Genomic DNA, 57,671 nt, shown 5'->3' on the forward strand with positions numbered 1-57,671 from the left:
CACATCCAACATCAATGTTGCCTGTGACACCGCCTGCGCCGACACGCGATCCCCCTGTAGGAGCTGGCTTTTGCCAGCGAAGAGGCCACCACATCCAACATCAATGTTGCCTGTGACACCGCCTTCGCTGGCAAGCCAGCTCCTACAGGGGCCAGCGTCGATCAGGGGTCGTGTTGATCAGTCCTGCCGCCAGTCGGCGCCCTTGTAAATTAACCCTCCCACCAGACGTTCTACTGGGTATCTGCCTTCACGACCCAAGGAACCGTCTTCCATGACCCAGCCAACCCGTGGCGCCATCGGCGAATTGTTCGCCCTGTTGAAACCCTTTCGGCTCATTGTCGCGGCCTCCATTTTCCTGGGCATGGTCGGCGGCCTGAGCGTCACGGTATTGCTGGCGACCATCAACAACGCCCTGCATTCGGAAACCGGCCTGAGCCAAGGCGTCGTTGCGCTGTTCGCCGGCCTGTGCCTGCTGGCGCTGGCCAGCTCGATCTGCTCGGACATCGGCACCAACTATGTCGGCCAGCACATCATCGCCACGCTGCGTAAACAGTTGGGGGAAAAGGTCCTGTCGGCGCCGATCGAACAGATCGAACGCTATCGCAGCCACCGTCTGATCCCGGTGCTGACCCACGACGTCGACACCATCAGCGACTTCGCCTTCGCCTTCGCGCCGCTGGCGATTTCGCTCACGGTGACCCTGGGCTGCATGGGCTACCTGGCGATCCTGTCGTGGCCGATGTTCCTGATCATGGTCGCCGCGATCCTGATCGGCACGGCGATCCAGGCCTATGCCCAAAGCAAGGGCGTGCAAGGTTTCATGGCCGCCCGCGACGCCGAAGACGAATTGCAAAAACACTACAACGCCATTGCCGAAGGCGCCAAGGAACTGCGCATCCACCGCCCTCGCCGCCAGCGCATGTTCGTCTCGGGCATCAAGTCCACCGCCGAGTTCATCTGCAACACCCAGGTGCGCTCGATCAACACCTTCGTCATCGCCAAGACCTTCGGCTCGATGCTGTTCTTTGTCGTCATCGGCCTGGCCCTGGCGCTGCAAACCTTCTGGCCGAGCGCCGACAAAACCGTGATGAGCGGCTTCGTGCTGGTGCTGCTGTACATGAAAGGCCCGCTGGAACATTTGATCAGCATCCTGCCGATCGTCAGCCGTGCGCAGATCGCCTTTCGCCGGATCGCCGAGTTGTCCGAGCAATTCTCCACCCCTGAACCGCACTTGCTGCTCAGCGACCAAGGCCACGTCCAGCCCGTGGTGCACGAACTGAAACTGGCCGATGTGCGTTTCGCTTTCCCGGCAGCCGAAGGGGCCGCGCCATTCCAGCTCGGGCCGGTCAACCTGACCATCAAGCAAGGCGACATCACCTTCATCGTCGGCGAGAACGGCTGCGGCAAGACCACGCTGATCAAGTTGCTGCTGGGGCTGTACACGCCGCAGCAGGGTGAAATCCGCGTCAACGGCGTGGGCATCGACGCGCAGAACCGCGACGACTATCGCCAGTTGTTCACCACCATCTTTGCCGACTACTACCTGTTCGATGACGTGGTCCAGGGCGATACGCACATCCCCGAAGACGCCAACAAATACCTGCAACGCCTGGAGATCGCGCACAAGGTCAGCGTCAAGGACGGCAATTTCACCACCACCGACCTCTCCACCGGCCAGCGCAAACGCCTGGCCCTGGTCAATGCCTGGCTCGAGGAACGTCCGGTGCTGGTGTTCGACGAATGGGCGGCCGATCAGGACCCGACCTTCCGCCGGATCTTCTACACCGAGCTGCTGCCGGACCTCAAGCGCCTGGGCAAGACCATCATCGTGATCTCCCACGATGACCGCTATTTCGACGTGGCGGATCAATTGGTGCGCATGGAAAGCGGCAAGGTCATCACCGAAATGGCCCCTGCCTGATCGGGTGCTCGTGGCCATGCGCGGACCTGTGGGAGCGGGCTTGCTCGCGAAGGCGGCGGCCCGGTCAATTTTGATGTCGTCTGACACACCGCTTTCGCGAGCAAGTCGAATCGTCGCACCGCCGCTCCCACAGGTTCTGCGCGGTTTTCACCCTCCAGAAATTTATTTTCCCGGTTTCTTTCCGGTTTTCCGTTCGTGCTGCGTCTAATAATCATTCCTATTAACAAAAAACTCTGCACAACACTTTTTCAGGAGCTCAGGTAAGTAATGCGACCTCAAACCCGCCGCACACCTCTCGCGCTGGCCGTACAGCGTCCGACTCTGCATCGCACCCTGTTCACCAGCGTACTGCTGACCGCCACCTTGCTGGGGAGCTCGATGGCCAATGCAGCACCTGTAAAAGTAAGTATCCCGGTCCAGCCGCTGTCCAGCGCGCTGACTGAACTGGGCATGCAGACCAACCTGCAGATCCTCTACAGCCCGGACCAGGTTGCCGGAATCAGGTCCCGCGCGGTGTCCGGTTCGCTGGAGCCTTCCCAGGCGCTGGCGGAACTGCTCAAGGGCACCGGCATTTCGTTCCAGATCAACGGCAACAGCGTCACCCTGGTGTCCGGCGGCGGCTCGAGCCTGCAACTGGGTGCGACCACCATTTCCGGCCAGGCCCTGGGCCTGAACACCGAAGACACCGGCTCTTACACCACCGGTGCAACCACCACCGCCACCAAGCTGCCGCTGACCCTGCGTGAAACGCCGCAATCAGTGACCGTGGTGACTCGTCAGCAGATGGATGACCGCGGCGTAACCAGTGTCAGCGACGCATTGCGCAACACCCCCGGCATCACGATGCAGAAGTACGACAGTGACCGTACCGAGTTTTCCTCCCGCGGCTTTGCCATCACCAACTATCAATACGATGGCGTCAACATCCCCTACGACGGTGTTTACGGTGAGAACCCCAACAACAGCGACGACTCCGCCAGCCTCGATCGCATCGAAGTCATCAAGGGTGCTACCGGCCTGATGACCGGCTCGGGTGACCCGTCCGCCACCGTCAACCTAGTGCGCAAGAAACCGACCAAGGAGTTCAAGGCCTCGGTCAGCGCCACCGCCGGCTACTGGGACAACTACCGCACCGAAGGCGATATCTCCGGTTCGCTGACCGACTCAGGCAACGTGCGTGGCCGCTTCGTCGGCGCCTACCAGGACAAAGATTCGTACATCGACCACTACAGCCAGAAGAAAGACCTGTTCTACGGCATCCTCGAAGCCGACCTGACCAGCGACACCCTGCTGACCTTCGGCATCGACAAGTCCAGCGCCACCCCGCGCGGCAGTTCCTGGACCGGTAACTCGCCGTTCTTCAGCGATGGCGGCCGCACCGACTTCTCGCGCAGCTTCAACCCGGGCGCCGACTGGAGCCGTCGTGATTTCGACAGCACCACCTACTTCGCTTCCCTGGAACAGGCCCTGGCCAACGACTGGAAACTCAAGGTCAGCCTCGACCAGAAAACCACCGATCACGATACCCGCCTGGCCTCGGCCAGCGGCGGCAACCCGGACCGCACCACCGGTGAAGGCATGTTCTTTTACTGGGGTCGCTGGGAAGGCCATCGCGTGCAGAACACCGCTGACGTGAACGTCTCCGGCCCATTCACCCTCGGTGGTCGCGAACACGAACTGGTCGCCGGCTTCATGGCTTCGCACTCGCGCCAGACCGGTGCCACCTACGACACCAGCGCCTTCGAACTGGTCCCGGGCAGTATCTTTGACTGGAAAGGCAACCTGCCGGTCCAGGAGTTTCCGAAAAACGGCAAGTACGAGCGCACCACCAGCCAGAACGGCGTTTACCTGGCCACGCGCCTGCGTCCGACAGACGACCTGTCGTTCATCCTCGGCAGCCGTCTGAGCACCTTCAAGTACGACGAAGATTACAGCTACTACCCGGGCGCCGGCCTGGCCGACACCCACGCCAGCTACAAGGAACACGGCGTGGTCACACCTTACGCCGGTGTGGTCTATGACCTGAACGACACGTACTCGGTCTATGCCAGCTACACCAACATCTACCAGCCGCAGATCTACAAGGACGCCAGCGGCAAGACCCTGGATCCGGTGGAAGGCGACGCCTACGAGACCGGTCTGAAGGCGGCCTATTTCGATGGCCGACTGAACGCCAGCCTGGCCTTCTTCCGCATCGAACAGGACAACGTCGCCCAATACGTCACCACCGACGGCACCGGCCAGGACGTGTACGAAGCCATCTCCGGCGCCACCACCAAAGGCGTGGAACTGGAACTGGCCGGCGAACTGGCGCAAGACTGGAACGTCTCTGCCGGCTACACCTACGCCCGCACCCGCGACAAGGACGAACAGCGCATCTTCGGCTTCCCGCTGGCCACCAGCAAACCGGAACACAGCGTACGCACGTTCACCACCTACCGCCTGCCGGGCGCGCTGAACCAGGTCACCGTCGGTGGCGGTGTCAGCTGGCAGAGCGCGTTCTACGGCCAGACCTTCAGCCCTACCGATGGCAGCGTCAATCTCAAGCAAGGCGGCTACACCCTGGTGGACCTGATGACTCGCTACGAGTACGACGACCACCTGAGCTTCACCGTCAATGCCAACAACGTCTTCGACAAGCGATACCTGACGGGCCTGGGCAACTTCGGCACCACCTTCTCCGGCGAGCCGCGTAACATGCAGGTCACGGCGAAGTATGATTTCTGAGCGCTGAGCTGAACTGAAAAATGCCCGTGTCGTGAGACGCGGGCATTTTTTTTGGCTTGAGAATTTCGCTGATTGTGATGCCGTCTTCGCGAGCAAGCCCGCTCCCACAGGGAATCTTCAGTGAACACAGAATTCAATGTTCACATCGATCAACTGTGGGAGCGGGCTTGCTCGCGAAGGCGATAGCCGCCCTGCTACAAATCCCGGCACCAGACATCCGGCGAAGGGGCAGTGTCTACTAAGGCGGGTCGAGTCGATCCAGCGCCCGATTCACCGCCAACTCCCCCAGCATGATGACCTGCGCAATCCCCAGCAGTGAATTGCGGCTCGGCCCCTCCATATGGTCCGCCAGGTCCATGGCCATGACATTGGCCGATGCCAGCGACTCGCAGGCATGGGCCAGCAGCGTTTCGGTATCGAGCTCGGGGTTGACGGTGAACATGGTGCAGAGTTTGCGTGGCGTGGCCATGATGTTGGCGGCCGGATTGAGGTGATGGTCGAGCGCGCGTTCGGCGGCTTCGTGGAGTTGTCTTGAATCGAGGTTTTCGCAGGGGGATGCCGGATCGGTATCTGGCGGGTTGGGTGTGACCTTGAACATAGATGAAACTCCTAACGCGAATAACAAAGGAGCCATCACCCTCGCTACCAAACGAAAGGTGGCGGCCATACGCGGGTTGGTAGACCGGTCGCATTAGGAACCCGGCGCCCCTGAAGGAGCCCTGCGCATGGCCACCATAAAACAGAGTCCGGAGAAAGCGACTGCGTAAGGTGGCGCTATGCGCCTAATACGAAACGGGCTACCAAACCCGATCGCTGTTTTTCAGCGACCGACAAACGATAGAGCCCGCACCCAAGGCGCACAAGCCGGCGGATTCTGGCGTAACTGTAGGCAATGGCGCAAGGTGTTGTAGCTTGTAGGAAGTCATCTTGCGGGGGATTAAACAAGCGCAATTAAACACTGTTTAATGACGGGTAACGGTACTTACACGCGAAGTACATAAACGGAAAAAACAGTGCCTGCATTGTTAGTACGCGCATTTGTTGGAGCTATAGATTTGTATTGACTGTCAGGCAGTCTTCGCGAGCAAGCCCGCTCCCACATTTGATCTTCAGAGGCGCAAAATTTGTGTACGACATAGATCAAAATGTGGGAGCGGGCTTGCTCGCGAAGGCGATGGTAGATCTACCAAAAATCTTCCTGCTTAATGTAAAAAACCGCTACCCCCTATCCAGGAATGGCGGCGTTTTGCATTTCAATTCAAAGCTGCGAACGCACCCACCCCGCCACTTCCGCATGAATCCCCTCCACTTCACTCAGCAACCCACCCATGCGCATGAAGTCATGGGTCATGCCCGGCTGTTCCAGCAGCGTCACCTCATTACCGGCAGCACGCAGAAGCTCGGCGTAGGCCAACCCTTCGTCATGTAACGGGTCATGCCCGGCCAGGTAGACCAGTGCCGGCGCAACGCCTGACAGATCGTCAGCCAGCAACGGCGAGCAGCGCCAGTCCGCCAGGTCCTGGGTTGTGCGGGCGTAATGGGTGTAGAACCAGTCCAGCGTCGGCGTCTCCAGCAGGTAGCCTTCGGCGAAGTCGCGATGCGAGGCGCGTTTGATGGTGGCATCTATCACGGGGTACACCAGCACTTGTGCCTTGGGTTTCAACAGTAATTCTGCAGGTTCGCGCACGGCCATGATCGACAACACCGTGGCCAGGGTCGCGCCGACGCTGTCACCGGCCACGGCGGCCCGCGTTGCGTCCAGGCCATGGGCTGCTCCCTCGCGGACCAGCCAGTTGCCGGCATCGCAGGCGTCCTGTACCGGGGTGGGGAAACGCCATTCCGGTGCCAGGCGGTAATCCACCGTCAGCAGGGCGAAACCACCCTGGGCGGCCAGGCGACGGCACAGTGCGTCGTGGGAATCGAGGCTGCCGACCACGTAGCCGCCGCCGTGGAAATACAGGACCACGGGCTGCAGTCCGTCGACCGGTTTGCCATCGCGATACAGGCGCGCCGACAAACTATGGCCATCCCGCGCGGCAATGGTGAAGTCCTCGCAGGCAACGCTGTCCAGCGGCACGTCGAGAAAGCCTGAGGACGCTTCGAAGTCGATCCGTGCCTGTTGCGGGGTCTGTTCGTGCATCGGGCGGCTTTTGCCGGTCAGGCGGCCGAATTCGGCGAGTTCGAGAAATGCTTCAAGTTCTGGCAAGACGGCCATGGGATGAATCCTTTTACACAATGGGGTCAGTAATCGGGCGGAACACAATATTGAATCGAGCGAAGATCCCTTGTAGGAGCCGGCTTGCTGGCGAAGGACTCAAGTGCGCCGCGTTTAGTCAGGAAACACGCGTTATCGTTGACGTCCTTCGCTGGCAAGCCAGCTCCTACAGGGGGGCTTTGTTTTATGCGGTGGCCATGCGGTGCTCCAGCAGGTTTTCCAGTTCGTCGAGCAATTCGTCGCCGCGCAGCAGTTCGTAGTGTCCACCGGCCAATAGGCGATCAACGCCGTGGGCGCCAACCTGGGCTTCGAACACCCGGCGTTCGTCGTCGCGCCCGGCCACCCACCAGCGATGGGCCGTGGCCTGGATCATCGGCAGTTGTCGTTGCGCCAGTGACAGGTGTTTGAGCGATGAACCGGTGGCGAAGATCTGCGTCAGTTCACTGGCGCCCAACGCTGCGTGGTCATTGGAGCCGTGCATGGCCGCTTCGATCACTGCTGTGGCACCGTCGCGCTCGTTCAGGCCTGCGGCTTTCGCGGCAATCAACGCCTGTGCTTCTTCAGACGGCTGACCGAGGACAAACTTCAGGAAATCCGCCAAATCTTCTCGCAAGTCCGACGCTTGCGCCGTGCCCGCCACATAGCTGTCGACCAGCCCGGCAAAAGCCACCGTCTGCCCCTGGGATTCCAGTTCATGGGCAACCAGTTGCGTCAACGCGCCACCCAGCGACCAACCGAGCAAGTAGTACGGGCCGTCGGGCTGTTGCGTGCGAATTCGCTGCGTGTAGGCCTGGGCCATGGCCAGCAGTGACGCGTCCTGCCATTGCGGATCGAGCAGCATCCGGCATTGCAGGCCGTACACCGTGCGCCGTCCATCAAGGCGCCGCGCCAGCGGTTCGTAGTCGAACACCGTGCCGAAGCCGGCGTGCAGGCAGAACAGCGCCGGCACGTTGGGGATTCGTGCATTCAGCGCCAGCAGCGGATCCGGCGCAGACGTCGGCTCGGCAGCCTGATAACCACTGAGTTCGGCGATGCACGGCTTCTGCATCAAGTCGCGCAGCTTCAATTCAAAGCCCAATTGCGGCTGGCTGCGCACCCGCGAGATGACCTTGAGCACCTGCAACGAGTCGCCACCCAGTTCGAAGAAGTTGTCGTCGATGCCCACTTGCGGCATGCCCAGCACTTCCTGCCAGATCGCCGTAAGCGCTGTTTCCAGCGTATTGCGCGGTGCGCGGTAACCGCCGAGGGCCCATTCCGGCACAGGCAGTGCGCGGCGATCGAGCTTGCCGTTGGCCGACAGCGGGAAGCGTTCCAGCACCAGGATCCGTGCCGGCACCATGTAGTCCGGCAATTGCGCTTGCAGTTCAGACTTCAAGCGGCGGTCCAGTCCAACAGCACCGCCAGCCACCACGTAGCCCACCAACTGCTTGCCAGTCGGCGTGTCGTGCACCACCACGGCGGCATCCTGCACCCCGGCGCAATCGCGCAGGCGGGCTTCGATTTCGCCCAGTTCGATGCGGAAACCACGGATCTTCACTTGCTGGTCAAGCCGCCCCAGGTAATCGATCAACCCGCACTCGCGCTGGCGCACCAGGTCGCCGGTGCGGTACATGCGGCCGCCGGCCTCGAACGGATCGGGGATAAAGCGTTCGGCACTCATGCCCGGACGCTGGTGATACCCACGCGCCAGGCATTCGCCGCCCAGGTACAGCTCACCGCTGACACCGACCGGCAATGGATTAAGATCCGCATCGAGTACATACAGTCCACGCCCTGCTACGCCACGCCCGATTGGGGCATAGGCTGCATCGCAGGTTTCGCTGATCTCGGCGCGCCACAACAGCGGCGTGACCACGGTCTCGGTCGGGCCGTAGCCGTTGACCAGACGCTGTGGACGCAGAGCGCGTTTGACCTGCTCGAAACTGGCTTCCGGTACCGCATCACCGCCGAAGCAATACACTTCGACCGCTGGCGGATTGCCCAGGCGCTCGGCCACTTCGGCCATCTGTTGCAGGTACGCCGGCGGGAAGCAGGCCACGGTAACGCTGTGGCGATGCAGCATGTCCAGGGTTTGTTCCGGGGTCCACAGGCTGTCGTCGCGGATCACCAGGCTGCCGCCGGCCAACATCACACTCAGCCAGCGCTCCTGGGCGCCGTCGAAAGCGAAGGACATGAAGTGCAACTCGCGGCTGCGCGGTGCCAGTTCGTAGAGGTCGATGATGCCGCGGCAATGCCGGGCAATCGGCCCGCGCGCCACGGCCACCCCCTTGGGCAGGCCGGTGGAACCGGAGGTATAGATCAGGTAAGCCAGGTGTCCCGGCAATGGATTGGACATCGGGCGCTCAACACTGTCGCCAACGCTCAGCTGATCGAGCAACAGACGTGGCGGCCTGTCGGCCAGGGTCAGTCGTTCGCCCAGATCGCTGTCGCAGAGCAAGAGGCTGGCGGCAGAATCGCTGAGCATGTAGGCCAGTCGCTCGGCCGGGTACGCCAGGTCCAGGGGCAAGTAAGCCGCACCCGCCTTGAGCACTGCAAGGAACGCGACGATGGTGCGTTCCGAACGTGGCAGCGCAACAGCCACCAGACTTTCCGCACCGATACCGCGACCGATCAAGTGCTGCGCCAGCCCATTGGCCTGGGCCTCGAGCTCGGCATAAGTGACTTGCCGGTCTTCACAGATCAAGGCGATTTTCTGCGGCTGGTTGCACACATGCTGATTGAAGGCGTGCAGCAGATCGGCAGGGTCATCGCTCGCTTGCGGCAGGCTGATAACCGCTTCAGGCAAACCGATATTGCCCAGCAGACAAGTAGCATCTTCAGGCAACGCACGCAGCAAGCCTTCAAGCTGCGCACGAATCCGCTGCACTTCCACTTCACTGAAGCGATCACGCAGGAACAGGTATTCGACTTCCAGCCCTTCCTCGTTGGCGCTGACCATCAAGTCCATCGGGAAGTTGGTGACCCCGCCGCTGCCGACTTCGGCAAAGCGCAGCTCACCCTCCTCGCCCCCTTTCAAGGCACGGTCCACCGGATGGTTTTCGAACACGATGATGCTGTCGAACAAGCCCTGGCCACCCTGCCCGGCCCAGCGCTGGATGTCCGACAACGGCGTGTGCTCGTAGTCGCGGACCATCAGGTTGTAGTCCTGCAACGCACGCAACCACTCGCCCAGCGGTTGTTGCGGATCGAGGGTCTGGATCACCGGCAAGGTGTTGATGAACAGGCCGAGCATGTCCTGCGCGCCGGCCAGCCCGGTCGGACGCCCCGCCACCGTCGCGCCGAATGCGACGCTGCGTTGGCCGCTGTGACGTTGCAACAGCAGCAGCCAGGCGCCTTGCACCAGCGTGTTCAGTGTCACCCGCTGACGCTTGGCGAAGGTGTGCAGTTTGCGCGTCGCTTCGGCATCGAGGTTGCTGTACATCACGCCGTGGCCGGAACCTGCGGCACCCGAAGCCTTGGCCAGGATGGTCGGTGCTTCAAGCAGCGCCAGACGCTCGCGCCAGAAGCCTTCGGCCTGCGCACCGTCCTGACGTTGCAGCCAGGCGATGTAGTCCGCGTAGCGACCGGTCAGGGCCGGCAGGCTGTCATTGTGATACAGACGCAGCATGTCGGCCAACAGTCGCGAGGCGCTCCAGCCGTCCAGCAGCAGGTGATGGTAGATCCAGATCATCTGGTAGCGATCATCGCCCAGGCGCACCAGGATAAAGCGCATCAGCGGCGGGCAGCTCAGGTCGAAGCCTTTGGCTTGTTCCGCTGCCGCCAATTCGCCCAACGCCTGCTCGGTGTCGGTGCGCTCGCGCCAGTCGAGTTCTTCGATCGGCAACTCGACGTCGGCGAACACCGCTTGCAGCGGATCGGCCAAACCATCGCGCCAGTGGAACGCCGCGCGCAGCACTTCATGACGTTCGACCAGGGTCTGCCAGGCCGCACGGAAACGCGGCACCTGCAAACCGTCCACCGCCACGCTCAACTGGTTGACGTAGGGGTTCAGCTCCGGTGAATCGAGGCAATGGAACAGCATGCCTTGCTGCATCGGCGACAGTGGATACAGGTCTTGCAGACCTACGCGAGCGGCGATGTCGATGTGCGCCACCAACGAGAAAGCTTCGACTGTTGGCGCTTCAACCAACGCAGCTGCACGGCTGGTCGCCACCGCCGCGAGGGCTCGAATGGTCTGTTGTTCGAACAGTTGCTTGGGACTGAACACCAGCCCGCGCTGCCCGGCACGACTCACGGCTTGCAGCGAGATGATCGAGTCGCCGCCGAGCTCGAAGAAGTTCTCGGTGACCCCCACCGAGTCCAGCCCCAGCAGCTCCTGCCAGATCTCCACCAGCAAGGCTTCGGCCGGTGAGGCGGCGGCCACTTGATCGTGGGTTTCACGGCAGGCTTCGGGCGCCGGTAGACCCTGGCGATCGAGCTTGCCGTTCGGCGTCAGCGGCAACGCGGCCAGGCACATCAAATGCGCCGGCAACATGTGCGCCGGCAGACGGCTGCGCAGGTGCGCCGTCAGCGCTTCACGTAAATCCCGCTCATCGGCGAGCGGATCGCGCGGCACCACGTAGCCGACCAACTGGCGGCTCACCGGGCCTTCGCGATCGATCACGAAGGCTTCACGCACGCCCTCATGCTCCATCAGGCAGGCTTCGATTTCACCGAGTTCGATGCGGAACCCGCGAATCTTCACTTGATGGTCGATGCGGCCGAGGTACTCGACCACGCCATCGGCGCGGAACCGCGCGAGGTCGCCACTGCGATACAAGCGGCCCCCCGGCACGAACGGGTCCGGCACGAAACGCTCGGCGGTCAGGTCCGGACGCTGGTGGTAACCCCGGGCGACGCCTTCGCCACCCAGGTACAACTCCCCCGCCACGCCGACTGGCAACGGCTGCAAGCCGCCGTCCAGGATATAGGCGCTGCGGTTGCCGACCGCCGGCCGATGGGCATGAACGCCGAGTCGAATTCGGTATCCGGGTACGCCAGCCAGATCAGCGGCGTGATCACCGTCTCGGTCGGGCCATAGCCGTTGATCAGGCGCTTGGGCTGCAGCACTTGCTGGACTTCATCGAATGCGTGCTTGGCCATGCCTTCGCCGCACGGGGTGTAGGAACGGATCGGCAGATCACGCCCCGCTTCGCCCATGAAGTCGGCAATCTGCGCCAGGTATGTCGGGGTGAAGCAGGCGATGGTGATGCCGTGTTTTTCGATCTCGGCGCAGGTGCGCTCCACGCTCCACAACTCGTCGTCCCGCGGCATCACTGCCGAACCGAATACCAGCGGCGTCAACCAGCGCTCGTGGGCGCCGTCGAAGCTGATCGAGGCAAATTGCAGCTCGCGATCGTCCGGGGTCATGCCGTACAACTCGCCGATCGACAGGCAATGCATGGCCAGCGGACCGTGGGCCACGCTCACGCCTTTGGGCCGGCCGGTGGAACCCGAGGTGTAGATCAGGTAGGCCAGGTTCTCGCCGCAGGTCAGGTTGACCGGGGTGCTTTCCGACATCAGGTCCAGTGGTTCGCGGTCGACTTCCAGCACCGACAAGCCTTCGGGCAATGGCAACTTTTCCCGCAGCCACGATTGGCTGATCAGCAGTGAAATCCCACTGTCTTCCATCAGATAACGCAGGCGCTCGGCCGGGTACGCCGGGTCCAGCGGCACGTAGGCGCCGCCGGCCTTGAGGATCGCCAGCAGGCCGATGATCATCTCTGGGGTTCGCTGCATCGCCAGGCCGACCCGCACTTCCGGGCCGATGCCCAGCTCGCGCAGGCGATGGGCCAATTGGTTGGCGCGGCGGTTGAGCTGGTCGAAGCTCAATTCCAGTTCGTTGAAGATCAGCGCGGTGGCGTCCGGGCGGATGACGGCCTGGGCTTCGATCAATTGATGCACGCAGAGCGGGTTTTCCTGCGCGGTGAACGCCGGGTTCCACTCGACCAACTGTTGTGCGCGTTCAGGCGCGGTTAGCAGGTCCAGTTCACTCAATGCCGCCTGTGGCGCGGCGACCATCGCCGCCAGCAGCGCGGCCAGGTGCTCGCTCATGCGGGCAATGGCGTCGCGGCTGAAGTGCGCGCACTGGTAGCTCCAGTTCAGGCTGAGCTGGCTTTCGGCGGTGGCCGCCAGCGTCAGCGGGAAGTTGGTGCGCTCATGGTTCTGCGCAATCGAGAAGCTCAACCCGGCCGGCGCGCCCTGTTGCAGCGCTTCGGCCACCGGGAAGTTTTCGAACACCAGCAGGCTGTCGAACAGCGGCTCGCCGGCACGTCCGGCCCAACGCTGAATGTCGCCGAGGGCGGTGAACTCATGCTCGCGTAATTCGAGGTTCTGCGCCTGCAGGCGAGTCAGCCACTGCTCGACGCTTTCCACCGCATCCGGGCTGCTGATCACCGGCAAGGTATTGATGAACAGCCCGAGCTGGCTTTCAGCCCCCGGCAAGTCCACCGGCCGTCCCGCCACGGTCGCGCCAAACGCAACGCTGCGCTGGCCGCTGTAACGTTGCAGCAGCAGGACCCAGGCGCCTTGCACCAGGGTGTTGAGGGTGACTTTCTGCTGCCGGGCGAAGTCGCTGAAGCGCTTGCTGGTGGCGACATCGAAGGTCTGGCGATGGTCGGCAAACTCCGCCGTCGACAGGTTTTTACTGTTGCCATTCGCCAGGCTTTGGGCCAGCAGAGTCGGGTTGTCCAGCTTCGCCAGTTGCCCGCGCCAGAACAGCTCGTCGGCCTGGGCGTCCTGGCGTTGCAGCCAGCCGATGTAGTCAGCGAAACGCCCGGTGGTTGCCTGCACTTCTTGCCCGGCATAACGCTGCAGCACTTCGCTCAACAGCAGCGAATTACTCCAGCCATCGAGCAACAGGTGATGGTGGGTGTAGATCAGTTGCTGGCGCTCGTCGTCGAGGCGCACCAGGGTCAGGCGCATCAACGGCGCCCGGGTCGAATCGAGTTGCAGGCGTTCGTTGTCGATCAGTTGTGCCAGCGCTTCGGCCTGGTCACTGCGGTCGCGCCAGTCGAGGCAGGTCAGCGGCAAGTGCAGGTGACGATGCACCAGTTGCACCGGCGCTTCGAAGCCGTCCGGGAAGTGGAAGCTGCTGCGCAGGATCGGATGGGTGTCGAGCACCGCTTGCCAGGCGCGGCCCAAGCGCTCGGCATCGAGCCCGCGGGCTTCGACGCTGAGCTGATTGACGTAGGCACCGGACTCCGACTCGTACAAGCTGTGGAACAGCAGACCGGCTGCATCGGCGACAGTGGATACAGGTCTTCGATCTGCGCCGGCGGCACCGGCAGGTCATCGAGTTGCGCCTGGGTCAGGCGCGCCAACGGGAAGTCCGCCGGGGTCACGCCGCCCGCGCCATCGCTCAGGCAGTGGGCAATCAGCGCCAGCAACTCGCTTTGGTAATCCGCAGCCAGCGCTTCGATGTCAGTTTGGTCGAAGCATTCACGGCTGAAGGTCCAGTCCAGCTTCAGTTCGCCGCCATAGACCTGGCCGTCCACCGACAGCCAGTTCGGCAACGGTGCGTCGGCCGATTGTGCGGCACCGCTGGACTCGCGCGCCGGGGTGAACAACGCGTCCTCGGCAAAGCTCTGGTCGAACTGCCCGAGGTAATTGAAAGTGACTCGTGCTTGCGGCAGAGCGGCCAACGCCGCCTGGCTCGAGGCGTCGCCCAGGTAGCGCAACAGGCCGTAGCCCATGCCTTTGCCGGGGATCTCGCGCAGTTGCTGCTTGATCGCCTTGATCGAACCGGCAAGGTCGGCCGTTGGGGTCAGGCACACCGGGAACAGGCTGGTGAACCAGCCAACGGTGCGGGTCAGGTCGATGTCGTCGAACAGCGCTTCGCGGCCATGGCCTTCGAGCTGGATCAGCGCCGATTCGTGGCCGGTCCAGCGGCTGAGGGTGCGGGCCAGGGCGGTCAGCAGCAGGTCGTTGACCTGGGTGCGGTAAATCGCTGGCGCCTGTTGCAGCAGCTGGCGGGTCTGTTCGCGATTGAGGCCGATGCTGACGCCCTGGCGCAAATGCCCGGCTTGACTGGCTTGGGCATTGGCCGCTGGCAGCGAATCGTTCGCCAGACTCAGCTGCGCTTGCCACCAGTCCAGTTCGCCAGCGGTGGCTTCGGAGCGCGCATAGGCATCGAGCTTGTCCGCCCAGGCCTGGAACGAGCTGGTCTTCGGTGGCAGGTCCTGGCCCTGATAAGCCGCCTGCAAATCCTCCAGCAACACCCGCCAGGACACACCGTCCACCGCCAGGTGATGGATCACCAACAGCAACCGTTGCGAGCCATCGGCCTGAGCGATCAATGCCACGCGCAACAACGGCCCGTCTTGCAGGCTGAGGCTGCGCTGGGCTTCGTCGCACACCGATTCCAGCGAGGCATCGCTGGCCACGCGGGCGGTCCAGAGCATATCGATCACATCGGCGCTGTCGGCCCCGACATAACGCGCCGACCATTGCCCATGGACCTGACTGAAGCGCAGACGCAGGGCATCGTGCTGCTTGAGCAGACGTTGCAGAGCGGCTTGCAGGCGCGGCAATTCGAGGGTTTCCCGCGGGGTCAGCAGCACGGCCTGGTTCCAGTGCGCGCGTTGCGGGATCGGTTCGTCGAAGAACCAGCGCTGGATCGGCGTGAGCTTCTGCACGCCGTCCACCGGCCCTTGTTGCGCCAGCGGCGCCGCCTGTTCTTTCACCACTGCCGCCAATGCTTGCAAGGTTTGCTGCTGGAACAGATCCCGCGGTTGCAGGCTCAAGCCGGCGCGACGGGCACGGCTGACCACCTGGATCGAAATGATCGAGTCGCCGCCCAGTTCGAAGAAGTTGTCCTGACGCCCTACCTGTTCCACACCCAGCACGTCCTGCCAGATCTGCGCCAGCACCTGTTCGTGTTCGCTGCGCGGCGCTTCGAAGGCGCGTTGGCTGACCTGCGCGGTCGGCGCAGGCAGGCGCTTGCGGTCCAGTTTGCCGTTGGGGCTCAGCGGCATCTGCTCGATCAGTAAGGTCTGTGCCGGCACCATGTAATCCGGCAGGCTCGCCAGCAGATGGCTTTTCAGGGTTTCGCGCCAGGCGCCTTGCTGCTCGGCATCGGCGCCGATCAAGGCGCGATCCTGCGGCACGATGTACGCAACCAGTTGCTTGCCGCTCGGGCCATCGAGGGCCAGCACCACGGCTTCCTGCACGTCGGCATGTTCTTGCAGGCGCGCTTCGATTTCCCCCAGCTCGATGCGCAAACCGCGAATCTTCACTTGATGGTCGATACGCCCGCAGTAGTCGATGGCGCCGTCGGCGCGGTAGCGCGCCAGGTCACCGGTGCGGTACAGGCGCTCGCCGCTGCCGAACGGATCGACCACGAAACGCTCGGCGGTCAGCGCGCCACGACGGTGATAACCGCGCGCCAGGCCGACACCGCCCAGGTACAACTCGCCCACCGCGCCCAGCGGCAGGGGTTGCAACTCGCTGTCGAGGATGCAGGTGCGCAGGTTGGCGATCGGCCGGCCGATCGGCACGCTGTCACGGCCTTCTTCGACGCAGGTCCAGTGGGTGACGTCGATGGCCGCTTCGGTCGGACCGTAGAGGTTGTAGAGATTGGCTTGGGGCAGGCTGCGCAAGGTCTGGCGTTGCAGCTCCATCGGCAGCGCTTCGCCGCTGCAGATGATCCGCTGCAGCGAGGTGCAGGCCAGCGACTCATCGGCGCTGATAAACGCGGAAAGCATCGATGGCACGAAGTGCAGTGTGGTGATCGCCTGTTCGACGATCAACGCCGCGAGGCGTTGCGGATCGCGGTGCTCGCCCGGCGCGGCGATGACCAGGGTAGCGCCCTTCATCAGCGGCCAGAAAAACTCCCACACCGACACGTCGAAACTGAACGGCGTCTTTTGCAGCACGCGGTCCGCAGGCTGCAGGTTATAGGCTTGCTGCATCCATTCCAGCCGGTTGTGCAGCGCCACATGACGGTTGCCTGCGCCCTTGGGTTTACCGGTGGAGCCGGAGGTGTAAATCACGTAGGCGAGGTTTTCCGCGACCGCCCGGCTCTTTAAATCAGAAGCAGGCAGATCGGTGCCCGGCAGATCGCTCAGCCAATCGGCTTCGGCACGCAGGCACAGGGTGCGTACATTGTCCGGGGTCGGCAATTTCGCCAGCAGGTGTTCCTGGGTCAGCAACAGCGCAATGCCGCTGTCTTCGATCATGTAGCCCAGGCGATCGAGCGGGTATTCCGGGTCCAGCGGCACATAGGCGCCACCGGCCTTGAGGATCGCCAGCAGGCCGACGACCATTTCCAATGAGCGGTCGCAGGCAATCCCCACCAGCACTTCCGGACCGACGCCCTGGGCGCGCAAGTGATGGGCCAGGCGGTTGGCGCGCAGGTTCAGCTCGGCGTAACTCAAGGACTGGCCCTGGAACACCAGCGCGGTCGCTTCACCGTCTTCAATCACGCGCTCTTCGAAATGGCGCTGCACGCAGACTTCGCCCGGATAAACCTGAGCGGTGTCGTTGAGCTCGTCGAGGATGCGCAGGCGTTCGTCGGCATCCAGCAGCGGCAATTCGGCCAGCGGGGTGTGCGGGTTCGCCAATACACCGGCCAGCAGGTTGCGCCAATGGCGAGCCAGATGCTCGATGCGCTCGGCGTCGAACAGGTCGGTGGCATAGGTCAGGCTGGCGAACAGTTTGTCGCCCTCTTCCTGGGTGTCCAATTGCAGGTCGAATTGCGTGGTGTGCGCCGTAGCGTTCAGCGCCTCGACCCGCAGCCCGGCGAGCAAGCCGCTGACCGCTGCCGGTTTGGCTTGCTGGTGGTTGAACATCACCTGGAACAACGGGCTGTGGCTGAGGCTGCGTTCACCTTGCAGCGCTTGCACCAGACGCTCGAATGGCAGGTCCTGATAATCCTGGGCATCCAGTGAAGCGGCTCGGACCTGGTCGAGCAACTGGCTGAACGGCAGGCGCCCGTCCAGCTCTGCACGCATCACCTGGGTGTTGACGAAGAAGCCGATCAGGCCCCGGGTTTCCGCGCGATTGCGGTTGGCAATCGGCACGCCAACGCGCACGTCGGACTGACCGCTGTAGCGATAGAGCAAGGCCTGGAAGCTCGCCAGCAACAGCATGAACGGCGTGACGCCGCGCTGTTTGGCCAGGCTCATCAGGCCGCTGGCCAGGTTCGCGTCGAGGGCGAAATCCAGACGCGCGCCGCGCTGGCTCGGTTGCGCCGGGCGCGGGCGATCCGTCGGCAATTCCAGCAGCGGTTGTTCGCTGCCCAGGGTGTCGCGCCACCAGTTGAGCTGACGCTCGAGCTCGCCCGCTTCCATCCAGCGGCGTTGCCACAGGGCGTAGTCGGAGTACTGGATCGGCAGTGCTTGCAATGCCGCATGCTGCCCTTGGCAATGGGCGGCGTAGAGTCGGGAAAACTCCTCCACCAACACGCCCATCGACCAGCCATCGGTGACGATGTGGTGCAGGGTCAGCAACAGCACATGGTCTTCGGTATCGAGTTGCAACAGGCTGACCCGCAACAGCGGACCGTGCTGCAGATCGAACGGCCGGGCAATCTCTTGCTCGACGGTTTTCATCGCCCGTTCGAGACGCTGATCCTGGGGTTCGCCGCGCAGGTCGATCTGTTCGATCGGCAACGAAGTGAACCCGGCCAGCGTCTGCACTACCTGGCCGTCATCCTCGACGAAACGGCTACGCAAGCTCTGATGCCGCTCCAGCAGTACATCGAAGCTCTGCTGCAACGCCGCGCCATTTAGCGGCCCGTGCAACCGCAGGGCTGCAGGAATGTTGTACGCCGAGCTCTGTGGATCGAGCTGCCAGAGGAACCATTGGCGCTGCTGCGCATAGGACAGTTCGAAGCTCGCCTGCGGCTCGGCGGCGGGCGGAATCGGCAACTGGCCGAAGCTCACGCCCTGCTCTTGCATGCGTTGCAGAAATTCGCGGCGCTTGTCCGCAGACAGGCCGGCGAAGCGGCTGGCGATACGCTGGGCAGTGGTGTGTTCCATCAGTTGATCTCCATCTCGTCCAGAAGCGACTCGAGCGCATCAAGACGTGCATCGTTGTCAGCCGGGGCGTGTTGCCCGGCCATGGCGGCATAAGCCTGCAGGTCGGTGGATTCGAACAGCGCGCGCAGCGGCAGCTCGATGCCCAATTCCAGTTCCACGCGGGCACTGGCCTGGGCGGCGAGCAGCGAGTGCCCACCCAGTTCAAAGAAGTTCTCGCGCCGGCCGATCTGCGCCACGCCCAGCACCTCAGCCCAGATCGCCGCCAGTTGCCGTTCGAGGTCGCCTTCAGGGGCTTCGAAGGGTCGTTGCCAGTCGTCGGTATCGGGCAGCGGCAAGGCCTTGCGGTCGAGCTTGCCGTTGCCGGTGAGCGGCAAGGCCTCCAGCAGCAGCCAGTGGCTCGGCACCATGTAGTCCGGCAGGTCGACCTTGAGCGCGGCGCGCAGGGTGTCGCGCCAGGCGATCGGGTCGTGCGGGGTGTGTTCGGCGACCACGTAGGCGCACAGCTGCGGCCCGGCGTCGCCCGCGTGCACGCTCAGCACCGCCTGGCGCACGCCCGGCTGTGCCAGCAACGCGGCCTCGATTTCCCCCAGTTCGATGCGGAAGCCGCGAATCTTCACTTGCTGGTCGAGGCGGCCGAGGTAGTCGATGCTGCCGTCGGCCCGCTGACGCGCCAGGTCACCGCTGCGATACAGCCGTTGTACGGCATCGAACGGGCTCGGCACGAAGCGCTCGGCGGTCAGGCCGAAACGCCCGTGATACCCCCGGGCCAGTCCGGCACCGGCGATGTACAACTCCCCCGCCACACCCACCGGCACCGGTTGCAACTGGCTGTCGAGCAAGTACCAGCGCAGGTCGCGGATCGGCAGGCCGATCGGGCTCTGCGCCTTGCCGTCGAGATCGGCCTGGCGGATGGCGCGGTAGGTGACGTGCACCGTGGTTTCGGTGATGCCGTACATGTTGACCAGGGTCGGCTGCTGGTCGCCGAAGCGTTCGAACCAGGGACGCAGGCTCGCGACTTCGAGGGCTTCGCCACCGAAAATCACCTGGCGCAGCGCCATGTTCCGTTCGCTGGCGCAGGCCACTGGCAACAGTTGGCGGAAGGCGGTCGGGGTCTGGTTCAACACGGTCACGCCCTCATCACAGAGCAGGCGGTGGAACGCCTGCGGCTCGCGGCTGATGTAATACGGCACGATCACCAGGCGCCCGCCGGTGCACAGCGAACCGAACAGCTCCCACACCGAGAAGTCGAAAGCGTAGGAATGGAACAGGGTCCAGACATCGTCCGGGCCGAAGTTGAACTGCGCAGCGGTGGCCGTGAGCAGACGCCCGACGTTGCCATGGCTGAGCAACGCACCTTTAGGCCGACCGGTGGAACCGGAGGTGTAGATGACGTAGGCGAGGTTTTCCCGGGACGCCAGCGCTGGCAGGTTGTCGGCGCTGTAGGCGTCCAGTTGCAACGACTCCAGGCTCAGCACCTGCACGCCGTCACGGGCCGGCAACCCGTCGATCAGATGGCGTTGAGTCAACAGCAGGCTGATGCCGCTGTCGTCGATCATGTAGCTCAGGCGCTCGGCCGGGTATTGCGGGTCCAGGGGCACGTAGGCGCCACCGGCCTTGAGGATCGCCAGCAAGCCGACCACCAGCGGCATCGCCCGCTCGGTGGCGATGCCGACCCGCACCTCGGGACCGACGCCGTGCTCGCGCAGTTTGCGCGCCAGGCGGTTGGCCTGGGCGTTGAGCGCAGCGTAGGTCAGGTGTTCGCCTTCGTAGACCAGCGCGATGGCGTTCGGCTGTTGCGCAGCCAGGGCCTCGAACAACTGGTGCAAGGTGGGCGACAGCGGTTGCGCCTCGAACGCCGGGTTCCAGTGCTGGATCAGCGCATCGTAGTGCGGCGCTTGCAGCAACGGCAGTTCGGCAACGCGCTGCTGCGGATCCTTGACCACCCCGCGCAACAGGTTCAGCCACTGTTCGGCGAGGCGCATCATCGACGCCTCGTCGTACAGATCCGTGGCGTAGGTCAGGCTGGCGTCGAGGCTTTCGCCCTGCTCCTGGGTATCGAGCACCAGATCGAACTGGGTGGTGTGCTGTTGCCACCGCAGGCGCTCGACCTGCAAGTCTGCGACAGTGCGCTCGACACTCGCGCCCAACTGCTGCTGATGGTTGTAGAGCACCTGGAACAAGGGGCTGTGATTGAGGCTGCGGTCCGGCTGCAAGGCGTCGACCAACTGCTCGAACGGCAAGTCCTGATGGGCCTGGGCACCCAGTGCAACCTGCTTGACCTGTTGCAGCAAGGTACTGAACGGTTGCTGCCCGTCGATCTCGGCACGCAGCACCTGGGTATTGATGAAGAAGCCGATCAGGCCTTCGGTTTCGAGGCGCGAACGCCCGGCGCTCGGTACGCCGACACTGATGCCCGACTGCCCGCTCTGGCGATGCAGCAAGGTCTGGAAGCTCGCCAGCAACAGCATGAACAAGGTCACCTGTTGCTCCTGGGCGCGTTGACGCAAACCGGCCAGCAACGCGCGATCAACGTTCAATGCCAGGCTGGCGCCGCGCTCGGTGCGACGGGCCGGACGGGGCAGTTCGCTCGGCAGTTCAAGCGGTGCCTGGCTGCCTGCCAGTTGCTCGCGCCACCAGCTCAATTGCCGGGCGCCCTCGCCGGCTTGCAGCCAGTCGCGCTGCCATCGGGCGTAGTCGCTGTAGTTCACCGGCAGGCTCTTGAGGTTCGCCGCACGGCCTTCGACTGCGGCCTGATACAGCGCGCTGAACTCGTCGACCATGACCTGCATCGACCAGCCATCGGCGGCGATGTGGTGCACGGTGAGCACCAGCACATGCTCGCTGGCATTGACTTGCAGCAGCAATACGCGCCACAGCGGGCCATTGCGCAGGTCGAACGGCCGGGCGATTTCTTCGGCGACGGCGTTGTCGAGCGACGCTTGATCGAGTGGGCGTTCAATCAGTTGCAGGGCCAGTGGGTCATGCAACACCGCACGCGCCTGCAGGCCGTCCTGTTCAAAGGTGGTGCGCAAGGTCTGGTGACGAGCCTGCAATTGCGCGAAGGCTGCGCGCAAGGCGTCGCGGTTCAGCGGGTCCTTGAGGCGCAGCGCGGCCGGGATGTTGTAGGCCGGGCTTTGTGGGTCCAGTTGCCAGAGAATCCATTGACGCTGCTGGGCGTATGACAGGATCTGAGGCTGATCGGCCGTTGCACGCTGCAGGACCGGTTGCCCGCTGATGTTCGCCCGTGCAGCACGCTCGGCAAATTGCGCCAGATTCGCGGCAGAGAACAGGCTGCTCACGGAGAGTTCAAGCTGCAGCTGCTGACGTACGCGGGAGATCACTTGCAGCACCAGCAACGAGTGCCCGCCCAGCTCGAAGAAGTTGTCGTCGCGGCCCACGCGCTCGACCTGCAACACCTCCTGCCAGATCAGCGCCAGCTGCGTTTCCAGCCCTTCGGCCGGGGCTATGAAATCGTGCTGAGCATTGCCGGCTTCAACGCGTGGCAAGGCTTTGCGGTCGAGCTTGCCGTTGTTGTTGAGCGGCAATTCGGCCAGCAGGATCAGATGGTTCGGCACCATGTAGTCCGGCAGCGACTGACGCAGAACGGTGTTGAGCCCTTGCAGATAATCCGCCTGGGAAACCACCACGCCGCTGGCGACGACATACGCCACCAGGTGCGTCCCGTCCTGGGCAATGACGGCCGCTTCGCGCACTTCCTCACGGGCTTGCAGGCAGGCTTCGATCTCGCCCATTTCAATGCGCAAACCACGAATCTTCACTTGATGATCGATGCGGCCGACGTATTCCAGATTGCCTTCAGCGTTATAACGCGCCAGGTCACCGCTGCGGTACAGGCGAGCGCCCGGCTCGCGGGCGAACGGGTCCGGCAGGAAACGTTCGGCGGTCAGCGCCGGGCGATCGAAGTAGCTTTGGGCGAGGCTGGCATTTGCACCGATGCACAATTCGCCCACGCCGCCGGTTGGCAGCAACTGACCCGCCGCGTCCAGCACGTACAGCGCCCGGCCAGCGATGGCACGACCGATCGGGATGCCAAACGCGTCGCTGGCATCTTCGAGACGGCATGCATGAACGCTGGATACCACGGTCGCCTCGGTCGGGCCGTAGGTGTTGAGCAACCGCACAGGGCTCAAACCGGCCTGATGCCACAAGCGCAAACCTTCCACCGACATCGCTTCGCCGCCGACGTGAACCTGGCGCAAATCGCCCAGGTTGCTCACCACGCCGCTGGCACATTCGCGCGCCAGCAAGTACCAATAGGCCGCTGGCAAATCGGCGACCGTCACGCCGTGCCGAACGATTTCGGCGGCCAGTCGGCCGGCGTCCCAAACATCATCGCCACGCATGATCAACGCCGCGCCGACGCACAACGCCGGGAAGCACTGCTCGACGAAGCCATCAAAACTGAAGGTCGCGAATTGCAGCACGCGATCCGCGGCCGACAACCCTGAATAACCGGCGGCGGTCTGGCAGAACTCGCGCAGCGCCGCATGGGCGATGGCGACGCCCTTGGGTTGGCCGGTGGAGCCGGAGGTGTAGATGATGTAGGCCAGATCTTCGGCGACCCCATGGTCTTGGGGATCGCTGTCCGGGTAACCGCCGTTGTCTTCAAGGCGCAGACGCCGCACACCGGGCACAGCTTCCAGCAGACCGGATTCGCACAGCAGCACATCGAGACGGCTGTCGTCGATCATGTAGGCCAGGCGCTCGGCCGGGTATTTCGGGTCCAGTGGCACATAGGCCGCGCCGCTTTTGAGCACCGCCAACAGGCTGACGATCAGTTGCGGGCCGCGATGCAAGGCCAGGCCGACGCGCTTGCCAGGGCCGGCACCGGTTTCGATCAGACGATGGGCCAGGCGATTGGCCTGAGTGTTCAACTGACCGTAGCTCAGGCTCTGACCGTCGACCCGCAATGCCAGGGCATCTGGCGTGGCGGCGGCTTGCGCAGCGATTTGTTCGTGCACCAGGCGGGTTGTGGATAACTCGACCGCCGCCGGTTGGCTGAGCGCGATCACCGCCGCTTTGCCGTCGGCATCGAGCAGCTCCAGCGCGCCAAGCGCCGCGTTCGGCAGCGCCACCAATTGCCTCAGCAGGTGCTGCAGATTGGCCGACAATTCGGCGACCTGCGCCGCACTGAACCGCGCCGTGTCATAGCTGAAATCCAGGCTCAGACCTTCGCCCAGTTCAATGCCCAGCGTCAGCGGATAGTGGGTGCGCTCGTGGTTGTGCAGGTTGGCGAACGACAACCCGGCCGGTGCGCCCTGCTTCAGCGCTTCGGCCACCGGGAAGTTTTCGAACACCAGCAGGCTGTCGAACAGTGCGGCACCCTGCTGCCCTGCCCAACCCTGAATGTCGTACAGCGGCACATGCTCGAACTCGCGCATCGCCAGGTTCAGCCCTTGCAGCTCGCCCAGCCATTGGCTGACGGTCTGATCCGGCTTCATCGCGCACACCAGCGGCAGCGTGTTGATGAACAACCCGAGCTGTTCTTCAATCCCCGGCAACGGCGCCGAACGCCCGGCCACGGTGGCGCCGAACACCACGCAGTCCTGGCCGGTATAGCGTTGCAGCAACAGGCTCCAGGCCGCTTGCAGCACGGTGTTGAGGGTAACTTTCTGCTGACGGGCGAACTCGGCCAGACGCTGGGTGGCGCGGCTGTCGAGGGCGATGCGGTACGCTTCGCTACCCTCGGCGCCCACCGGAGGACGCAGGGCTTCGGCCAGCAAGGTCGGGGCATCCAGCGGCGCCAATGTCGCTTTCCAGAACTGCTCGCCAGCCACGGCCGATTGCTGCTGCAACCAGCCGAGGTAGTCGCGGTATTGTCCCGTCGGCGCCGGCAGCGACTGCCCGGCGGCGTAATGCTGGATCACTTCGGCGAGCAACTGCGCGTTGCTCCAGCCGTCCATCAAAATGTGGTGGCTGGTGTAGATCAGGTGCCAGTCATTGCTGCCCGTCTGGATCAGCTTCAGGCGGAACAGCGGCGCGCGGCCCAATTCAAAACCCTGGGCGCGCTCGGCGTCGGCCAGCGCATCGGTGTCAGTCGCTTCAAGCACTTCCAGCGGCAATGCGACTTGACGGACAATCGCCTGGTGCGCGGTGTCGAGGCCTTGCCAGTGGAAGCTGCTGCGCAGAATGTCGTGACGCTCCAGCGCGGTCTGCCAGGCCTCGGCGAAGCGCTGCGGATCGAGGCCTTGAATGTCCAGGCGCAGCTGACTGATGTAGGCGCCGACTGCGGGCTCATGCAAGGTGTGAAACAGCATGCCTTGCTGCATCGGCGACAGTGGGTAAAGGTCTTCAAGTGTCGAGATGTCGATCGGCAGCACGTCGAGTTGTGCCTGACCGAGCCGCGCCAAAGGGAAGTCCGACGGCGTGGCTTGCGGTGCCTCAACGGTGCAGCAATGTTCGATCAGCGCGTTGAGTTCCAGCGCGTAATCGTCGGCCAGGCGCTGGATGGTCGCGGTGTCGAACATCTCACGGCTGAAGCCCCAACTCAGTGACAGCTCGCCACCGTAGACCTGGCCTTCGACCGTCAGCCAGTTGCCCAATGGCGCCAGGGGATCCTGCGCTACGCCGCTGCCTTCGGTGGACGGGACAAACATCGCGCCGTCGTCGAACTGACGATCGAACTGTCCCAGATAGTTGAAGGTGATGCGCGGTTGCGGTAATGCGGCCAGTTCCGCACGAAGCGCCGGTGTGCCGAGGTAGCGCAACGCGCCGTACCCCAGGCCTTTGTCCGGCACGGCGCGCAGTTGTTCCTTGATGGTTTTGATTGAAGCGCCGAGGTCGCTGGCAGGCATCAGGTTGACCGGAAACAGGCTGGTGAACCAACCAACGGTACGGGTCAGGTCGATGTCGTCGAACAGGTCTTCGCGGCCATGGCCTTCCAGCTGGATCAGCGTGCTGACCCTGCCCGCTCCAGCGGCACACCGCCCGCGCCAATGCGGTCAGCAGCAGGTCGTTGACCTGGGTACGATAGGCCGCCGGCGCTTGCTGCAGCAGTTTGCGGGTTTGCCCAGCGTCGAACCTGAGCTCGAGCTTGTGCTCGAAACGGTGTTCCAGGGCACCGTGCGCACGATCGCAGGGCAGATCGGTGGGTGCGCCTTGCAGTTGGGTCTGCCATTGGCCGAGGCTGTTTTCAAAGGCTGGCAAATGCTCCTGCAGACGGGCGACCCAGCGCTGGTAGGTGCTGGTTTTCGCCATTGCAGCGTGGCCACTGTAGAACTGCTGCAGATCTTCCAGCAGTACGCGCCAGGAAACACCGTCCACCGCCAGGTGATGAATGACCAACAGCAACCGCTCGCTGCCGTCAGCCATCGCCACCAGCAGCGCCCGCAGCAACGGGCCGTTGTGCAGGTCGAGGCTGCGTTGGGCTTCGTCGCACAGCGCGCTGAGTGCCTCCACCGACTGCGCCTGACGCTGCCACAGCAGCGATTCGGTGGTCGGCGCGGCGTAAGCCTGCTGCCAGCCGTTTGCGGTCTGCTGGTAGCGCAGGCGCAAGCTGTCGTGATGGATCAGCAGTTGCGCCAAGGCGCGATCCAGCGCCTCGACGTTCAACGCCGCGCGCGGCACCAGCAGCAGCGACTGGTTCCAGTGCTGACGCTCGGGGATGGCTTGCTCGAAGAACCACTGTTGCACCGGCGCCAACGCCACCGCGCCAGTGGCCGGACCCTGATCGATCGATTGCTGCTCGCCACTGCGAGCGGCCTGGGCCAGGCTGCGGATGGTCTGGTGCTGGAACAGATCCTTGGGGCTCAACAGGATCCCGGCCTGACGCGCGCGACTGACCACTTGCATGGAAACGATCGAATCGCCGCCCAGTTCGAAGAAGTTGTCTTCCAGGCCGACGTTGTCGATCGCCAGCACGTCCTGCCAAATCGCCGCCAGGGCTTTTTCCAGGGCGCTGCGTGGCGCGACGTGTTGCCGTTGTTGCTGAGTGCCATCGATGGTAGGCAAGGCCTTACGGTCGAGCTTGCCGTTGGGGGTCAGCGGCAATTGGGCGAGGAACAACAGGAACGCCGGGACCATGTAGTCCGGCAAATGCTCACGCAACGCTGCTTTCAGGGTTTCCCGCAGGTGCGCTTGAGCGTCGATGTCAGCCAGCAACGCCGGATCGGTCGGTACGATGTAGGCGACCAGTTGCTGACCATTGATGCCGTCCTGCGCCAGCACCGCCAATTCGCCGACCGCGTCTTGCTGCAACAGCCGCGCTTCGATCTCCCCCAGCTCGATGCGGAAACCACGGACCTTGACCTGATGGTCGATGCGACCGACGTACTGCAGCGTGCCGTCGACCTGATAACGGGTCAGGTCGCCAGTGCGGTACAGGCGCTCACCGTTGCTGGCGAACGGGTTCGGCACGTACTTTTCGGCGGTCATGCCCGGCCGTGCCAGGTAACCGCGGGTGATGCCGGCACCGGCCAGATATAGTTCAGCCGACACGCCCTGAGGCACCGGTTGCAGCTCGGCATCGAGGACATAGCCGGCGGTGTGCTTGAGCGGTCGGCCAATGTTCGCGCGGCCACCGGCCTCGCGGCGGGTCCAGGTCGAATACGTGGTGTCTTCCGAGGGGCCGTACAGGTCGTAGACATGTTCGACGGTGGGCTGCTGATACAGCGCGTCCACCAGGCTCTGCTTCAGCGGTTCGCCGGCGAGGTTGATGATGCGCACGCCCGGCGGAATCTGCCCGTCGCGCTGCAAGGCATTGATCGCCGAGGGCACGGTGTTGATCAGGCGCACCTGGTCCCGGGCCGGCAGGTGCGGCAATTCCAGGGCATTGCGGGCGATGATCACCGAGCCGCCATTGGCCAGGGTGACGAACAGCTCCCACACCGACAGGTCGAAGCAGACCGAGGTCGAGGCCAGCACGCCTTGGATGTCTTCGCGGCGGTAGACCGAGGTCGACCAGTCGATCAGCGCCAGCACGTTGCGGTGGGCGATGGCCACACCTTTGGGTTTGCCCGTGGAGCCGGAGGTGTAGATCACGTAGGCGAGGTTGTCCGGCGTGACAGGGGTCACCGGGGCGCTGCCGGGGTAATCGGCCCATGGCCCGTCTTCCATCAGCAGCACTTGGGTGTCGGCCGTCACATTCAGTGTCGCCGCGACGGATTGCTCGGTCAGCAGCACCAGGGCGCGGCTGTCTTCAAGCATGTAGGCGACCCGCTCGGCCGGGTAATCCGGGTCCAGGGGCACGTACGCGCCACCGGCCTTGAGTACCGCGAGCAGCGCCACCAGCAGCGTGTCGGAACGCTGCATGGCCACGCCGACCCGGACTTCCGGGCCGACGCCCAGCTCGATCAGTTTGTGGGCCAGGCGATTGGCCTGGGTGTCGAGTTCGGCGTACGTCAGTTGCTTGTGGGCGAAGGTCACCGCCAGTGCCGTCGGGTTTGCCGCGACTTGTTGGCTGATCAGCTCGTGAATGCACAGGTCCTGGGCAAAGCTTTCGTCTGCGCGATTCCAGTCATGCACGATGCGCTGATATTCGGTTTTTTCCAGCAGTGGCAAATCGCTGATGCGCTGCTGCGAATCGCTGACCATGCCTTGCAGCAGGTGCGTCCAGTGCTGCGCCATGCGCGCGATGGTGGCGGCGTCGAACAGGTCGTTGGCGTAGGTCAGCGCGGCGTGCAGCTTGCCGCGCTTCTCATAAGTGTCCAGGGTCAGGTCGAATTGCGTGGTGCGCCCTTCCCACTCGATCACGCCCAACGCCAGGCCGGACGCAGTGCTAACGGTGGAGATATCCGCGACCTGCGGCTGGTGGTTGTACATCACCTGGAACAGCGGCGTGTGGCTGAGGCTGCGCTCGAGTTTCAGCGCTTCGACCAGGCGCTCGAACGGCAGGTCCTGATGGGCCTGGGCGCCGAGGGCGGTTTCCTTGATCGCGCGCAGCAACGCATCGACGCGGGTCTGGCCGTCGAGCTGGCGCGCAGCACCTGGGTGTTGACGAAGAAGCCGATCAGGCCTTCGATGTCGGCGCGGTTGCGGTTGGCGATAGGCACGCCAACGCGAATGTCGGTCTGCCCGGTGTAGCGATGCAGCAGCACGTTGAAGGCGCCGAGCAGCAGCATGAATAACGTGATGTTGTGCTTCTGCGCCGTGGTGCGCAGCTGCTCGGCCAATTGCGCGTCGACCGCGAATTCGTAGCGGGTGCCGCGATAGCTCGGCATCGCCGGGCGCGGGTGATCGGTGGGCAGTTCCAGTACCGGGTGTTCGCTGCCCAATTGCGCCTGCCAGTAATCGAGCTGACGTGCCTGCTCCCCCGCCTCCAGCCAGCGACGCTGCCACAAGGCGTAGTCGCTGTACTGGATCGGCAAGGGCGCGAGTTGCGGCTGGGTGCCCGCCTCGAAGGCGTCGTAGCAGCGGATGAATTCGTCGATCAGCACGTTCATCGACCAGCCGTCGGACACGATGTGGTGCAGGGTCAGCAGCAGGACGTGCTCCTGCTCGGCGAGTTTGAGCAAGGTGACGCGCAGCAAGGGGCCGACTGACAGATCAAAGGGCAGCACGGATTGCTGTTCGGCTGCTTGGGCGACTGCCTGTTCGCGCTCTTTAGCCGGCAAGGCGCTGAAATCCACATGATCTATGACCAGCGGCGCGCTGGATGGCACTTGCAGCAAGGTGTCATCGGCCTGACGCTGGAACACGGTGCGCAGGGTTTCATGACGCGCCACCAGACTGGCGAAGGCTTGCTCCAGGGCAGACAGGTTCAACCGCCCGGTCAGGCGCACCGCGCCCGGCAGGTTGTACGCGCCGCTTTGCGGGTCCAGCTGCCAGAGAAACCACATGCGCTGCTGGGCGTACGACAGCGCCTGGCGATCGTCGGCCTCGACACCGGCAGGGATCGGGAAGCGGGCGAAATCAACGCCCTCCTTGTGCAAGGCCGCAAGGAACATCTGGCGCTTTTCCAGCGGCAACCCGATAAACCGGCGAGCAAGTTTCAAGGAGTCTTCAGCATTCATTTCTGGGTATCCGGATCAGTGGCGGGAAGCACAAAGGCACGTCGTCCCTATAAAACGAATGCAGACCGGAAAAATTAGCGAATGAGAACAAGTATCAGAAAGGAGCTGGATCGTCGGTGGGCGGGGATGGCCCCCTGTAGGAGCTGGCTTGCCAGCGAAGGGGCCAGCACATTCAACATCGATGTCCACTGATCCGACGCCTTCGCTGGCAAGCAGCTCCTACAGGGGGGGCGGTGGGTCAGGCGATATTGATGTCGCCTGGGATGGCCTCTTCGCTGGCAAGCCAGCTCCTACAGGGGTGGCGGCGGGTCGGGCATCAGAGATGCGGTCTGGGGCTGGTGATCGAGGGGTCAGGCGCTGGAGGCCATGGCGTGCCGCCGGTGATGAACTTCCAGCTGATCCTTGATCACCCGCAACACCTTGGCCTCGTGCTCATGGATGAAAAAGTGCCCGCCGGCCAGCATGTCCACGGAAAAACTGCCGTGGGTTTCCTTGCGCCAGCCGATCAATTGCTCGGTGGTGGCGCGGTCAGTCGTGCCGCCGAGCACGTGCACCGGGCACTTGAGCAACGGCCGCTGCACCGGTTCGAAACGCCCGCACAACAGGAAATCGGCGCGCAGCACTGGCAGCGTCAAGTTCATCAGCTCTTCATTGGCCAGGACTTCTTCGCTGGTGCCGTTGAGCGTGCGCAATTGCTCGATCAGCTCGGCATCGGTCTTGGGTTCTGCGAAACCCCGATCGTAGTCGGCCCGCATCGTCGGCGCAGCGGTGCCTGAAGCGAACAATGCCACCGGCTCCGGCAAGCCCAGCAAGCGCAAGGCATGGGCCATTTCACAAGCGAGCAATGCGCCCAGGCTATGGCCGAACACCGCATAGGGTGCCTTGAGCGTGGTTTTCTGTTCATGGGCCAGTTGCAGCGCCAGGCGCCGCATGTCGGTGTGCAAGGGTTCGCCAAACCGCGCGCCACGGCCCGGCAGCTCGACAGGCTGAAGCTTGAGCCACTCTGGCAGTTTGCGCCGCCAGCGGCTGTAGACCATGGCACTCGCGCCTGAATAGGGCAGGCACAGCAATGTCAGCTGGGTCACCGGGCTTACCTCGATAGTTGTCTGTATAAGAGAACGGATGAGCGCCAGAGGAAATTAGTTGTACAAATCATCCTGTGGGAGCGGCGGTGCGACGATTCGACTTGCCCGCTTACAGGAGATTTTCGGTGAACACGAATTCGGGGAGCGACGCCAACCCCATGTAGGAGCCGGCTTGCCGGCGAAGACAGCGGCACATTCAGTAGAGATGTTTACTGACAGACCGCATTCGCTGGCAAGCCAGCTCCTACACTTTGATCTCTATTTCAAATAACGATGGCTTTGGACTGCAGAACCGAGCACCACAGCCCCCGCTCCGATCGCCACCCAAAACCCGCTGCGGGCGCCAAAGGCATCCACCAGCCACCCCGAACTGGCCGCGCCGATCGCCACACCAATGCTCAACCCGGTCACCAGCCAGGTCAGGCCTTCGGTGAGCTTGGCCGGCGGTACGATTCGCTCCACCAACGCCATCGCTACAATCAGTGTCGGCGCGAAAAACAGCCCGGCCACGAACACCGCCAGCGACAATCCGAGAATGTTCGCCGCCAGCAGCAACGGCAAGGTGGTCACCGCCGTCGCCACCCCGCCATACAGGAACAACCGGGGCAACGGCACTTTCAAGCGCAACGCGCCGAACGCCAGCCCGGCCATGCAGGAACCGATGGCATACACCGACAGCACAATGCTCGCCGCCGCCGGTTGGCCCTGCTGCTGGGCGAAGGCGACGCTGACCACATCGATCACGCCGACGATGGTGCCCATGGCGATCATCAACAGCACCAGCCATTGGATCTCGCTGGAACGAATGATCGAAGCCTGATGGTGTTCTTCATGGGGATGCACCGGCGGCTCGGTGGCGCGTTGCAGGACAAACGCGGTGACCCCGAGCGCCAGCATCAGCAACGCCGCCAAGGGTCCGGCTTCGGGAAACGCCACCACGCACAACCCTACCGACAACGGCGGCCCGACGATAAAACAGACCTCGTCGAGCACCGACTCCAGGGCATAGGCGGTTTGCAGCTGGGGCTGACCGCGATACAACTCGGTCCAGCGGGCCCGCACCATCGCCGACATGCTCGGCATGCAACCGGCCAGCGCGGCGAACAGGAACAAGGTCCAGTTCGGCGCCTGCAGGCGGGTACAGAGCAACACCAGCAACAGCGCCCCGCCACCGACCAGCGCCGAGATCGGCAAAATGCGCCGCTGCCCGAAACGGTCCACCAGGCGTGAAACCTGCGGTGCGCAAAATGCCGTCGCCAGGGCAAACGTCGCGGCCACCGCACCCGCCAATCCGTACCCGCCCTGCAGTTGCGAGAGCATGGTGATCAGGCCGATGCCGGTCATGGAAATCGGCATGCGCGCGATCATCCCGGCCAGTACAAAAGCCCGGGCGCCTGGGGCTTTGAATAGCTCGCGGTAGGGGTTTGCCATGGGGTGCAGGTCTCGACAAGGGCCTGCAAGTTGCCATAAGGCCGATCGTGGGGGAAGCAGGTAATTGTTGGCTGAATGTGAACGCCTTGAAGATCAAAAGATCGCAGCCTGCGGCAGCGCCTGCTCCTTCACTTGCGTACCGCTGGATCGTGGAAAACGCCGGCCCTTGTAGGAGCCGGCTTGCTGGCGAAGGCGTCTTCATGGGCGCTGCAAGCCTCAAGGCCGCCTTCGCTGCGGTGCGGCGATCCGAAAAGCCAGCGCCTGCAGAGAGTCGGAATGCCAAAATTTTGTGAATAAACGCGGTCAATGCAGGCGCTGCCGCAGGCTGCGATCTTTTGATCTGCCGCTGAACTCTTGATGCATTTGCCCAGTCAGCTACTTAGGCCCTCAACTCAAGGTGCTGACATTTATGCAGCTTTCCCTCGACCAACAAGTCGCCCTGGTCACCGGCGCCAGTTCCGGCATCGGCGCCGCGGCTGCCAAGGCCTTGGCCGCTGCCGGTGCCGCAGTGGTGATCAACTACCATTCCCAGGCTGAACCCGCCGAAGCACTGGCCCGGCAGATCAATGATGAAGGTGGCCGCGCCATCGCCATCGGTGCCGACGTTTCCAAAGAGGACGACGTCGAACGACTGTTTGCGCAAACCCTTGACGCCTTCGGTTATCTGGACATTCTGGTGGCCAATTCCGGTATGCAGAAAGACGCCGCCACCGTCGACATGACCCTCGCCGACTGGAACCAGGTGATCGGTGTCAACCTCACCGGGCAGTTCCTCTGCGCCCGTGCCTCCCTGCGTATTTTCAACCGGCAAGGTGTTCGCGAAGGCGTGTCCCGGGCCGCCGGCAAGATCATCCACATGAGCTCGGTGCACCAGCGCATCCCCTGGGCCGGTCACGTCAACTACGCCGCGTCCAAAGGTGGCGTCGACATGCTGATGCAGACCCTGGCCCAAGAAGTCAGCCATCAGCGAATCCGCGTCAACGGCATCGCGCCGGGGGCGATTCGCACCGCGATCAACCGTTGCGAAACTGAAGGCGCCGCCGAGCGGGAACTGCTCAAGCTCATCCCTTACGGCCGGGTCGGCGAGGTCGAAGATATCGCCAGTGCGGTGGTCTTCCTCGCCTGCGATGCCTCCGACTACATCGTCGGCACCACCTTGTTCATCGACGGCGGCATGAGCCTCTATCCGGAGTTTCGCGGCAATGGCTGATTATCAACTTGAACGACAAAGCGCCATCGACGCCCACGGCATCATCGGCGACATGCGCAGCGCGGCGCTGGTCAACGACAAGGGCAGCGTGGACTTTTTCTGCTGGCCGGAATTCGATAGTCCGTCGATCTTCTGCTCGCTGCTGGACACGCCCGAGGCGGGTATTTTCCAACTGGCGCCAGACCTGCCCGACGCCCGCCGCGAGCAGATTTACCTGCCGGACACCAATGTCCTGCTAACCCGCTGGCTCAGCGAGCACGCGGTGGTCGAGGTCACCGACCTGCTGCCCATCGGCGACAGCGAGGATGATCTGCCGGTGTTGATGCGGCGGGTACGGGTGGTCAGTGGTCGGGTCACCTTTCATATGCGTTGCGCCGTGCGGCACGATTACGCCCGCGCCCAGACCCGTGCGCGCCTGGATGAACAACACGTGATCTTCGAGGCCAGCGATCAGCCATCCCTGCGCCTGACTTCGGACCAGCCGTTGCGCATCGATGGCAACGCGGCGGTTGCCGAATTCACCCTGGAACAGGACCAGCATGCCGAGTTCCTGCTCGGCGGCATCGACGATCCGCGTTTCAAGGAAGGAGGCGCCACCCTGTGCCTGGAGCGCACCCTGAAGTTCTGGCGCGACTGGTCCGGCCAATCCAATTACCGGGGGCGCTGGCGGGAAATGGTCAATCGCTCGGCCCTGGCCCTGAAGCTGCTGACCTCGCGCAAACACGGGGCAATCGTCGCTGCCGCCACCTTCGGTCTGCCGGAAACGCCTGGCGGCGAGCGCAACTGGGACTATCGCTACACCTGGATCCGCGATGCGTCATTTACCGTGTACGCCTTCATGCGCCTGGGATACGTCCAGGAAGCCAACGACTACATGCGCTGGTTGCGCGGGCGGGTCAGCGATTGCCACGGCAAGCCGATGAAAATCAACATCCTCTACGGCATCGACGGTCGCCAGGAGTTGCCGGAAACCGAACTGTCGCACCTGTCCGGCCATGGCGGCGCGGTGCCAGTGCGTATTGGCAATCAAGCTTATGATCAGATCCAGCTCGACATCTTCGGCGAACTGATGGACGCGGTGTACCTGGTCAATAAATACGGCGACGCCATCTCCCATGAGGGCTGGAAACACGCCGTGGAAGTGGTTGATCAAGTCTGCGAAACCTGGGAGCAAAAAGATGTGGGCATCTGGGAAATGCGCGGTGAGCAACATCACTTCCTGCACTCGCGGCTGATGTGCTGGGTAGCCCTGGACCGCGCCATCCGTCTCGCCTCCAAACGCTCGTTGCCCGCCCCGTTCGCTCGCTGGGACCAGACCCGCCAGGCGATCTACGCCGACATCTGGGAAAATTTCTGGAACGAGGAACGTGGGCACTTCGTCCAGCACATCGGCGGCACCGCCCTCGACGGTTCGATGCTGTTGATGCCGCTGGTGCGCTTCGTCAGCGCCAAGGATCCGCGCTGGCTGTCGACCCTGCAAGCCATTGAAAAAACCCTGGTACGCGACGGCATGGTCTACCGCTACCGCAACGAAGACAGCGGGATCGACGGCCTCGCCGGCACCGAAGGCGCGTTTGCCGCCTGCTCGTTCTGGTACGTCGAATGCCTGGCCCGGGCGGGCCAGGTGGAGAAGGCCCATCTGGAATTTGAACAACTGCTCAGGTTTGCCAATCCGCTGGGGTTGTATGCCGAAGAATTCGACAGCCATGCCCGGCACCTGGGCAACACACCGCAAGCGCTGACGCATCTGGCGCTGATCAGCGCGGCGTGTTTTCTCGATCGGAAATTGAGTGGGGAGAAGAATTACTGGCAGCCTTGAGACCGCGAAGGGGCCATCCGCCACAACTCAAGACGGGATGAATAGCGGCGAAAGAACCAACGGGCTAAGTAGGATAACTCCTACAACCAGCAAACAAATTTTCACAACCACCGCGAAATACCGCACTTCCACAACCGACAATCCCTTATTGCCAACCACCACATCCCTCCCTACCATCGTCCCTCAACGGGTACAGCGGAGCTGTCCAACAAAACCCGAATTCAAGGAACCCGAATGTCCCAGCGCATCCACCGCAGCATCGACACCCCACTCCGTTCAGGCCTGAACCGCGAAGAACTGTGGGAAGCCCATGACAAAGGCCTGATCAAGTGCTGGGAAGTCGGCCGCCAACGCGCCACCCGCTTCCCCGACCTCGCCCAACAATGCCTTGCCAGCGAACTGCCGGTGCTGGGCTGGAAAGGTGGCGTCAGCCGCAGCCTGAAGAAACTCGAAAAATATGGTTCCCTCAAATACCTGGCTCAATGGCAGGGGTTGCGTGGAGAGGATCTGGATATCGATCTGAGTGAAGAAAAGGCGCTGACCTGTTCACGGACCAAAATGGTGGTGACCTTTACGCCGGATCGGTCGAAGTATTTCAATCAGGTGGCGGAAGCCGAAGCCTGACGATCGTAGAGGAGCACCCAGCTGTGTCTGGTAACCCTATCGTGTCTGTATTACTTCATGTGCCCGATTGGCGTGCCGCCACTAAGTGGTATGCCCGTGCCTTTGTAACGGCAGTACAAGTACACCCTGCTTCCGATGATTACGGCCACCTCGACATGGGAGGTGTTGCGCTGGAAATAGTGCAGGCGGATGAAAAAGTCGGCTGTGGCCCGGCAGGCGCCGTAGTGTATTGGTCCGTCCCGGATCTGAATGCCGAAGTGGCTCGATTGGGCACGATCGGCGCCGCGCTTTACCGTGGGCCGCTGGACATTGAGGGCGGCGACCGGATCTGTCAGGTACGGGATCCCTGGGGTAACTGCATCGGGCTCAGGCAAAGGCTCGTTCGATAAAGCAATGATCCGGCTATTCAGAATGCCCAAATAATCTGGAGCTTGTCATGACTGGCTATGCAATCACGATTACCCGAACACCCCGCCTTGACCTCGCCTATGAAGAACATGGCCCCACTATCGGCGAGCCGATCATCCTGCTCCACGGCTTCCCCTATTCCCCTCGCGCCTACGACGAAATCGCCCCGGTGCTCGCCGCGAAGGGCTATCGCGTCATCGTCCCGTACTTGCGTGGCTATGGTCCGACCCGTTTCACCAGAGCGGATACCCCACGCTCCGGACAACAAGCCGCCCTTGCCCAGGACTTGCTCGACCTGATGGATGCCCTGTCACTCAAACAAGTTGCCCTCTGCGGCTACGACTGGGGCGGTCGGGCAGCGTGTATCGTAGCGGCGTTATGGCCCGAGCGGGTTCGCTGCCTGGTCACAGGGGACGGCTATAACCTTCAGGACATTCCCAACTCGACCCGACCGCGGGACCCGCAAACCGAACATCGCCTGTGGTATCAGTACTACTTCCACACGCCTCGCGGCGTCGAAGGCCTGACTGAAAATCGCCGAGCCCTGTGTGAACTGCTCTGGAGATTATGGTCACCAACCTGGAAAAAAGGTCCCGAGTTGTACCCACTCAGCGCTCCGGCCTTTGATAATCCGGATTTCGTCGAAGTAGTGATTCACTCTTACCGCCACCGCTTCATGTACGCCCCCGGCGATCCGGCGCTGGAGTGGATGGAAGAAGCACTGACCAGACAACCACCGATCAGCGTGCCGACTATTTCCCTGTGTGGTGCCGACGATGGCGTAGGCCCTGCACCGGAAGTCGATGACGATACCGAGCACTTCACCGGGCGCTACGAACGGCGAGTGCTGGCAGGCGTCGGGCATAACATTCCCGAAGAAGCGCCCGACGCGACGGTCAAGGCATTACTGGATCTGCTTGAGCACTGACGGAAAAACGCTCGCGATAGGCCTGCGGCGTCACGCCCATGGCTCGCAGGAAACTGCGTCGGAGTGTCTCTTCACTGCCGAACCCGCACTGCATCGCCACCCGTTTGATCGGCACGCCGGTGTCGCTGAGCAAGCGCCGGGCGGTTTCGACCCGGATCAGTTCGATCGCCCGGGCCGGGGTCTGACCGGTGTCGGCGCGGTAGTGGCGCACGAAGCTGCGCTCGCTCATGCCGGCCTGCAGGGCCAGGGTCGGGATGCCGAGGTCCATGGTGAGGTTTTCGCTGATCCAGGCGTGAAGGTCGTCGAAACGGTTACCATCCTTCTGCAAGGACAGGGTCACGCTGAACTGTGACTGGCCACCCGGACGCTTGAGGAATACCACCAGTTGCCGGGCGACTTCCAGGGCCATGCTGCGGCCGAGGTCTTCTTCGACCATGGCCAGCGCCAGGTCGATACCGGCAGTGACGCCGGCCGAGGTCCACACCGGCCCGTCGTTGATGAAGATCGGATTGGGTTCGACCCGCAAGCGTGGATGCTGCTGCGCCAACTGCTCGCAGCGGGTCCAGTGGGTCACCACCCGCCGGCCATCGAGCCAGCCGCTGGCCGCCAGCAAAAACGCCCCGGTACAGACCGATGACACCCGTCGACACCCCGCTGCATGTTCACGCACCCAAGCCACCAGCGACGCATCTTCCGCCGCGGCATAGACACCCCAGCCGCCAGCGATGACCAAGGTGTCACTGCCCCCATCGGGCAACGGTTCGGCCAGCAGCGCCAGCCCCGCCGACGACATCACCGCCCCACCGCCGCTGGCGATGACTGTCGGCGCATAGGGCGGCGGTAAACCTTTTTGGCCAGCAATGTCGTTGGCCGAGGCGAACACCTGCAACGGGCCGGTGACATCGAGCAGTTGCACCTTGGCAAAGGCGAGGACGCGGATGATTTTAGGCATTTTGGCGTAATTCGTGGGGTGATTGGCGTATGCGCCAAATCCTACGAGCCTAGAGTGAAGCCGTCCACCCACTTCAGGAGAAAAACATCATGACGTTGCAGATCGGTTTTCTGTTGTTCCCCCAGCTTCAGCAACTGGACCTGACCGGCCCATACGACGTGCTGGCCTCGCTGCCGGACGTGAAGGTGCATTTGATCTGGAAGAACCTGGTGCCGGTCACTGCGAGCACCGGCCTGGTGCTGAAACCGACCGTTACCTTCGACGATTGCCCGGCCCTGGATGTGATCTGCGTTCCCGGCGGCAGCGGCGTCGGGCGGCTGATGGAGGATGACGAGACGCTGGACTTCATCAAGGCTCAGGCGGCTAATGCGCGTTATGTCACGTCGGTGTGCACCGGCGCGCTGGTGCTCGGCGCAGCGGGTCTGCTCAAGGGCAAGCGTGCCACGACTCACTGGGACTATCACGACCTGCTCACACCCTTGGGCGCCATTGCGGTGAAGGACCGGGTCGTGCGCGACGGCAATCTGCTGACCGGTGGCGGGATCACCGCCGGGATCGATTTTGCCCTGACCCTCGCGGCTGAGTTGTTTGATGAGGACACGGCGCAACTGGTGCAGTTGCAGCTGGAATACGCGCCGGCACCGCCGTTTGCTTCGGGCAGTCCTGAAACGGCCCCGGGCAGCGTGCTGGAGCAAGCCCGGCAGCGGGCGGCCGATTCGTTGAAATTACGCGGCGAAATCACCGCACGAGCAGCCGCGAAGCTCGATCAGATGCCTGCACGCTGATCCATTCCGGCCGGCAGTCAGTCATGGCTGCCGGTGTTCCTGGGCCAGAGTGATGCACTGAGGACTTTCTGTCGGTCACAAAAAAACCCGCCGAAGCGGGTTTCTCAAGACCATACGACATCCTGTCTGCGGCCATCCAGGCCTATGGTCGATCATCCGTGATCCTGAGTGCATCCTGCTACTCAGTTGATGGATCCAGAATAAGTGCATTGCCCAGGCATGAACAGAGGACATACCAGCGCCCTGGTGTAAGCGATTGACCATTAAAGTCTAAAGTTCGCAGGGGCATTTCAAACGGACGAAAAAAAACCCGCCGAAGCGGGTTTTCCCAAGACCATGGTCGACTCCCTGTCGGAAGCGTTCCTTGCGATGGTCGATCATCCGTGATCCTGAAGTACTTCCTGTGCTTCAGTTGATGAGGTGATAGTACGCTTCGGATCCAATCGGTAATAGACGACATCGTTACCTTCGCGTGTAAGACATTCGCTATACCCACCCTGTCGAATAACCTTGAGCACTTCAAATAGCCACTTCAAATAGCGAGCATGGAAGCCGCGAGTTTCGCGACTTGCAGCTGACCTTGGGCTGCCAAGGCGTCCGGCACCAGCGCCCAGCGTTTCAACCAGGGTTCGAACATGCAGCGATCACTCTCCCTGATGTTCGCGAGCCTTGGCGGTGGTTTTCAGAAATTCTTCGATGTTGCTCATCTGCTCATCCCAGCCACGGCTGTCCATGCGGAATGCCTTGAGCCTGCGGCTTTGCGGTATGTGGTCAAACCCGGACTCGGTGACCTTGAGCAAGGTGCCCTCATCCATGTCCTCGAGCTCGAACTTCACCAATGTGGTGGGTTCCTGGGAATAATCGACGTCCGGTTCTACGGCATAGGGGTGCCAGCGAAACGAAAACACCCGCTCCGGCTCGACCCGCTCTACCAGTACATTCCACAGCAAGTGCTCATATCCGGGGTAGGTAATCTGCCCCTGGGTCCATTCGCCGGCGACAAAACGCTTGCCTTCCAGCGCCACGCCAAACCATTGGCCGAACGCTTCGGCATTGGCCAGCACACGCCACACGTGCGAACGCGGCGATTTGAGCAGGATCTTCCTTTCGATGCGATCTGATGCTGGATTCATAAGTCACCTCCTGTACTGAACAGTAGGCCTGTAAGACCACAAGACCACCCCTAAGTTGAATCAATCGGGCTGCGCAAGCAACCCTGTCTGTAGTATTCGGCTGCATTTACGGCGGTAAGTTCGCAATTTCCCTGCATTTCTCCCTTCAGCACAGGGGGTCTCTAGGGGTTGGCCATCTGCTTGGCTACACTGCGCTCTATTTCCATGCCCACAGCGAGAATCTTCATGCACCCACGCGTCCTTCTGGCGTTGACGCCTTTGCTGTTCGCCCCCCTTGCCCATGCCGCAGACTGCGACAATGCCGCGGATCAGGTAACGATGAACCAGTGTGCGGCGCAGCAGCACAAGGCGGCGGATAAGGAGTTGAATGCGCTTTACCAGCAGATCACTGTGCGATTGAAGGCCAATCCCGAGAGCAAAAAGCTAATGGTGGGGGCGCAGCGAGCGTGGGTTTCGTTTCGGGATGCCGAATGCAGGTTTTCCGCCTCGGCGGTGGAAGGTGGCAGTGCTTATCCGCTGATCTACGGCAATTGCATCACTGACCTGACCAAGGCGCGGGTGGAGACGTTCAAGAATTACTTGAAGTGTCAGGAGGGGGATTTGGGGTGCCCGGTGCCTGGGCAGTAAGTTCTCGAGTGCTTTTGAGGACCTCTTCGCTGGCAAGCCAGCTCCTACAAGTTCTGCGTGATCTCTTGTAAGAGCCGGCTTGCCGGCGAAGGCGTCAGTGCAGTCGCCGCATCACCGGACAAATATCTGCGCGGTGGTGATCGCCATATCCCCGCCCGGCAATTTGATGCTGCCGATCTGCTTCATGGTCTCGGGATCGAAGATCGCCACATCGTTGAACGTCCCGGCCAGGTAGATCTTGCTCCCGTCCTTGTTGAAGGAAATGCAGTAGTAGGAGTGATCCAGTGTCGCCGCCTGGAGCATTTTCTTCTGCTTGATGTCGTACTTGGCCAGACGGTTGAGTACGCCGAACATCAGGTTCGGATCCTTCGGTGAGCGCATGCCGCTGAAGTAGATTTCCGTCAGCGGGCCGAAGTCGGTGGTTTCGGTCTTGCCGGTTTTCAGGTCGATGCTGAACAGCCCGTAAAGGTACTCGGCGGTGGCCGGGTCCTGCTTTTTGTCCTTGAATTTCGCCGCGGTGTAGAGCAGCGAAAAATCATGTCGATACGTCTGCTGGTTCCACACATAAAGCACGTCCGGCGCACTGTAGTTCGCGCGCTTCCAGTGACGACTGGGAATCAGCACGTCGAACTTGCCGGTCTTGACATCGACCTTGTAGATATCCGCCCCTGCCACATACAGCGTGCCGTCGTCGCCACTCTGCATGATGGTCAACTGGCGGGGCGCAGGGAAACTGCGCAGCGGCTTGGCGTCCAGGCCGGCGTCGGTGGCGTAGACGTCCAGCCTCGGCTGTTGCACTTCGTAGCGATCGTTGAGCATCAGCGTCGGGTTGGCGATGGTGAACAATTCCTTGCCGTCGTGACTGACGGTGAAGGCGAACATGGACCTGGCTTTTTCCCCCGGCTTCTGGGTGATGCTGGCGTGGAACACCTGCTTGCAGCTGTCCAGTTCGACGCCGTAGACATCGGCGTAATGATTGTTCAGCACGTAGGCGGTCTTGCGGTCCGGCGACAACTGCACGCTGCCGGGACCAAAGGCGTCGGGCATCTTGCAGGTCTTGAACAGGGTGTCCGTGGCCAGGTCGATCACGTGCAGGTTGTTCGGGTAATTGGTGGTCACCATGTACTCGTGACCGGTTTCGAGCGCAGTGTTTTCATCCGCCAGAACGCTGAGCGAACAGGCGCTCAGGACGGCGAACGCGGCCAGGCCGCAGGCTTTGATGCTGTGCATGGGGAATCCTTCTATCTGTCCGGCTGCTTTCTATGGACGATCATTTGTCTTTTGGAAAGACAGTCCCGAGGTTGCGCCAATTGTCGTTGGACGCCTGGGCATCCTTGTTCCAGTCCGGGTAGGTGCTCATCATGTCGGGCACCTGGGCCGGCCACCAGCAAGGGTCGGAGCAGCCATACAGGTCGGCTTCCATCGGCTGGCACAGCGACGACACGCCGCCAAAGGCGTCGATTTCCCAGCCCGGGTCGGTGGTCGAGGCACAACCGGCGACGGAACTCATCGCCACCACTTCTTCGATGCGGTTTTCGGCCGCGGCCTCGTCGAGTTTCAGCGCCTTGTTATTGATTGCCTTGAGATGTTTCATATCAGTGAGCCTTGCGCGGAGTGATGTAGCTGCTGATAAACGCAGGGTTGTGGGCCATGATCCGGGTGTAGACCTCGATGCCGAAGTCGACCCAGTCACGCATCAGTTCGCAGTAGTGATAGGTCGGGTGGGTCGGGTCGCCGTAACGGGCGTAACTCTCGTGGTAGCAGCCGCCGGAGCACAGGTTGCGGATCTGGCAGTCTTCGCAACCGGTGTTGCTGCGGTCCAGGCGCTGGGACAGGAAGTCGTTCAGCTCGACCTGTTTCACACCGCTGTGGACGTTGCCGAAGGTCGGCAACGATGACCCGGTAAAGCGGTGGCACAGGTTCAGCTCGCCCTTGTGATCCACCGCCAGCATCTTCAGGCCCGCGCCGCAGGGCAGGGCTTTCTTGTGGCCTTCGTGGATGTCGGTGATCAGTTGGTGCAGGTTGGAGAACCCGATGTTGCGGTGCTCCAGCGCCGCTTCCAGGTAACGCCGACCGAGCCTCTTCATGCTGGCGAAGACCTCGATCAGTTCGTCGCTGGAGAGGTTGAAGGTACTGATGTCGCCGGAGGTCACCGGGGCAAACCCGACCTCGGCAAACCCCAGTTCGTTGAACAGGTGATCCCAGATGGTTTCGACGTCGGTGACGCCGGTGGTCAAGGTCACCCGCGCACCGACCGGGCGGCTGTTGTAGCGCGACAGCAGCATCTCGGCCTTGCGCCGCACCACGTCATACGTGCCCTGCCCGCCCACGGTGATGCGGTTGCGGTCATGCACGGTTTTTGGTCCGTCGATGCTGACCGAGAGCCCGAACCGGTGGGCATTCAGGTAGTCCACGGTCTCCTCGGTAAGCAACGTGGCGTTGGTGGTCATCACGAATTCGACGAACTTGCCCGCCTCGCGGAACCGCTTTTCACAATAGTCGACCATGTACTCGATCAGCTTGCGATTGCTCAGCGGCTCGCCACCGAAGAAGACCACGGTGAAACGCTCTTCATCCGGGGATTCGCGCAGCAGCATTTCCACCGACGCGACTGCCGTATCGATGTCCATTTTCTTGCCGGCCGACGGCTTGTCGAGGTCTTCCTTGTAGCAGTAGGTGCAGCTCAGGTTGCAGCCGGTGTTGACGTTGAGCACCACGGTATTGATCGCCGTGCGCTCGACCCGCTTGGTGCCGATGTCCGGGGTCAGCGGCGAGCCGTCGCTGACCAGTTCCAGGGACATCAACTCGCGCAGGGTCTCGGTGATTTCTTCACCGTTGAAGCGCGCGGCCAGGCGCTGGATCAGGTCGTCCGAGGTACAGCCTGGGCCGCGCAAGGTGTCGATGATGGTGCCCGTCAGCTCATCGCTGGCGAACAGCGAACTGCTGGGGATGTGGAACAGCATGCGGTCGGCGTCGACGTGCACTTCGTGCAGGTTGCGTTCGACCAGATTCAAGATAGCGCCCATTGCAAACCTCCTGTGCAACCCCCGTTTGACGGGGCTTGCGGTCATTCCGAAAAGTGTCTGAAAACCGATGGAATCGGCCAACTCATGGAATGGGTGGATTGTTCCAGCGTTGCACGGTGACGATCATCTGGCCTTCGCCGGTCAGGGATTTCCCTGCGTCGTCGACAGCGGCGATCACCTTGAGGTTGCCGGCATTGTTGGTGGACATTTTGCGTTGCGGGTTCGGCCCGGCATCGCCCGGTGTGAACACGCCGGCGTCAGCCTGCATGGTGCCGGCAAACTTGACGTCTTCATCTTCCCTGGCCCGATCGTCGAAGGCTTCGACCGACCACTGCGCCGGGAATACGCCGATACGGAACGGCTTGCCATCGGTGCCCTTGCCCCAGGCTTCGGCATCGAACCTGCCCTGGACTTTCGGCGTCGAGCCACCGCCGTCCCCGACTCGCGCCACCGAGAATGCGGGCACGACCTTGACTTGGGCAATCTTGCTGTAGACCGACAGGGTCGCGCCTTTCAGCGTGCCGACGGTGACGTTGCGCAGGCCTGGCTGGGCATTGGCAGCGGCCTTGAGCCTGACCTTGATCCGTTCCGGGGTCTGCTCGACGACTTCGACCACTGTCACACCTTTGCCAAAGTCTGGCTTGCCGGTGAGACCGCTGCCGATCAGGGTGACTTCAGTCTCGGCGCCAGCCTTCAGGTAACCCGGCTGCACCGCCAGCAAACGACTGCTGCCCTGCTTGGCGGCGACAAAGTCGAGACCGCGCTCATCGTGCTCGGCCTCGAACATCCGGCCCTGCATCGCGTTGCCTTGGGCGGCGAACACCTGGCGCATGGTCACGCCGTCGATGGTCACGTTGCCACGCCATTCGTAGCCGGTGTAGAGAATCGCGCTGCCGTCGCCGTTGAACGGGCTGCCGTCGGCGTATTGGCCTTTGACGCTGACCTTGAACGTGTCTCCCGCATCGGCGGTGACGCTCATCACCCCCGCCAGCTCGCCTTTGCCTGGCAAGTGGCCACTGAAGCTCCAGTCGCCCACCAACGTCTCGGCTTTCGGCGCGCCGGCCTGCCATTTTTTCCAGGCCGGGTTGTCCAGCGGATAACGCTTGGCCAACAGCGGCACCATTTCCTTGCGGGCCAGGTCGAACCAGTCGCGGTCACGGGACAGGGCCTGGTATTCCAGGGACGGCCATTGGCCGAGATGGAAATTCACCAGACGCTCCCATTCCTGGGCCGGACGCCGTTGCAGGGCAACCCGCGCACCGGAGTGGCAGCGGCCGCACATCTGGCTGGTCTGGTCATCGAATTTCTCGACGGTATTGAGCCGCCGCTCCAAGGCATAACGCACGCCGTCCGTTTCACTGGGTGCCAGGCCTTGGGTGTCGGCCAGGTATTTGACCAGGGTGCGGCGGTCGTCATCGCTGATCTGCAATCCATGCATGACCTGCATGCGGGCGATGCTCATCAGCCAGCCTTCCGGGGTCTTGCGCTGGTGACTGATACGGCTCAGGGCATTGTCGGCTTCGGGGGTATGACAGCCCTGACAGGTTTCCTTGAGGATGGTCTGGGCGTCGCGAGCTGCCAGGCTGTATGGCGAATGCAGCGCCACACAGGCCGCCACTGCCAGCAAGCTGGCGCTCAGGCCTGATCGGAGTTTTCTCTTCATCAACGTCGAACCTCGCACGGTGCTTTCTTATTTTTGTGGCTTCTCGTTTTTATGGTTTCTGCCGTCGGCGGCGGACCGCTGACGGAGGCAAGAGAAACGTCTGAGATGAGCAATACACGGAGCGTGCCAGCTTGCCGATAACCTTTTCTATCAAGCAGTTACGTGAGGACAAGGCCTGCGAGTCGCGGCTGGACGAGATCGACGGCGTCTAATATCGCGACAGGTGTAGCACTCTGAGACAGCATAGTTGCCGCCGCCGGAACAGTTCATCGGCCGACGATTGACGACAACCCGGCGCAGGTGCGAAATGGGTATTCACCGATTGCCGACAGGGGATACAAAATGGCAAGCATCACTGTCCTGGCGGGGGACTTTCTGCAGGGTGATGGAGAGTACAGGGACGGCGTTTTCACCCTCAGGACGGCGCTTCACCCGTGGCCCGGCATTACCCTGGCGCTCTCTTCATTCAAGAGCGTAGAAGTGGCCAACGAGGGCTCGATCAACAACATCAAGGATGCCATCGGCTTCGGCGTCGCCGGCGCCATGCTGCTCGGTCCCATCGGGGCCATTGCCGGTTTCATGTTGGCCGGCAAGGAAACCGAAGTGACTTTTCTGGCGACGCTCAAGGATGACAGGAAGCTGCTCGCTGCCGTGAATGGCAGCACCTATGATGAGATTTACCGGCAGTTTTCCAGCTGATCGATCAGCGCAGGCCGCACCGGATCCCGACGGTGCGGCCTAACGCCCATTCAGATGCTATAGGTGGGGTGAATACTCTTGTGCGCCTCGATTTCCTGTCGCATGTCCGCCACCAGCGAGGCGATGGCATGGGGACTGTCCAGTGTCCACAGGGGCACATGGGTCGCCACCAGGTCCACTTGGCCAGTCATGCAGTCGCAGACCCGAATAGTCAGGGACTGGTCTGCCTCCATGACGCACGTGCACACGGCGGGCAGCATTTGGTGTTCGATGATGTTTTGAATTTCCAGGGTTGAAAGGAACATTACTACCTCCCTCGCGCCAGATAGGTTGCCGGATGAACAGTTCGTCATTTCATCCACCGAGCCAGAAAATTCTATTCCTCAATAATGAGACCCTCAAGGTCGCAACCCGGTTGCTCGTCGTCTCATATTGTCGCAATTTGCAACAGTCCCGCCGCCCCTCGATCCCTTTGAGTGCCCCTGAACCCCGCCGACAAAGGGCGGCCTGGCACTTTGCGGGCACTTGGCACAGCCATTGCGAAAGCGCTGTTCTCACGAACAACAAGAGGCCTCGCCATGTCCCTCCCCTATCTGCTTCCCGCCACCTCGGCATTCATCCAGCGCGCCCCGCGCATGCTTATCGGCGGTGACTGGGTCGAAGCCGCCGACGGTCAGACCATGCCCCTGCACAACCCGGCCACCGGCGAAGTGCTGTGCGTGGTGCCACGGGCCACACCTGAAGATGTCGACCGCGCCGTACTTGCCGCCCGCCAGGCGTTCGACGATTCGGCCTGGACCCGCACCCGGCCGCGGGAGCGGCAGAACCTGCTGTGGAAACTCGCCGACCTGATGGAGCGCGACGCCGAACTGCTGGCGCAACTGGAATGCCTGAACAACGGCAAAAGTGCCGCGGTGTCCCAGGTCATGGACGTGCAGCTGTCCATCGACTTCCTGCGCTACATGGCCGGCTGGGCGACCAAGATCGAAGGTTCCAGCGTCGAAGTGTCGATGCCGTTGATGCCCAACGATCAGTTCCACAGTTTCATCCGTCGCGAAGCCGTGGGCGTGGTCGGCGCGATCGTCGCCTGGAACTTCCCGCTGCTGCTGGCCTGCTGGAAACTCGGCCCGGCCCTGGCCACCGGCTGCACCGTGGTGCTCAAGCCCGCCGACGAAACCCCGTTGACCGCGCTCAAGCTGGCCGAACTGGTGCTGGAAGCCGGTTATCCCGAAGGCGTATTCAACGTGGTGACCGGCACGGGCATCACTGCAGGCTCGGCGCTGACCCACAACCCGCTGGTGGACAAGCTGACCTTCACCGGTTCCACCGCCGTGGGCAAGCAGATCGGCAAGATCGCGATGGACTCCATGACCCGGGTTACCCTGGAACTGGGCGGCAAATCCCCTACCATCGTCATGGCCGATGCCGACCTCAAGACCGCCGCCGCGGGCGCCGCCAGCGCGATTTTCTTCAATCAGGGCCAGGTGTGCTGTGCCGGGTCCAGGCTGTATGTGCAGCGCAAGCACTTCGACAATGTCGTGGCGGACATCGCCGACATCGCCAACGCCATGAAGCTCGGCAACGGCCTGGACCCGAGCGTCGAGATGGGGCCGTTGATCTCGGCGCGCCAGCAGGAGCGGGTTTACCGTTACATCGAAATGGGCCGGGAAAGTGGCGCGACCATCGCCTGCGGCGGCGAGCAGTTCGGGCCGGGGTTCTTCGTCAAGCCGACGGTGATTGTCGATGTCGATCAGAAGCACTCGCTGGTGCAGGAAGAAATCTTCGGCCCGGTGCTGGTGGCGATTCCGTTCGACGACGAAGCCGATGCGTTGCGCATGGCCAATGACAGTCCCTATGGGTTGGGCGCGAGCGTCTGGTCCAATGACCTGGCGGCGGTCCACCGGATGATTCCGCGGATCAAGTCGGGTTCGGTGTGGGTCAACTGTCACAGTGCCCTGGACCCGGCGCTGCCGTTCGGCGGGTACAAGATGTCGGGGGTCGGGCGAGAGATGGGGTATGCGGCGATCGAGCATTACACCGAGTTGAAGTCGGTGTTGATCAAGCTGTGACCCGCTATCTGAGGGAATGGCAACGATAACGCGTTCGACCTGAGCGAACGCGCCCTCTGTAGGAGCGAGCTTGCTCGCGATGGTCTCAATGGCGACGCGTTTATTCAGGATGGAACGCGTTATCGTTGACGTCCTTCGCGAGCAAGCTCGCTCCTACAGGGGGGGGCGTGTTTGTTCAGGTATAACGCGTCAGAACGGCAGTTTCATCCCCGGTGGCAGTTGCATGCCCGCGGTCATGTTGCCCATCTTGTCCTGGCTGTTGGCTTCGATCTTGCGCACGGCATCGTTGACGGCGGCGGCGAATACCGCTTCCAGCATTTCCTTGTCGTCTTCGCTCAAGCCTTCGACCAGGCTTGGGTCGATGGTCACGCGCTTGACGTCGTGACGACCGGTCATGACCACGGTGACCATGTCGCCGCCGGCTTTACCGATCACTTCGGCGTTGGCCAGTTCTTCCTGCATCTTGGCCATTTTTTCCTGCATCTGCTGCGCCTGCTTCATCAGGCCGGCCATGCCACCCTTCATCATGGTAATCACCTCAAAGTACTTGGATAAAAACAGTGTCCAGCCATTGGGGCCAAACGCCTTCAGTTATTAGCCCTGACTGACCAGGGCGTCGACAGGTTCAATAGTATCGTTACGGACCACCGCACCGAACTGCTGCATCATTTGCTGGATGAACGGATCACCATGGATCGATTCCTCGGCCTCGCGCTGACGATTGACACGACGGCGGGACGCGGCCTGGGCCGGCGTTTCCTGCTCGGGCTTGATCAGCTCCATGCGCAGGGTCAACGTGCGCCCGTGATGCTGGTTCAGCGCATCGTTGAGGCGACGTTGCTGGGTCGCGTTGAACAAGGCGCTGTGGGCCGGGTCCAGGTGCAACAGCCAGTTGTCGCCATCGACCGCGATCAGGGTGCAGTTGGCGGCGATGCTACCGGTCATGCCGGAGATCGGCAATTTCGGGAACAGCTCCAGCCACTGCAGGGCCAGGCCGGTCGCCGGCATGGCGGCCGGTTCCGGTTCGGGCTCCGGAGCCGGCTCGGCGGCATGCTCGCTGGCCAGCTCGTCCAGGTAACTGTAGGACGAATCGATGTCCGGCTCGATGTAATCCTCGTCCAGCGGCGGCTCGTCGTCCTGGTCCATGCCCGGCGTCGCCGCCTCGACTTCGCTCACGGAGGGTTCCGGGATCGGCGCAGCGGCCCACTCCGGGGCGTCCGGCACGACGCTGTCGGGCGTCGGTAGTGGCATCGGCGGCAATTCGGGTTGTTCAGCAGCCGTTTCCAGAACCGGTTCGACCGCGGGCTGCTGGACGACTTCAGGTTCTACCGGGTCGTTCCAAGGCAGGTCGACGACGGCCTCGACCGCTACCGCCTCAATAATCGGCTCCGGCACAACGATCGGTGCAACGGCTGCCTGCACCGGAGCTTGAGCTGGAGCTGGAGCTGGATCAACTACCGGCGCAACCGGCGCAGAGACGACTGGTGCAACTGCCACAGCCGCTACCGGCGCAACCACTCGCGCGGCAGCCACTGAATGGGCGGAATCAACTGTGGCCTGGCTGATCCCTACTGTCTTTAGCGGCTGCCTCGGGGCGTCGGCGGTGTCTGCCGGCCGGAACGCGAGCATGCGCAACAGGACCATTTCGAAACCACCCCGGGGGTCCGGCGCCAGCGGCAAATCGCGGCGACCGATCAGGCCCATCTGGTAGTAGAACTGCACGTCTTCGGCAGGCAGTGCCTGGGCCAGTGCCAACACCCGATCGCGGTCGCCGTGACCGTTGTCGACGCCTTCAGGCAAGGCCTGGGCAATAGCGACGCGGTGTAGCACGTTGAGAATTTCCGAGAGCACGCCGTTCCAGTCCGGGCCTTGTTCAGCCAGGTGACGCACGGCTTCGAGCAACGCCTTGGCGTCGCCCTCGATCAGCGCATGCAAAACGTCGTAGACCTGGCCGTGATCGAGCGTGCCGAGCATCGCCCGCACGTCGGCGGCCATGACCTTGCCTTCACCAAACGCGATCGCCTGGTCGGTCAGGCTCATGGCATCGCGCATCGACCCATCGGCGGCGCGGCCCAGCAGCCACAGCGCATCGTCTTCGAACGGCACGTTCTCGACACTCAACACGTGGGTCAAATGCTCGACCACGCGCTCCGGCGTCATGTTTTTCAGGGAGAACTGCAGGCATCGCGACAGAATCGTTGCAGGAAGTTTCTGCGGGTCGGTGGTGGCCAGGATGAACTTGACGTAGGGCGGCGGCTCTTCGAGGGTTTTCAACAGCGCATTGAAGGAATGGCTGGACAGCATGTGCACTTCGTCGATCAGGTAGACCTTGAACCGCCCGCGACTCGGGGCGTACTGCACATTGTCGAGCAGCTCGCGGGTGTCTTCGACCTTGGTCCGGCTCGCGGCGTCGATTTCGATCAGGTCGACGAAACGGCCTTCATCGATCTCGCGGCACACCGAGCACTCGCCGCAAGGCGTCGACGTGATACCTGTTTCACAGTTCAGGCATTTGGCGATGATCCGCGCGATGGTGGTCTTGCCCACGCCGCGGGTACCGGTGAACAGATAGGCATGGTGCAGCCGCTGGCTGTCCAAGGCATTGATCAGAGCCTTGAGCACATGGGTCTGGCCGACCATTTCGCCGAACGAGCGCGGACGCCATTTACGTGCAAGAACCTGATAACTCATCGAAAACCGTCGCAACTAAGGAACAGAAGCGGCTAATGCTAGCGGAGCAAGGCCGAAATTGCATCCGGTGTGCTCGTCTAATCTGGCTAAGATGCACTTCGAGGGCTTTTATCGGCCAGGGATTGTTCAGGACCGGAGCGTTTATGCGGCTCGCCTTGGGGGCATTACTGTTGATGAGCTGGAGTTCGGCGGGCGCCGAAGCGCCGCTGCGCTTCGTGTTGCCCGACAGTTGGGCAATGCCGATGGTCCAACTGGAACGCGGCCGCCCGACCCAGGGTATTTTGCATGACGTGATGGTCAGCCTGGCGACCCAGGTCGGGGTACCGGCCGAATTTCACGTCTTGCCCAGGGCGCGGGTGCAAAACGCCATGGAACACGGCGAGGTCGACGTTCGCTGCTATGCCGCGCAGTCCTGGCAGCCGAACCAGTCCGGCGACTACATCTGGAGCATTCCGCTCTGGACCCAGCCCGACATGCTGATCAGCCGACCCGACCCGCTGACCGCCGTGGTTGCGGCGCACTTGTCACGACAATCCATCGGCACAGTCCACGGCTACAGCTACCCGACCCTGCAACCGCTGTTCGACACGGGACGGCTGCTGCGCGAAGACGCGCGCAATCAGGAACAGGTGCTGGAGAAACTGCTGGCCGGACGCTATCGCTATGCCGTGAGCAACCAATGGACCCTGGACTGGTTCAATCAGCGTCTGTTGCCCGATCAGCAATTGCAGGGCGTGGCGGTGCTACAGGTGCAGAGTGTCGGTTGCTACGTGCGCAATGATCCGAAAGTACCTGTGCAACGCATACTGCGCACATTGCTGCGGATGAAAATGTCCGGGGAGATCGATGACATTATCCGGCTCTATGTCGGTGCCGCGCCCGGAGCCAACCCATAGCCCGGATTTTTGGCTGCGATTTCAAAAATCGCCAACGACAAAAATCCGCCTTGGACAATATCCATGGCAGAGCAACAGGAAGTAGTTTTGAACAGACAATGCGAAGGAGATCCGCGGTTCGTTAAGGTGGTAACCCCACCAGCCACACCCCGGCACACAATGTTCCCGCTGTGGCTGCTTCCTTCCGGATCTGACCAGGTGGCATGCCAGCATGCTCGGTAATCGTTGCGGGCCTTGAGGGATAAGGGTTTCAGGCTTTGGAGGTTGCAGGATATCTACCGTGCGAACTCCCCGCACGGGCAGTCAACGCTCTGGGGTGTGGTCAGCATTGTTCCACTCTGCTGTTCCACTTTGGTGTTCCACTCATGGCCTATATCGTCCGCCGCCAGTCCGGCTACTACCTGAACATTCGATTGCCCAAGCATCTGTTTCCGAATCGTCACACCCTGCGTATGTGCTTGAACTTGCGAGAGCGTCAGGCTGCATTATTCCTCGCCAGCTCACTGGCTCAGCAAGTGCTCAACCACCTATTTGAACACCCGATGACAGACCTCCAGACGCTGCGTAGGTTGTGTTCGGAGTGGCGAGACTCTGCCCCCTTAACAACAATCCAACCTGCTGCACGGAAGGCGCCAACCAATGCTGTGATGCGGAACAGCGATGGCCCTACCCTAACCACCTTGTCCAAGCTCTATATAGAAGAAGGAAAACGCGGTGGTACGTGGCGGGAGGTCAGCACCTTCGAGGTAGAACGTGCTCTGCGTGATCTGTTCGAGCTCATGGGCGACATGCCCGTCGAGGCGTTCGACACACAACAAGCCAGACTGCTGAAAGAACGGTTGAGCCGTTGCCCGCAATACTTCGGCCTACGTCCTGAATATGAAGGTAAGACGTTGAGACAAGTTGTCGATTCGGGTAGCACTTACAAGACCATCACGGCAGTCACGGTGAACAACCGGTTACGTAAACTCTCTGCTTTCCTCAACTGGTGCAAGGCGAACGGGTACATCGCGGACAACCCACTGGTGGGCATGAAAGTGATGACGGGATCGGCCAAGGAGGCACGATTGTCCTTTGATCGACACGATCTGACGACCCTGCTGGATTTGGCTGCACTCAAAGCAGAAGCCCGTAAGCATCCATGGCGTTACTGGTTGCCGCTGCTGGGGCGTGCCACAGGGGCTCGGCTGGAAGAACTCTGCCAACTACGTGTGGATGACTTCATCGAACAACAGGGCATCCCGTGCATCCGTATCGATGACAGCCGCGAAGGTCAGAACCTGAAGAACTCCAGCAGCCGACGCATGCTCCCCTTGCACCCTGCACTGATCGACCTAGGGCTGTTGCAGCATGTTGAGTCAGTCAGGAGCACCGGAACAAATCGTCTGTTCCCTGAACTGGAAGCCGTGAGGGGGAAACTGGGCCACGCCCCATCGAAGTGGTTCGGTCGGTACAAAACCAACCTGGGCATCACCGACCCGAGGAAGACATTCCACAGTTTCCGGCATACGTTGATCGATGAACTGCGGGACGCCGGGGTACAGGACTCACTGATCAAGCGAATCGCGGGACACGAAGACAGTGCTGTGACGTTCGGTATTTATGGGAGCAGGATACCGTTGAGAGCGATGGTGGAAGCACTCATGCATATAAAACCCTTCAACACTACCTTGGATACTCCACTCTAGACATCAGCCAGCGTCGTACTGTCGCCAGAAGGTGCCGCATGACCACCGATTTGCACACCGCTTGTGATGACTTCGACAAGGCGCTGGAAAACCTACTGAGCATGAACTCCATCTTGCGGGAGGACTTGGATGCACTTCTCGACGTGTTTAAAGATGATCATAGCAATCAGGTGCTTCGGCGTAATCTTGTTCGTGCTTCGTGGGCCTACGTTGAAGCCATTACGTATGCACTCAAACACATGACCTCGATTATCGTGGATGCTGGTGCATACGAGCTCGAACCTAGGCAAGCTGAGTTCCTTGAGGACGAGCGAACGGACACACTCAAGAACGTCAAGGAGACAATCAAGCTCGTAGCTAAAGTATTCAAGGTACCCGAGCGGGACTTAGGCGGTGGAACTGACTGGTGCAATGTAAAACCGACACTCAAAATTAGGGATCGTCTGGTCCATCCGAAGTCGGCAGAAGAACTGCGGATAGAAGACTCCGAGTGGGAGGCCCACAAGAATGGCTTCGTATGGTTGGTGCGTGCCTTTGACGGCCTACTCAGTGACATCAATGACCAGTACAGCCAACGCCAGTGTAAGGACACTCCGAAAGCGTGAGATCACCACCCATCACCAGCAGATTGAACATTACCGATCGCCACTATACTGTACAAACATACAGCTTGTGGTGCGTATGTGATGGAAGACGATTTGATCGACGACAGCGGGTTTGAGCTAGGAATGCCCACCCGTGAAGAGATGTTGAAGCACCACTGCGATTTGCTGTGTGCGGAGCTTGAGATGACACAGAAAGACATGCGAAAGGCTCACCAGAACATCGCCCGGTTGATCGTCATGTACCGGGATAGCTCTACAGAGCTGGCAGCATTGAAGATTGAACACGAACGGTTGAAGTGGACACCCAGTGACATGTACAACCGGGATAGAGAACGGGAAACTTCTCGGATGGGCTACGCCTACGGCGATCACTCGGGAAAACCCAAGGCTTAGCCCCAGGTCTTCCGGGTGACGTAATGGCAGCCAGCCTGTACACCCGGTAAGCTTGCCTGTTAACAGAACATTTCAAGGAACGAAGAATTGACTAATGACTTCCTAACAGATGCATTTTCGCTACTCACGATCAAAATCAGCAAGCTAAACAAATACAAGTACAAGGCGGACGGGATATTCACAGAGAATTACAAGAAGATCAAAGAGACTCACGAACAACTGCCCGACTGGGCCTTTAACAAGAAGGAAGGAGAAGTCTCTTTTTTTCGCTATCAATCACCTTCAACGGGGCAAGACATCACACTTAAGGCTCAACCACTCAAACTAGAAGACCAACTAGAGTTTAACACGCTGCAAAAGTTGAAGATGTACCACTGGCTTCTTGCCGAAGGATTCGAAGAGTTTGAAAAGTTCGTCGTTAAAGCATATGCCTATTGCGGGGTTGAGGGCATTAGCATCTGGACACAGCCCAAAGGCTGGAAGCACGAGGACTCACGAGAAATCAATCACTACCTGAAGAAACTATACGGAGAGCCGTTCATCCAGCTCGACGCTTTCCGTGCTTCCTCTGATCATTTTGCAAAATTCGAAACGAACGGCCCTACACAAACTAACTATAGAGTTCTATTTGCCCTTATAGAACAATTCAGACACCGGATCGTTCACAACGGTGGCTACTGTAAGGATTTGCAAATATTCTTGGATGGAATACAGAAGCGACTACCGGACATAGACAGAAAAACGTACACCCCCTTCGTCGAGTCGTATTTCTTTCTGCACGGTGAAGACCATCTAATTGACCTTCTAGAATATGAGGCATTTGATGAAGATGGAACTCCCAACGGCTGCTATCACGATACTGTGCCCCACTTCCTCAGCCTCCTAGTCGAGTACGCACAGTTGATAGTCGAGAGCATCCAAGCGCACCCGACAGCAGAGGAAAACCGACAATGAGAATTTACGAAAAAGGATGGGTGGTCCTAATAAGCTGCTGCACCGCACTGTTCGCGTGTGGATTTATCTTTGCAAGATTACTCGCACAATATGGACTATTGCCTGAGACAACATTCCTGTGGAAAAATGATTTCGACATAGGAACACTTTTTAATATAATCGCCGCCCTAGCAACCTCCGTCGCGGCAATCGCTGCCTTCGAATCTGCCAAGAGTGCCAGCCAAACAGTTAAAGACTCTCGAATCTTTGCAAGCATTCAAATGTCATCCGCCCACTACAATACATTTGAAAACACACTGAACGACACGGAAAAACATTTCAATATTAAGTTTCGCGATCGCATCGAGCTATATGACAAGTTATTCCCTGCCAACAGATATCCTGATGGGAATTTTTCGCCAATTGCGGATCGGACATGGCTGGACATATGGAACAATGAGTATGATCAGGTGGTCGACCTAGCACTTTCAAACAAGGACATCAGCGATACCGAGCTTGCAGAGTGGATCAACAAGTGTCATCTACTAGAATACAACCTGAACTTCAGGTTCACGCATGTCGAACGAGGTGCAATAATACTCTATCGCAAAGACCTTACCAGCGCATCGAATGAGCCGGGAAAAATCATTTTCCAGCTTGGAGATGTAATATACCGATTGGCACGATTTGGCTTGCAGAACCAAGCGAAGGCAGTGGTTATCGATACAAACTCGATGTTTGTGCAGCAATACACCAATTTTTATAACGCTATAGAAGGCGAGTTTATTACCGAGCACATACTTAACTAGATCAAAGGTCACTTTCCACAGAACCCATGCCCCCCATTGCCGCCTTTCCCATCTTAAGCCTCACCATCACTTCCAGGCTGAACGTGTGATGTTGGCAAGCAACGGAATACGTAGCGCCTGTAGCCGTTCAACCTCTGCGGATACGGTGGGCTGCTTGTTCACTAAGCTCTCCAGACCCAGAATGTCCATGTCCATCCAGAACAAGACGATGGCATCGACAAAGCTTGCCAGAAGCTCTGGTGGGATTTGCAGGTGCTGGATTGACGCTGCTTCCCGCGCCCACTCGGGCCATAAGTATGAATGGACAGCAGACAACTCACGTGAAGACGGTCCATCACCGTGACGACAGGCATTCCCTAGCATGTGCAGAAGGCCCAGTAACTTGTAAGAGCTGAAACCGCTCAAGCTCAGCCCTCGCACCTTCAAGAACAGGCGATCAAAGTCTTTCCCCCAAGATATCTTCTCCAGCTTCGCAACAGACACTCCTTCCATGCCCAACGTCTGGACAAGGACAATCAGATACCTACGAATTTGCTGTTCCCAGAGAGATTGGATCGATAGGCAGAACGCCATGTTCGTCTTGTTGATCAGGTCGCGATGGTCACTAGCTGCAAAACCGGCAATCGCTAAGTTGTCACTGGTCGCAAGCTCAAGGTGTCTTTTTCCAGTGCAGCCACAGTGGGCTTCACCACTAGATCAAGGAACTCTTCGGCGATGTCACCGTTTCGGTAGGCGTAGGCGTCGGCCCAACCGTGCTTCCATGCGTGAGGCGTTGTCATCACCGAATCCTAATTCCCGGTACAGAATTAACGATGTTACCAACCAAGGCCGTTTCCTATCGAACCCATGCCCCAGTGACCAACGTGATGGCAGGGAGCCACAGCACCCGTTAACATGCCCTCCTCCCAGAAGGAAGACAACATGAAGGCATGGATTGGCTCGGTGACAATGGCGGGACTGTTGGTAAGCGGTGGTGCTGCCATGGCTGACGGAAACCTTCTTCTGGCTCAATGCCAAGCAAGCCTTCAAATGCTGGAGACAACACCTAAGTCACCTCCCGACTTTAACGCTGGAAGCTGTTTCGGCACGGTGGGTGCCGTTATGGACACCATGACCGCCCTCTATTACGACCTCCCAAAAGAGGCAAAGGCATGCTTCCCGGAAAGCGGTATCCAGTACGGACAGGCGGTGAGGATTGTTACCCGCTACATGTCTGAGCATCCTGCTTCATTGCATCAAAGTGGGGCAATGCTTTCGATTGAGGCGTTCAAGGCTGCATACCCCTGCTCCAAGTGACGTAAATCACTGTCCACAGCCTAACCATCGCCCGCTATTTTTTTCGGGCTTCGATGTAAACAGGCCGAGGGCTCTTCCCAGCGCCAACAATTAACTCAACTCCTCAGT

The 57,671-nt window shown here is 61.4% G+C and carries 33 protein-coding genes and 2 pseudogenes; 18 read left to right on the plus strand and 17 right to left on the minus strand.

The annotated features are described in order from the left end of the window. Nucleotides 1-271 precede the first annotated feature (271 nt). The gene (locus tag BZ163_RS13035; protein WP_128871255.1) at nt 272-1,921 is read left to right on the plus strand and encodes a cyclic peptide export ABC transporter; all 1,650 of its coding nucleotides are present in this window, start codon (nt 272-274) and stop codon (nt 1,919-1,921) included. A 267-nt stretch (nt 1,922-2,188) separates the two neighbouring features. After that, nucleotides 2,189-4,648: a TonB-dependent siderophore receptor gene (locus tag BZ163_RS13045; protein ID WP_128871256.1), complete on the plus strand. Its 2,460-nt coding sequence runs from the start codon at nt 2,189-2,191 to the stop codon at nt 4,646-4,648. A gap of 238 nt (nt 4,649-4,886) precedes the next feature. On the opposite strand, the gene BZ163_RS13050 is transcribed toward BZ163_RS13045, so the two are convergent. From BZ163_RS13050 to BZ163_RS13080, 6 genes and pseudogenes are all read right to left on the minus strand, one after another. Beyond that, nucleotides 4,887-5,246, minus strand: coding sequence for a DUF6124 family protein (locus BZ163_RS13050; protein WP_128871257.1), 360 nt, complete (start codon nt 5,244-5,246; stop codon nt 4,887-4,889). Nucleotides 5,247-5,906: 660 nt separating this feature from the next. Then, nucleotides 5,907-6,863, minus strand: coding sequence for an alpha/beta hydrolase (locus tag BZ163_RS13055; protein WP_128871258.1), 957 nt, complete (start codon nt 6,861-6,863; stop codon nt 5,907-5,909). Nucleotides 6,864-7,047: 184 nt separating this feature from the next. Continuing rightward, nucleotides 7,048-18,823 (minus strand): annotated as a pseudogene (locus tag BZ163_RS13060) (non-ribosomal peptide synthase/polyketide synthase). Next, nucleotides 18,823-29,793: pseudogene (locus BZ163_RS13065) on the minus strand (amino acid adenylation domain-containing protein). The pseudogenes BZ163_RS13060 and BZ163_RS13065 overlap by 1 nt, the downstream one beginning before the upstream one ends. Before the next feature lie 350 nt (nt 29,794-30,143). Then, nucleotides 30,144-30,878: a thioesterase II family protein gene (locus BZ163_RS13075; protein WP_128871259.1), complete on the minus strand. Its 735-nt coding sequence runs from the start codon at nt 30,876-30,878 to the stop codon at nt 30,144-30,146. Between the two features lie 258 nt (nt 30,879-31,136). Continuing rightward, entirely contained in the window at nt 31,137-32,309 is a 1,173-nt protein-coding gene (locus BZ163_RS13080) for an MFS transporter (RefSeq protein WP_128871260.1), read from the minus strand. Nucleotides 32,310-32,718: 409 nt separating this feature from the next. Here BZ163_RS13080 and BZ163_RS13085 point away from each other — a divergent pair, with 409 nt between their 5' ends. The 5 genes from BZ163_RS13085 to BZ163_RS13105 all read left to right on the plus strand — a co-directional run bounded on the left by BZ163_RS13085 (nt 32,719) and on the right by BZ163_RS13105 (nt 37,298). Further along, a complete protein-coding gene (locus tag BZ163_RS13085) occupies nt 32,719-33,519 on the plus strand; it encodes an SDR family oxidoreductase (protein ID WP_128871261.1) in 801 nt (266 codons plus the stop codon). Further along, a complete protein-coding gene (locus tag BZ163_RS13090; RefSeq protein ID WP_128871262.1) occupies nt 33,512-35,338 on the plus strand; it encodes a glycoside hydrolase family 15 protein in 1,827 nt (608 codons plus the stop codon). Before BZ163_RS13085 ends, BZ163_RS13090 begins: the two co-directional genes overlap by 8 nt. A gap of 234 nt (nt 35,339-35,572) precedes the next feature. Then, on the plus strand, nt 35,573-35,962 hold the full coding sequence (locus tag BZ163_RS13095) for a hypothetical protein (protein ID WP_128871263.1): 390 nt from the start codon (nt 35,573-35,575) through the stop codon (nt 35,960-35,962). Between the two features lie 41 nt (nt 35,963-36,003). Beyond that, the gene (locus BZ163_RS13100) at nt 36,004-36,351 is read left to right on the plus strand and encodes a VOC family protein (RefSeq protein ID WP_256578999.1); all 348 of its coding nucleotides are present in this window, start codon (nt 36,004-36,006) and stop codon (nt 36,349-36,351) included. 47 nt (nt 36,352-36,398) lie between these two features. Beyond that, entirely contained in the window at nt 36,399-37,298 is a 900-nt protein-coding gene (locus BZ163_RS13105; protein ID WP_128871265.1) for an alpha/beta fold hydrolase, read from the plus strand. On the opposite strand, the gene BZ163_RS13110 is transcribed toward BZ163_RS13105, so the two are convergent. After that, a complete protein-coding gene (locus tag BZ163_RS13110) occupies nt 37,267-38,250 on the minus strand; it encodes a GlxA family transcriptional regulator (protein WP_128871266.1) in 984 nt (327 codons plus the stop codon). The two genes, BZ163_RS13105 and BZ163_RS13110, sit on opposite strands and share 32 nt — an antisense overlap. An 89-nt stretch (nt 38,251-38,339) precedes the next feature. Here BZ163_RS13110 and inhA point away from each other — a divergent pair, with 89 nt between their 5' ends. Beyond that, nucleotides 38,340-39,035 (plus strand): isonitrile hydratase, encoded by a 696-nt coding sequence (gene inhA, locus BZ163_RS13115; RefSeq protein WP_128871267.1) that lies wholly within the window; start codon nt 38,340-38,342, stop codon nt 39,033-39,035. Nucleotides 39,036-39,679: 644 nt separating this feature from the next. Here the strand turns inward: inhA and BZ163_RS13120 are convergent. Further along, the gene (locus tag BZ163_RS13120) at nt 39,680-40,168 is read right to left on the minus strand and encodes an SRPBCC family protein (protein ID WP_128871268.1); all 489 of its coding nucleotides are present in this window, start codon (nt 40,166-40,168) and stop codon (nt 39,680-39,682) included. Nucleotides 40,169-40,393: 225 nt separating this feature from the next. Between BZ163_RS13120 and BZ163_RS13125 the strand changes: the two genes are divergently transcribed. Then, nucleotides 40,394-40,795: a lysozyme inhibitor LprI family protein gene (locus BZ163_RS13125; protein WP_128871269.1), complete on the plus strand. Its 402-nt coding sequence runs from the start codon at nt 40,394-40,396 to the stop codon at nt 40,793-40,795. 111 nt (nt 40,796-40,906) lie between these two features. Here BZ163_RS13125 and peaD read toward each other — a convergent pair whose 3' ends face one another. The 4 genes from peaD to peaA form a co-directional block, all read right to left on the minus strand. Beyond that, nucleotides 40,907-42,025: a quinohemoprotein amine dehydrogenase subunit beta gene (gene peaD / locus BZ163_RS13130; RefSeq protein ID WP_128871270.1), complete on the minus strand. Its 1,119-nt coding sequence runs from the start codon at nt 42,023-42,025 to the stop codon at nt 40,907-40,909. A gap of 40 nt (nt 42,026-42,065) precedes the next feature. Continuing rightward, nucleotides 42,066-42,389 carry a quinohemoprotein amine dehydrogenase subunit gamma gene (gene qhpC, locus BZ163_RS13135; RefSeq protein WP_008027961.1) on the minus strand — a complete coding sequence of 108 codons (324 nt, stop codon included), beginning with the start codon at nt 42,387-42,389 and terminating at the stop codon, nt 42,066-42,068. A 1-nt stretch (nt 42,390) separates the two neighbouring features. Further along, on the minus strand, nt 42,391-43,821 hold the full coding sequence (peaB, locus tag BZ163_RS13140; RefSeq protein ID WP_128871271.1) for a quinohemoprotein amine dehydrogenase maturation protein: 1,431 nt from the start codon (nt 43,819-43,821) through the stop codon (nt 42,391-42,393). An 82-nt stretch (nt 43,822-43,903) separates the two neighbouring features. Next, nucleotides 43,904-45,484 (minus strand): quinohemoprotein amine dehydrogenase subunit alpha, encoded by a 1,581-nt coding sequence (gene peaA, locus BZ163_RS13145; RefSeq protein ID WP_128871272.1) that lies wholly within the window; start codon nt 45,482-45,484, stop codon nt 43,904-43,906. Nucleotides 45,485-45,826: 342 nt separating this feature from the next. On the opposite strand from peaA, the gene BZ163_RS13150 reads away from it, so the two are divergent. Next, complete coding sequence (locus BZ163_RS13150) at nt 45,827-46,183, plus strand: hypothetical protein (protein WP_128871273.1); 357 nt, start codon at nt 45,827-45,829, stop codon at nt 46,181-46,183. A gap of 50 nt (nt 46,184-46,233) precedes the next feature. Here BZ163_RS13150 and BZ163_RS13155 read toward each other — a convergent pair whose 3' ends face one another. Then, complete coding sequence (locus BZ163_RS13155) at nt 46,234-46,488, minus strand: DUF1652 domain-containing protein (RefSeq protein ID WP_128871274.1); 255 nt, start codon at nt 46,486-46,488, stop codon at nt 46,234-46,236. Nucleotides 46,489-46,761: 273 nt separating this feature from the next. Between BZ163_RS13155 and BZ163_RS13160 the strand changes: the two genes are divergently transcribed. Further along, nucleotides 46,762-48,252, plus strand: coding sequence for an aldehyde dehydrogenase (locus BZ163_RS13160; protein WP_128871275.1), 1,491 nt, complete (start codon nt 46,762-46,764; stop codon nt 48,250-48,252). 189 nt (nt 48,253-48,441) lie between these two features. On the opposite strand, the gene BZ163_RS13165 is transcribed toward BZ163_RS13160, so the two are convergent. Together BZ163_RS13165 and dnaX are read right to left on the minus strand one after the other, a co-directional pair. Further along, nucleotides 48,442-48,780, minus strand: a complete 339-nt coding sequence (locus BZ163_RS13165) for a YbaB/EbfC family nucleoid-associated protein (protein WP_128871276.1) — start codon at nt 48,778-48,780, stop codon at nt 48,442-48,444. A gap of 66 nt (nt 48,781-48,846) precedes the next feature. Further along, nucleotides 48,847-50,943, minus strand: a complete 2,097-nt coding sequence (gene dnaX, locus BZ163_RS13170) for a DNA polymerase III subunit gamma/tau (RefSeq protein ID WP_128871277.1) — start codon at nt 50,941-50,943, stop codon at nt 48,847-48,849. 143 nt (nt 50,944-51,086) lie between these two features. Here dnaX and BZ163_RS13175 point away from each other — a divergent pair, with 143 nt between their 5' ends. The 6 genes from BZ163_RS13175 to BZ163_RS13200 all read left to right on the plus strand — a co-directional run bounded on the left by BZ163_RS13175 (nt 51,087) and on the right by BZ163_RS13200 (nt 56,267). Further along, a complete protein-coding gene (locus BZ163_RS13175) occupies nt 51,087-51,839 on the plus strand; it encodes an ABC transporter substrate-binding protein (protein WP_128871278.1) in 753 nt (250 codons plus the stop codon). Nucleotides 51,840-52,204: 365 nt separating this feature from the next. Continuing rightward, a complete protein-coding gene (locus BZ163_RS13180) occupies nt 52,205-53,527 on the plus strand; it encodes a site-specific integrase (protein WP_128871279.1) in 1,323 nt (440 codons plus the stop codon). 38 nt (nt 53,528-53,565) lie between these two features. After that, a complete protein-coding gene (locus BZ163_RS13185) occupies nt 53,566-54,132 on the plus strand; it encodes a hypothetical protein (protein ID WP_128871280.1) in 567 nt (188 codons plus the stop codon). 81 nt (nt 54,133-54,213) lie between these two features. Next, nucleotides 54,214-54,525: a hypothetical protein gene (locus BZ163_RS13190; RefSeq protein WP_128871281.1), complete on the plus strand. Its 312-nt coding sequence runs from the start codon at nt 54,214-54,216 to the stop codon at nt 54,523-54,525. Nucleotides 54,526-54,612: 87 nt separating this feature from the next. Continuing rightward, the gene (locus tag BZ163_RS13195) at nt 54,613-55,479 is read left to right on the plus strand and encodes a hypothetical protein (protein WP_128871282.1); all 867 of its coding nucleotides are present in this window, start codon (nt 54,613-54,615) and stop codon (nt 55,477-55,479) included. Further along, on the plus strand, nt 55,476-56,267 hold the full coding sequence (locus tag BZ163_RS13200; protein ID WP_128871283.1) for a hypothetical protein: 792 nt from the start codon (nt 55,476-55,478) through the stop codon (nt 56,265-56,267). Before BZ163_RS13195 ends, BZ163_RS13200 begins: the two co-directional genes overlap by 4 nt. A 66-nt stretch (nt 56,268-56,333) precedes the next feature. Here BZ163_RS13200 and BZ163_RS13205 read toward each other — a convergent pair whose 3' ends face one another. Continuing rightward, a complete protein-coding gene (locus tag BZ163_RS13205) occupies nt 56,334-56,840 on the minus strand; it encodes a hypothetical protein (protein ID WP_128871284.1) in 507 nt (168 codons plus the stop codon). Between the two features lie 53 nt (nt 56,841-56,893). After that, nucleotides 56,894-57,046 carry a hypothetical protein gene (locus tag BZ163_RS34820; RefSeq protein WP_168187355.1) on the minus strand — a complete coding sequence of 51 codons (153 nt, stop codon included), beginning with the start codon at nt 57,044-57,046 and terminating at the stop codon, nt 56,894-56,896. 142 nt (nt 57,047-57,188) lie between these two features. Between BZ163_RS34820 and BZ163_RS13210 the strand changes: the two genes are divergently transcribed. Further along, nucleotides 57,189-57,563 carry a Rap1a/Tai family immunity protein gene (locus BZ163_RS13210; RefSeq protein ID WP_128871285.1) on the plus strand — a complete coding sequence of 125 codons (375 nt, stop codon included), beginning with the start codon at nt 57,189-57,191 and terminating at the stop codon, nt 57,561-57,563. Nucleotides 57,564-57,671 lie beyond the last annotated feature (108 nt).

Origin of the sequence: Pseudomonas sp. VI4.1, assembly GCF_002029345.1 — a bacterium.
In the GTDB taxonomy this organism is placed as follows: domain Bacteria; phylum Pseudomonadota; class Gammaproteobacteria; order Pseudomonadales; family Pseudomonadaceae; genus Aquipseudomonas.

Coding starts and splice junctions, on each gene's coding strand:
- BZ163_RS13095 (WP_128871263.1), top strand. CDS start 35,573: ATGTCCCAGCGCATCCACCGCAGCATCGACACCCCACTCCGTTCAGGC.
- BZ163_RS13190 (WP_128871281.1), top strand. CDS start 54,214: ATGGAAGACGATTTGATCGACGACAGCGGGTTTGAGCTAGGAATGCCC.
- BZ163_RS13210 (WP_128871285.1), top strand. CDS start 57,189: ATGAAGGCATGGATTGGCTCGGTGACAATGGCGGGACTGTTGGTAAGC.
- BZ163_RS13165 (WP_128871276.1), bottom strand. CDS start 48,780: ATGATGAAGGGTGGCATGGCCGGCCTGATGAAGCAGGCGCAGCAGATG.
- BZ163_RS13035 (WP_128871255.1), top strand. CDS start 272: ATGACCCAGCCAACCCGTGGCGCCATCGGCGAATTGTTCGCCCTGTTG.
- BZ163_RS13090 (WP_128871262.1), top strand. CDS start 33,512: ATGGCTGATTATCAACTTGAACGACAAAGCGCCATCGACGCCCACGGC.
- BZ163_RS13125 (WP_128871269.1), top strand. CDS start 40,394: ATGCACCCACGCGTCCTTCTGGCGTTGACGCCTTTGCTGTTCGCCCCC.
- BZ163_RS13045 (WP_128871256.1), top strand. CDS start 2,189: ATGCGACCTCAAACCCGCCGCACACCTCTCGCGCTGGCCGTACAGCGT.
- BZ163_RS13200 (WP_128871283.1), top strand. CDS start 55,476: ATGAGAATTTACGAAAAAGGATGGGTGGTCCTAATAAGCTGCTGCACC.
- BZ163_RS13155 (WP_128871274.1), bottom strand. CDS start 46,488: ATGTTCCTTTCAACCCTGGAAATTCAAAACATCATCGAACACCAAATG.
- BZ163_RS13160 (WP_128871275.1), top strand. CDS start 46,762: ATGTCCCTCCCCTATCTGCTTCCCGCCACCTCGGCATTCATCCAGCGC.
- BZ163_RS13185 (WP_128871280.1), top strand. CDS start 53,566: ATGACCACCGATTTGCACACCGCTTGTGATGACTTCGACAAGGCGCTG.
- qhpC (WP_008027961.1), bottom strand. CDS start 42,389: ATGAAACATCTCAAGGCAATCAATAACAAGGCGCTGAAACTCGACGAG.
- dnaX (WP_128871277.1), bottom strand. CDS start 50,943: ATGAGTTATCAGGTTCTTGCACGTAAATGGCGTCCGCGCTCGTTCGGC.
- inhA (WP_128871267.1), top strand. CDS start 38,340: ATGACGTTGCAGATCGGTTTTCTGTTGTTCCCCCAGCTTCAGCAACTG.
- BZ163_RS13085 (WP_128871261.1), top strand. CDS start 32,719: ATGCAGCTTTCCCTCGACCAACAAGTCGCCCTGGTCACCGGCGCCAGT.
- BZ163_RS13175 (WP_128871278.1), top strand. CDS start 51,087: ATGCGGCTCGCCTTGGGGGCATTACTGTTGATGAGCTGGAGTTCGGCG.
- peaB (WP_128871271.1), bottom strand. CDS start 43,821: ATGGGCGCTATCTTGAATCTGGTCGAACGCAACCTGCACGAAGTGCAC.
- BZ163_RS13150 (WP_128871273.1), top strand. CDS start 45,827: ATGGCAAGCATCACTGTCCTGGCGGGGGACTTTCTGCAGGGTGATGGA.
- BZ163_RS13205 (WP_128871284.1), bottom strand. CDS start 56,840: ATGGCGTTCTGCCTATCGATCCAATCTCTCTGGGAACAGCAAATTCGT.
- peaA (WP_128871272.1), bottom strand. CDS start 45,484: ATGAAGAGAAAACTCCGATCAGGCCTGAGCGCCAGCTTGCTGGCAGTG.
- BZ163_RS13105 (WP_128871265.1), top strand. CDS start 36,399: ATGACTGGCTATGCAATCACGATTACCCGAACACCCCGCCTTGACCTC.
- BZ163_RS13050 (WP_128871257.1), bottom strand. CDS start 5,246: ATGTTCAAGGTCACACCCAACCCGCCAGATACCGATCCGGCATCCCCC.
- BZ163_RS13080 (WP_128871260.1), bottom strand. CDS start 32,309: ATGGCAAACCCCTACCGCGAGCTATTCAAAGCCCCAGGCGCCCGGGCT.
- BZ163_RS34820 (WP_168187355.1), bottom strand. CDS start 57,046: ATGACAACGCCTCACGCATGGAAGCACGGTTGGGCCGACGCCTACGCC.
- BZ163_RS13055 (WP_128871258.1), bottom strand. CDS start 6,863: ATGGCCGTCTTGCCAGAACTTGAAGCATTTCTCGAACTCGCCGAATTC.
- BZ163_RS13120 (WP_128871268.1), bottom strand. CDS start 40,168: ATGAATCCAGCATCAGATCGCATCGAAAGGAAGATCCTGCTCAAATCG.
- BZ163_RS13180 (WP_128871279.1), top strand. CDS start 52,205: ATGGCCTATATCGTCCGCCGCCAGTCCGGCTACTACCTGAACATTCGA.
- BZ163_RS13110 (WP_128871266.1), bottom strand. CDS start 38,250: ATGCCTAAAATCATCCGCGTCCTCGCCTTTGCCAAGGTGCAACTGCTC.
- peaD (WP_128871270.1), bottom strand. CDS start 42,025: ATGCACAGCATCAAAGCCTGCGGCCTGGCCGCGTTCGCCGTCCTGAGC.